Source organism: Neobacillus driksii, from assembly GCF_013409995.1.
GTDB lineage: Bacteria > Bacillota > Bacilli > Bacillales > Cytobacillaceae > Neobacillus > Neobacillus driksii.
The window spans coordinates 1-57,671 of the sequence record NZ_JACCBX010000003.1 but is presented as its reverse complement, the minus strand read 5'-3'; the positions used below and the strand labels follow the sequence as shown (position 1 = coordinate 57,671).

Genomic DNA, 57,671 nt, shown 5'->3' with positions numbered 1-57,671 from the left:
TTTTTGGATGGGAGGCCCTTTTTGTTTTTAATTTCATAACAAAGAAATCGTTGATCAAGAGGAGTACGCTTATTTTATTCTTTTCAGAGAGCCGGGGAAGGTGAGAGCCCGGTAAGAATGGATTTGTGGAATGGACTTGTGAGAGGCTGCCTGAACAAAAGTAGGGCCGCACGGAGTTCCACCGTTAAAAGGATAGGATATACGACTTTTTTAAGGTCCTGTATCTGAAAGAGGAAGCTGCAAAGCAGTTTCAAAGAGAGGTGGCACCACGATCATAAGAATCGTCCTCTATATGCAAAAAACTTTTTATGCATATAGAGGACGATTTTTTTTTATTTATTTACGAAGGGATGTAAAGCGCATGAAAATAAAAAATGGTTTTTTCCTAAAGGAACTCAAAGGGGATACATTCACTCCCATTTCTATTTTGCAGAAGATTAGCGGTGATAAAAAGTTTTTATTGGAGAGCTCACATAAGTATCATGACTCTGGGCGTTATTCCTTAATTGGATCGGATCCAGCATTCGAACTTATTTCCCATGGTGACTCGAATGAAATTCTATATCGAAATGGAGAGAAAAAAGTTATCAAGGGAAACCCACTTGAGTTGATTAAAACATTGCTCCCAAAAATGGATGAAGCACCTTTTCCTTTTATAGGCGGGGCAGTAGGGTACGTTGGCTATGACATCATCCGTCAATTTGAAGAAATTGGCGAAGAGTTTGCGAATGGACTTCAAATGCCTGATGTTCATTTAATGTTTTATGAAGAAGTGATTGTTTTTGACCATCTTGAAGAGAAAATAACGCTTTGCGGTGTACCACTTTCAGAGGAAATGGATAAAGATTTACTTGAAAAAAGACTGGAGCAAAGGATTGAAGAGTTAAAACAGCCTGCTATCTATCAAGATAGCACACCGTTTGAATTTTCAGGTTTTGAATCAGAAACAACGAAGGAGCAATTTATTGAGAATGTAGATATAGCAAAGGAGCATATAAAAGCAGGAGATATCTTTCAAGTGGTGTTGTCGAGACGAATGAAGTCATCATTCAAAGGATCGCCCTTATCTCTCTATCGCAAGCACCGTGCCCATAATCCAACACCATATATGTTTTATATTGATTTCACTGGATATACCGTAATTGGTTCATCACCAGAAAGTCTCATAAAAACTAGGGGGTCACAGGTATTCTCAAACCCAATCGCAGGTACAAAAAAACGAGGAAAAACAACGGAGGAAGACCTGTTGATTGCAAAGGAATTGAAAAGTGACGAGAAAGAATTGGCGGAGCATAAAATGCTCGTTGATCTCGGTCGAAATGACTTAGGAAGAGTTTGTGAATTTGGGTCGGTAACAGTTGATAAGTATATGGAGGTTGAAAATTTCCGACATGTCATCCATCTAGTGTCAGAAGTAAGCGGAACACTGACAAAAGAGCATAGCAGTCTAGACGCTTTGGCAGCATGTCTTCCTGCAGGTACTGTTTCCGGGGCACCGAAAATCAGAGCGATGGAAATTATTAATAAATTGGAAAAATCAAAAAGGGGACTTTATTCTGGAGCCATCGGTTACTTATCTGCCAACGGAAATATGGATTTTGCCCTGGCAATTCGTACAATGATTTTAAAAGAAGGAACTGCCTACATACAGGCAGGAGCAGGAATTGTCCACGACTCAGATCCAGAATCCGAATATGAAGAAACCATAAACAAATTAAAAGCCTTTTTGGAGGGTGAACAATGATTTTACTAATCGATAATTTTGATTCTTTTACCTTCAACCTATATCAATATTTAGGGGAATTAGGAGAGAGCGTAACAGTCATTAGAAATAATCAACTTACGATTGAGCAAATAAAGGAAATGAATCCTAAGGCGATCATCCTTTCTCCTGGACCTGGAAAACCAGAGGATGCAGGGATTTGTATTGAGGTCATTCAAAAATTACATCAAGACATTCCAATATTGGGGATTTGTTTAGGTCATCAAGCAATCGGGGCAGCATTTGGCAGTGAAATAAGGAGAGCAAGTTATATTAAACACGGAAAAACATCGCAAATCACACATAATGGAAACGGGATTTTTACTTATTTGACTTCCCCGTTGGAAGTAATGCGCTATCATTCTTTGGTGGTGGATAAGGAGAAGCTTTCACCCGATTTAGAATGTGTTGCTCAGTCGCTTGATGATCAAGAAATAATGGCACTCAAGCACCGTTATTATCCAGTATTCGGTTTGCAGTTTCATCCTGAATCGATTGGCACACCAACTGGTAAGCAAATGCTCAAAAACTTTTTATCTGAAATAGAAGGGAAGAAGAAAAATGAAGAATTTTTTACTCCAGTTAGCTGAAGGTGAATCTTTCTCTGAGCCTCAAATGAAGGAGGCTATGGACTTACTATTAGGTGAAGAGGTATCGGAAAGTGAAATTGCAGCATTTTTAATGGGATTAAAGTCAAAAGGGGAAACAGTAGAAGAAATTACAGGTATTGTAAAAGGCCTCAAAGATAATACCCTTCCATTCCGTAAGAAATTTCCCAATGTTCTAGATAATTGTGGTACGGGTGGGGATGGATCTTCTAGCTTTAATATTAGTACTACTTCCGCCTTTGTGATTGCAGGTGCCGGCATTCCTGTTGCAAAACATGGAAACCGCAGTATATCAAGCAAAACTGGAAGTGCAGATGTACTAGAGTATTTAGGTATTAATTTAAATCTGCCTGTAGAACGGACAGAAGAAATACTTCATGAACTAGGAATTGCCTTCTTATTTGCGCCTCATGTGCATCCAAAGCTAAAGAAGGTCATGACTGTTCGCAGACAATTAAGAATCCCAACTGTCTTCAACTTTATCGGTCCACTTACTAATCCTATCGATTTGGACTATCAATTACTTGGAGTTTACCGTAGGGATTTACTTCCTATATTTGCGGAAGTACTGCAAAATCTTGGTCGGAAGCGTGCGGTTGTCATTAACGGGGCAGGCTTTATGGATGAGGCATCTTTGCAGGGTGAGAACCATTTTACTCTATTAGAGGATGGTGCTATTTCGACTCAAACCTTTGTACCAGAAGAAGTGGGACTTCCCCAATATGATAACAGTGCAATTAAGGGTGGAGATTCTAAAGAAAATGCTGAGATTCTTAAGCAGGTCCTTTCAGGCGAAAAAGGTGCTCACCGAGATACAGTCCTATTGAATGCAGGGATTGGAATTTTTACAAGCGGTAAAGCAACCAACATTGTCGAGGGGATCGACATCGCTAGAGATGTGATTGATTCCGGAGCAGCTTATGAAAAGTTACAACAATTAATTGAATTGACAGCTAAAGCTAAAAGAGAGGCGATATAATTGGAAACCATATTAGATCGAATTATTAATGAAAAACAAAAAGAAGTCCTAAAACTCCGCGAAGGAGGTTTTATAAAAGTAGAAGCAAAGCCGAAAAGATCCTTCATTCAAAAATTACAGCAAGCAGAAGAAATCGCAATCATCTCTGAATTTAAACGTGCATCTCCATCTAAAGGATTGATTAACAATGGGGTGGAACCTGCTGATCAAGCAGCAAGATACGAGAAGGCAGGAGCGTCAGCTGTTTCAGTACTGACTGATTCCACTTTTTTTAAAGGGTCTTTTGATGACTTAAGGGCGGTTAGAGAGGCGGTTGACCTGCCCATTCTTTGTAAAGATTTTATGATAGATTCTATTCAAATTGACCAGGCAGCAGCACAGGGGGCTGACATAATTCTGTTGATTGTAGCTGCATTAGATGAAACAACGCTGGCGCAGCTGTACCAATATGCAAGGAGCTTGGATTTAGAGGTGTTAGTAGAGGTTCATAATCAAGAAGAATTAGAAAAAGCACTCAACCTTGGTGCCCAACTGATTGGCGTTAATAATCGTGATTTAAAAACCTTTAACGTTTCACTTGACGTTACAGAGTCTCTTGCAATGTCAATAAAAGACTCTGGTGCCTTTCTAATCAGTGAAAGTGGAATACACCATAAGGAAGATGTAGAGCGGGTACGCAATGCAGGAGCAAATGGAATCTTGGTCGGTGAGGCGTTAATGAAGAGCCCAGATCTAGCTAAGTCTTTTCAGGACTTCAGATTACCACTTGTTGGCGGGGTAAAAAAATGAAGGTGAAAATTTGTGGAATTACAGATCTTACCACTGCACTGGCTGCTATTGATTATGGTGCAGACGCGATTGGTTTTGTTTTTGCAGAAAGTAAGCGCAGGATTTCAGTAGAGAAAGCAAAAGATATCGTCACTCATTTACCGAAAGACATATTAAAAGTTGGGGTGTTCGTTAATGAGGTAAAAGAGAAGATAGAGGAAATTGCTTCATGTGTAGGTCTGACTCATGTTCAATTACACGGAGATGAAACTCCAGCTTTCAGCCAATCCCTATCACTGCCGGTAATAAAAGCCATAAGTGTTAACGATGATCAAAGTTTAAATGCGATAGAAAATCACTCTTGCGAATATGTTTTGATCGATGGTCCAAAAGGGAAATACGGAGGAGGCAACGGCTTGGCGTTTGATTGGAACTGTATTTCTGCAAACCAAATTAAGAATAAAAAGGTGATTCTTGCAGGAGGGCTGCATGAAGTGAATGTTGAAGAAGCGATAAGACTGATTAAACCGTATATGGTGGATGTCAGCAGCGGTGTGGAAACAGAAGGTAAAAAGGATCTTGATAAAATTCAATCATTTATTAATAAGGCTAAAGGGAGCCATACAGGAGGAACAAGAAATGAAGTCATATACACTGCCGAATGAAAAAGGGCAATTTGGAATTTATGGGGGAAGGTTTGTACCAGAAACACTTATGAAGGCTGTACTTGAGCTGGATGAAGCCTACAAACTCGCAAAAGAGGACCCGAGTTTTCAAGCAGAAATTGATGGATACTTAACAGAATATGTAGGGAGAGAAACGCCGCTTTATCATGCGAAAAATCTTACAAAATACGCTGGCGGTGCTCAAATCTATCTTAAAAGAGAAGACCTTAACCATACAGGTGCACACAAAATCAACAATGCAATCGGTCAGGCTTTACTAGCGATACGAATGGGTAAAAGGAAAATTGTTGCCGAAACCGGTGCTGGACAGCATGGTGTTGCGACTGCAACCGTTTGTGCCTTATTGAAACTTGAATGTATTATTTTTATGGGCGAAGAGGACATCAAACGACAGGCATTAAATGTCTTTCGAATGGAGCTTCTCGGTGCTAAGGTTGTCAGTGTCACCTCTGGAAGCGCGACATTAAAAGATGCCGTTAATGAAGCATTAAGATATTGGGTTGAACATGTAGAGGATACTCACTATCTTTTGGGTTCTGTTATGGGACCTCACCCATTCCCTGTGATGGTAAGAGATTTTCAAAGTGTAATAGGCAAGGAAACAAAAAAGCAATTCTTGGCACAGGAAGGAAAGCTTCCAGAAGCCGTTGTGGCATGTATTGGCGGCGGCAGTAATGCGATTGGAATGTTCCACCCGTTTATAGGAGATAAGGAAGTCAGTCTCTATGGTGTAGAGGCAGCGGGGCAGGGGACAGATACGGATTTCCATGCGGCTTCACTCACAAAAGGGAAACCTGGTATTCTACATGGGGCCCTAATGTACTTACTACAAGATGGTGATGGCCAAATTATCGAGGCTCATTCTGTTTCAGCTGGACTTGATTATCCTGGTGTAGGACCAGAACATAGTTACTTAAAGGACAGTGGCAGAGCTCAATACCATTCTATTACTGATAAAGAGGCACTCGAGTCATTTCAACTTTTATCAAAATTAGAAGGCATTATTCCTGCTCTTGAAAGTGCACATGCAGTAAGCTTTGTGGTTAAACTTGCAGCTCAAATGAAGGAAACCGAACATATTGTGGTTTGCTTATCCGGTCGTGGTGATAAGGATGTAACAGCAGTTAAAGAAAGGTTAGAAAGGGAGAGAGCATAATGAATAGAATTGAACAAAGTTTTAAGGTGTTAAAAGACCAAGACCGGAAGGCTTTTATTCCCTATATTATGGGGGGAGATGGAGGACTTAATAACCTAACTGAGCGTCTACTTACGCTAGAAAAATTCGGTGCCAGCCTCATTGAAGTAGGTGTTCCTTTTTCAGATCCTGTAGCAGATGGTCCAACCATTCAGCAAGCCGGTCTTAGGGCGCTTCAAAATGGAACGACACTAAGGGGAATTATTGCGGAACTAACAAAAGCGAGGGAAGTCGTGTCCATCCCTATCGTACTTATGACTTACCTAAATCCTATTTATGCATATGGAATTTCTACATTTGCACAAGATATTGCAAATGCCGGAGTAGATGGCTGTATTATTCCGGACCTTCCAATTGAAGAAGAAGAACTTCTCGCAGCCGAGCTTGAGGATGTGGGGGTTGAATTAATCCGACTCGTTACGTTGACATCTCCAAAAGATAGAATTAAAGAAATATCCAATCGAGGAAAGGGATTTTTATACACTGTGACCGTTAAAGGAATTACCGGAACAAGAAATGAATTCGATCAAGAAGTGGTGGATTTTTTAAAGAGAGTGAAGGACATTAGCCCCATTCCAGTTTTAGCTGGGTTCGGTATTTCAAACGAAAAACAAATTAATGAGCTAATCCCCCACTGTGACGGAGTCATTGTTGGTAGTAAAATTGTCGACTTGTTCCATAAAAATGATTTATCAGGGCTTGAAAGCTTTATGTCAGTACTTAAACCTGAAAAAAACATCATTTAAAAATAGAAATCCACTTATTGCGAGTGGATTTTTTCTTTTTCTAGTGTCATTTGTTACAGCAGTGGAAATGAATATTTACTATAATTTTGATAATGGATTATCATATCTGGTTGGTAAGGATGAGGGATGTATGAAGAAAGTTAAGGAAACAATCATCTCACTAATGGCAGGGATTGACGGTTTTTCAGGAATTTCTTATAAAGTTCATGTGGATTTTTACCAAAATCGATTTACTGTTTTTGAATGGAGAAATAAAGAAAATTTACACCCTATTACTAACTTTGAACGAAAATCAATTGGAAGCATGGAAGATTTCAAAAAAGATATCTATTTAATGAAGATTTGGGAATGGGAACCATCTTATCGAAAGGAAGAAGGGATCATTCTTGATGGGAAATACTGGTCGATAAAGTTGAATACAAAAGGAAAAATCTTCGAGAGTGAGGGAATGGAATGCTTTCCGCCTGATTGGAAACGATTTTGTACTGCTGTAGAAAAATTAACAGGAACTCCATTTCGATAACTGCCTCATCCTATCAAATTGGCAGGAATGTCTGCTTGATACCCTCGTATATCTCCTATATAATTAGTCTATACTTTTACTGAGCTTCTTTTCCATTTAATCATATTTTAGGGGATATCCCTTTTCTTGATTTTAAACTTCCATTATTGGAAGTTTTGTTTGTTATAGACATTAGTAGAGATAGATAAAAAGAGGTGTTAATAAATGAAGGAAATCACGGTTGAGGAATTACAAACGATTAAGAATCCGGTCATTATTGATATCCGCGCACCTATTGAGTTTAAGGATGGTGCCATTCCGGAAGCAATCAACATTCCTTTATTTACAGATAAAGAACGAGAGGAAATCGGAACCATTTATAAACATGAAGGACAAGCCGCGGCAAAATGGAGAGCTATGGAGTTTGTGTCACCAAAAATACCTAGTCTGCTTCACCAGATAAAATCAGTAATGGAAAATGGGGATGAGTTAATAGTCCATTGCTGGCGTGGGGGAATGCGAAGTAAAGCGGTCGTAACCTTTTTAGAATTTGCAGGCATTTATGCAAACCGTCTTACTGGTGGTTATAAAGCATATCGACAATACATTCTTCAGCAAATTCCAACGATGTTTCCTGAAAAAGCAATTGTATTGCATGGTTTAACTGGTGTAGGAAAGACGGAAGTTTTGAAGAAATTAAAAGCAACTGGGTACCCAACAATTGATCTTGAGGAAATGGCTGCTCATCGAGGATCCATTTTTGGAACGATTGGGCTGGGAGAAGGAAATAACCAGAAGACTTTTGATTCTCTTCTTTACAAGGAACTTCAGGATATAAAAGGTTCCACTTATTTTGTTATGGAGGCAGAAAGCAAACGGATTGGGAAAGCTGTCCAGCCTGAAGAGCTAACGGATAGAAAAATGAGGGGAATCAATATCTATATCCACACCCCTCTAGAGCAAAGGGTTAAGCAGCTGGTAAATGAGTACGTTTTACCTTATCAAAATGAGCCTTGGTACCACGATCAAATTTCGATTGGAACTGAAAAGATTATAAGAAGAATAAAGGATAATGAAATGAAAAAAATGTTAGTCCAATCTTTAGAAATTAAGGATTACCAAGAGATGATTAGTATTTTACTCGAACATTATTATGACCCACGCTATGACCATGCTACCCTTGAATATGATGGGAAATTCATTGATGTTTACGCGGATGATTTTGATGCTGCCAGTCTAAAGGTGATGGCAGAAATAAATAAACTAATGGTAGAGAAGAAGGTAGCTTTTGAAGGTCAAATATAGTCGCTATAAAGGCCGGTCAACCCGGCCTTTATTTTTTTGCATGAAAAAACCGCCGCGAGTTTGGCGGTTCTAAAATCTTTGCACTTTTAACGATTCTTAAATGGCCTCAATCCACGACGTTTAATTTCATCTTTTAAAATCTTTATCCATTCTTTTTCCTTTCCAGATTTTAAAGCATCCCGATACGTCACCACTAACAGCTCGTTACTCATTATTTTCAACTTTGCAAGCCTCCCTCGGAATAATGGATTGAATATTCAGTTTTTATTATTGTAATCGTTTTCTAACCATTTCAGAACCTTTTTCATATATTTGACATATTAAAAATAGATAAAATATGTCAAAAGACTCAAATATAATTTTGTTGCACTACAGTGTTGCTTTTGATTATACTAAGGAATATCTAACGGAAAGGAACGGTGCTGGGATGATTCATTTAACATGGCGTGAGCGTGAGACTGTAAAAAAAGTAAAATGTGTTCATACGGACGCAAAAAAATACATAGTAAATAACGCATTAACCTCCGGGAAAGTTTATGATGTGAAAAATGAAACAGAAGAGTTTTATTACATTATCGACAATACTGGTAAGGTAGGCGGATTTTACAAAGAATACTTTCAAAATGTAGACTGATGGGCCTTGCCTGCCAGTCTCTTTTTTTAATTTTGTAATGGGGGAATGGGGAAATGAAGTTGTGGAATGAGCTTTTTGAGTTAGAAGGGGAATGTGTCAGGTTAGTTCCAATCACCTTGGATCATCTTGATGGACTATGGGAAGCCGCTAAACCTGATGAAATTTGGACCTATATGGCTACCACAGTAAGAAGTAGAGAAGAGATGGAGCAGATGATTGCTTCAGCTATCCAGAAGAGAGAAAAGGGTACAGACTACACCTTTGTTGTGATAAATCAGGACAATCGTATTATCGGAAGTACTCGTTACCTTGATATTTCAGAAGAACATAAAAGTTTAGAAATTGGTTCAACATGGTATCACCCTGATGTTTGGAGAACTAGAGTAAACACTGAATGTAAATACCTGCTACTAAGGCATTCATTTGAAAGTTGGCAGTTAAGGCGCGTTCAACTTAAAACAGATTCTCGGAATTTTCGTTCACAACGAGCAATTGAGCGAGTTGGAGCAGTAAAAGAAGGAACGCTAAGGAAGGATCGAAAAATATCTGGTGGATATGTTCGTGATACTGTCTTCTTTAGTATTCTTCGAGACGAGTGGGGAACCGTAAAGAAAGAATTAGCAAGGAAACTTGGTATACAGTAAAAAGAAGCATTGGGCTCCAATGCTTCTTTTCCCCTTATTAATTAGTACTAGCATTTATTTCTGTATTTTTAACTTTTTGATATAGCTTTCTGCTTAGCCATGTTTGTAGAATTAAAAACGTACCGCCTACTGCCCAATATAGCGGCAGCGCTGCAGGTGAATTAAAAGAAAACATCACGATCATGAGTGGAGACATCAGCCCCATATATTTCATTTGCTGTTGCTGAGCAGATGGCATACTAGTCTGGGAAACTTTAAATTGAAAATAATAAATCACACCCGCAATGAGGGTAATGATGATATCAGGGTCTCCAAGACTAAACCATAGGAAACGGTGGCTAGCAATCTCTTCTGAGCCACGAATCGCGTAATAAAAGCCAGTTAAAATCGGCATTTGAATCAGAAGAGGCAAACATCCCATATTTAATGGATTTACACCATGCTTCTGATAAAGACCCATTAATTCCTGCTGCATTTCTTGTTTCTTTTTTGGATCCTTTTCTTCTTTCATTTTCTTTTGGATGGCGTCCATTTCTGGCTTCATAACATCCATTTTCTCTTTCATGTTCATTTGATTTCTATATTGTTTTAGCATAAACGGCATTAATATAAGTCGAATTATGAGTGTAATTAGAATAATGGATAAACCATAGCTTCCATTGAAAAACTCAGCTAAAAAATGAATAGAAACAGCAAATGGTTCAACAAAATAGGTATTGAAAAACCCATCACCTTTTCCGTTTGCTCCAGAACAGGCTGATAGGAGCACTGTAGTAAGTGCTAAAAGTAATAAAATTGGTAAAGAACGTTTGATTTTCATATTTCCTCCTAAGATTGTTTAAGTTGTTTTAAATTGAAATAGGGTGGAGGAAATAGGTTCTTCTGTATCGTCCTGTGAACTTTCTTTTCTACGAATATATTTAAAAATACGAGTTAGAATAATATTTCTATTTACAGAGCCTTTTTTCTTATAAAAAGACAATGGGTGATTTATTTTTGTATGTGCAGGCTCGCTAATGGATCCCATAAAGCAATACTCCACATTCCATGCCCAGAGTAATTTGATGATGACCCCGAAGTATAAACTTAAATAAATGGTTTCTAACGCGTTTGCATCTGTAAAATCAATGAGCAGTTGGTACAAAAATAATCACCTCGCTTTTTACTGTTAATGATATGAGTATAATAGAGAAGGACCAAAGAAGCAATTGAATCATGCTGGAAAAAGTCTTTGCAGCAATATCACGCTAACAAGAAAGAATGCTGCCCATAAAGACAGCATTCTTTTTATTTTGCCAAGGAAGGTTTGTTCCAGTGTGCAGTAATCATTTTATAAGCATATTCCACATTCACTTCTGAAGGTGGCTCAACATGGTTTAATGGGTACTCAAGCCCCAGGGCTTCCCATTTATAAACACCAAGCTTATGGTAGGGAAGAATTTCGACCTTTTGTACATTTTCAAGTGTTCCAATAAATTCTCCAAGTTTTTGAAGGTCTTCAGGATCATCAGAAACAGTAGGTACAAGGACATGGCGTACCCAAACTGGTACTTTTCGGTCAGACAAGAATTTAGCAAATTCAAGAATATGATCATTTGCCATACCGGTTAATTGAATATGCTTTTTGCGGTTAATATGCTTTAAATCAAGTAAAATTAAATCCGTATATTGTAATAACTCTTCTAGCTGTTCAATAAACAGTTTAGAGTGTGAGAAACAGCCGCCAGAAGAATCAATGGTAGTATGAATCCCTTTCTTTTTACATTCCTTAAACAATTCAGTAAGGAACGGAACTTGTAGAAGTGGTTCGCCGCCGCTGACAGTGATTCCTCCACCAGATGACTGAAGGAAGGGAAGGTAGGACATGAGATCATCCATGATTTCGGAAACGGTCATCTGTTTGCCGCTGCCGATTTCCCACGTATCAGCGTTATGGCAAAATTGGCAGCGTAATAGGCAGCCTTGTGTAAATACAACATAGCGTATGCCTGGTCCGTCGACTGTTCCTAATGTTTCAATAGAATGAATATTTCCGTTCATGATGATGATCCCCCTTTATTTTTAAAGCAGGAGCTCCTTAGTAAGGAACTCCAATGTATAGTTTACAGTGATTCGTGGAAAGTACGGTTAATAACGTCTAGTTGCTGTTCTTTTGTTAATTTGATAAAGTTAACCGCATATCCAGAAACACGTATAGTTAATTGTGGATATAATTCTGGATGTTCCATTGCATCCATTAATGTTTCTTTATTAAATACGTTAACATTCAGATGGTGACCAGTTTTAATCGCATATCCGTCTAAAATTGATACTAAGTTACGGACCTGGCTTTCTTCTTCTTTACCTAATGCTTTAGGAACGATAGAGAAAGTATTTGAAATTCCATCCATTGCAGAGCTGTAAGGCAGTTTAGCAACAGAAGATAGAGAAGCAAGTGTACCTTTTGTGTCACGGCCATGCATTGGGTTTGCACCAGGAGCGAATGGTTCGCCAGCACGGCGTCCATCTGGTGTGTTACCAGTCTTTTTACCATATACGACGTTTGATGTAATCGTCAAGATGGACATCGTATGAACAGAATTACGGTAAGTTTGGTGCTTACGTAACTTTTTCATGAAGGTTTCAACGATTTCAACCGCAATACTGTCAACACGGTCATCATTATTTCCGTATTTAGGGAAGTCGCCAATAATTTCGAAATCAACAGCAAGACCATTTTCATCACGAATTACTTTCACTCCGCCGTATTTAATTGCACTTAAGGAGTCTGCCACAACGCTCAATCCAGCAATACCTGTTGCCATTGTACGTAGGATCTGTGTGTCGTGTAAGGCCATTTCAATTCTTTCATAGCTATACTTATCATGCATATAGTGGATAACATTTAAGGTGTTAATATAAAGACCTGCAAGCCATTCCATCATTTGATCAAACTTCTGCATAACTTCTTCATAATTTAATACGTCAGCTGTAATAGGCTGGTATTGTGGTCCCACTTGAATTTTTAATTTTTCATCCACACCACCGTTGATGGAGTAGAGAAGTGCTTTTGCAAGGTTCGCACGAGCACCGAAGAACTGCATTTGTTTACCAATCTCCATAGCGGATACACAGCAAGCAATACCATAATCATCGCCATATTCTGGACGCATGATATCATCATTTTCATATTGGATAGAGCTTGTTTTAATTGACATTTTTGCACAATATTTTTTAAAGTTTTCAGGCAGCTGTGGTGACCATAATACTGTTAAGTTTGGTTCTGGAGCTGGTCCTAAATTGTCTAACGTGTGTAGAAAACGGAAAGAGTTCTTTGTAACAAGAGAACGTCCATCTTGAGCCATACCGCCGATTGACTCAGTTACCCAAGTTGGATCACCAGAGAATAATTCATTATAATCAGGTGTACGAGCAAATTTTACTAAACGGAGCTTCATAACAAAATGGTCAACTAATTCCTGTGCTTCTTCTTCAGTTAAAGTGCCATTTAAAAGGTCTCTTTCTACATAAATATCTAAGAAAGTAGATACACGTCCAAGACTCATTGCAGCACCGTTTTGTTCTTTGATAGCCGCTAAGTAACCGAAATATAACCATTGGAATGCTTCAGCCGCAGTTGTTGCCGGCTGCGAGATATCAAAGCCATGGCTGCTTGCCATTTCTTTTAATTCTTTTAATGCACGAATTTGCTCGGCAATTTCTTCACGAAGACGCATATTGTCTTCAGTCATTACCTTGCTTGTAGTTTTTTGATCTTGTTGTTTTTGCTTGATCAAGAAATCTACACCATATAGTGCAACACGACGATAGTCACCGATAATACGACCGCGGCCGTAGGCATCTGGAAGACCGGTGATAATAGCTGCTTTACGTGCTAGCATCATTTCGTCCGTATATGCATCAAAAACCCCTTGGTTGTGAGTTTTGCGGAAATCTGTAAAGCATCTTTCAATTTCTGGATTTAATTCGTATCCATATGATTCTAATGCTGCTTTTGCCATCCGAATTCCACCGAAAGGCTGCATAGAACGATTAAATGGCTTGTCAGTTTGAACTCCAACAACTTTTTCAAGTTCTTCGTTAAGGTAACCAGGAGTGTGAGAAGTGATCGTAGACACTGTTTCAGTATCCATGTCGAGGACTCCTCCTTTTTCGCGTTCCTGTTTGGTAAGTTCCATTACCTGTTCCCAAAGCTTGTTTGTTGCGTCAGTTGCACCTGCTAGGAAGGTATCGTCACCTTCGTATTGATTATAGTTTTTTAGTATGAAATCACGAACGTTTACTTCTTTTGTCCAAGTTCCTTTTGTAAAAGCTTTCCATTGTTCCATGATTATTTCACCTCGTAAGTTTGTGTAAGATTTAATATAACAGTGTTGCTGTTATTTCTTAACTAGAGTGTAACAGATTTTTTGTGAAAGAAAGCATAGATATTGTTAACATATTGTGAAGTCTTGTTTTTAAGGGGTTTTTTGGGGTTGTTTTTGAACTTTTTATGAACGGATATCGAAATACGAAAAGTCTGTACTATAATTATTTGAACAAAAATACATTCTGTTATATAGGAGAAACACGATGTTATCAACATCTTGATAGTGAAAACCTATGAAACAGGCATCTAATAAGAATGAAAAAAACAGGAGAATAAACTCCTGCTTTTAATCGACGATAATATCAGCAATCATTGGACCATTATGGTCTCTGTCTCCATGTACTTCACAAATTAAACGATAGGTACCCTTTTTATCAATTTGGAGAGGGACCATTGTTTCTTCACCTTTTTTGACTGTACCCTTAATGTCAGTACCTTCAATATGGAATGGGTGCTCTTCCCCATTAACACCACTAATGTATAAGTTTACTTTTTCTCCTGTGTTCAGTTGAATCGTACCTGGATCCCAGCGGTATACTTCAATTTCCTTTCCGTCCTTCGTTTTACTGTTATACTCTACAGTCACCATATGAATTTCTCTTATATCTTCATTAGCGGTTTGATTAAACACTGTGGTATCTCCTGCTTTTAATAAAAACCAAGCAGAAATAGTAACGAGTAGGAAAGCTGTTACTAAAATAAAGACAAGTGTATCTTTTTTTAATACTAAAAATTTCATTATTAACCCCCCAATAATTTGTCCTAATTAATGTTTATGCAAACAAGGGAGGGAAACTTGTCTCTTTTTTTAAATTTTTTCAAATTAAGTTTATTACAATTATTTCAATATAACTCCAAACTCTTTTCGGTAGAATAACAGTTCATCTATAAATATTTACTTCCTATGATATTTTGATAAAATCAGATGATAAATGAAAAATAAGGATGTTGAAATTGTCAAAATTAGTCTCATTTTTTATTATCTTAATGCTCATTTTATCAAACCAAGTTAACGTATACGCAGCAGAAAAACCGCCCCTAGAGATTAAAAGTGAAGCTGCCGTACTAGTAGATTCAGAAACAGGTGCCATTTTATATAGTAAAAATAGTAATGAAAGATTATACCCTGCTAGTTTGACGAAAATTGCGACAGCTATTTATGCAATTGAAAATGGAAATATAGATGATGTTGTCACAGTAAGTGCTAGGGCGGTAAAGGAAGAAGGGACTAGAGTTTATTTAGTTGAAGGGGAAAGGGTGCCTTTAAAAAAGCTGATTCAAGGAATGTTAATTAACTCAGGGAATGACGCTGCTGTAGCAATCGCAGAACATTTAGATGGATCGGTTGAACTGTTTGCTGACAAAATCAATAAGTATTTAGTTGAGAAAATCGGTGTTAGTAATACCCATTTTACCAATCCAAATGGATTATTTAATGAAAATCATTATACAACGGCACTAGATTTAGCTTTAATCACGAATTATGCAATGAAGAACCCTGTTTTTAAAGAGATTTTTGGAACAATAGAGCTAGAGTGGATTGGTGAATCGTGGGAAACGAAACTGCTTACTCATCATCGTCTGTTAAAAGGCGAAATTCCTGTAGATGGTATTACAGGCGGAAAAACAGGTTTTGTAAATGAATCAAAGCATACATTGGCAACAACAGCGGAAAATGAAAATTTAAAGCTGACTGCAATTGTCTTAAAAGCGGATAGCAGTAAGGCTTCGTATAACGACACTGTAAAGCTGATGGAATACGGTTTTTCTAGTTTTAAACATCGTATTATCAAACAAAACGAGCTATTTACTATTCATAAAAAAGAATATTATTCTAAAAATGATATTGTTGTTACGGAGCACGTCAATACTTCTGAAGAAAGCATTTCTGAGCAAGGAATGCTTGAAATAGTAAACAACGGTCAAGTCTCACAATCCATACAACTTGAAGTAAAAGAACCAAAGCCAATAAAGGTGACAAAGGAAAAACTGCTATCAAGTGAAAAGAGCAGTATTAATATTTTTTATGGAATTATTGTATTTGCATTCGCGGGACTGCTGATTGGAGTAAGAAAAAGATGGGTAAAAAAACAATAAACTGTAAAAAGCCACGGAGAGAACACCTCTTCATGGCTTTTTTTGTATGATATTTGAAATCAATAACATAAGAAATGAAATGATGACCATTGATAAAACGAATGCCCAGGCTAAACCCATGTTACCAGATTCCATTGCCACGTATATCGCAGTTGGTGCGGTTTGTGTTTTTCCAGGTATATTTCCAGCAAACATTAAAGTGGCTCCGAATTCACCAAGTGCCCGGGCAAAGCTCATAATCAGTCCAGAGATAATTGAGGGAAGTGTCAATGGCAAGGAAACGAATAGGAATACCTTCATTCTGCTTCCACCATCAACCCCTGCTGCATCTTCAATATCTTTATCCACCGATTGAAAGCCTAATTTTACTGCTTGGTACATAAGTGGAAAAGCAACTGTGGTCGATGCGATAATGGCTGCCCAAGGAGTAAACATGATGGAATGTTGAAAAAAACCTTCAATAAAAGCACCAATTGGGCTATTTCTTCCGAAAAAGTAGATCAATAAAAATCCTATAACCGTAGGCGGCAGAACAATAGGGAGCATAAGGAAAGTTTCTAGAAGCATTTTTCCTTTGAATTTCTTGTTGTATAATAGTCTGGCAAAAAAAACGCCCAAAAAACTCACTATAATAACAGATATTGCTGCAACTTCGAGAGAGAATTTAAGAGGGTACCAGAATTCACTAGTAAACATAATCATCAATCCAATACTATAAAACCGTATTTTTCAAAAATAGTTTTTGCTGTTTTCCCTTGTAAGTAAGATAAAAATAGTTCAGCCTCTTTTTTATTAGCTGACGATTTTAAAATGCCTGCAGGGTAGATAATCGAATCATGGGTTTGTTCATCTGCAGTTGCGACAATTTTTACTTTATCAGATACATATACGTCTGTCATATATACAATACCTGCATCAACATTTCCTGTTTCTACATAAGTGAGAGCCTGCCTAACATCTTTTGTTTGAATAACAATTGGTTCGAGATGTCCCCAAAGACCGAGATTTTCGAGTGTTTGTTTTGCATATTTTCCTGCTGGAACAGATTCTGGTATACCAATGGCAATTTTATTAATCTGGCTAAGCTTTAAATCCGAAAATCCGTTTATGTTCGCAGGATTTTCTTTGTTGGTGACCAAAACAAGTTGGTTACCTAATAAATCAACCTGAGTTTGTTTATCAATAAATCCTTTTTGGGCTAGCTCATTAAAGGGGTCATGTGCAGCGGAGAGGAAAAGATCAACGGGTGCTCCCTGGAGAATCTGTTGTTTCAATGCACCAGAACCACCAATATTATATAAAAGTTTTATCTGAGGATTTTCGTTCTCGAAACTCTTTTTGATTTCAATTAATACTTCATTAAGGCTGGCTGCAGCAGAAATGGTTAGTTCTACTGGTTCTGACTGTTGGGAGTCTTTGGTTGAACATGCCGATAGGGCAATTAACATAAAAATGACCAAACCAACAAGAATAGGGTTCTTCATTCAATACTTCCTCTCAAAATCTATCAAAGTGTCTTTTATCATTATACCGAATGAATATTCTTCCTAAAAGTATTGAATAAGAAAAAAACTGCCTGGGCGGCAGTTTTAAGTATTAATCCATCATTGTCCTATGTTGTTTGAACCTATTGAAGTCTGCTTTCTACCTGTTGGCATACTTCATCTGCACTCATCCCATTAGCTTCAATAACCGAACCTTTTGTAAAGGTATCCTGCATTCCCATAACATTTGAATCTAAGCCAGTTACAACACAGCAATCGCAATTTTGTGCATCGGATTCCTGTCTAAGTTGAACTACATCATGTCCCTTTTCCCTTAATGCTTCTAGAACATCTGTTAAGGATTCTTCTACTCCAATTCTTGCCATACAAAACACCTCCTCCTGTAGATTATCATGCCAAAGTTTCAGTGAATTATTCTGTATAACTCACGATTAACTTCAAAAACTAAAGAAGGAGGTGTTACAATGGGAAAGCGTAAAAAAGATCCATCCACTATTGGCTTAGCTTCACCACAAGTAGAAGGCCAAGGAACAACAACAACAGAGACAGGTACAAGAGAAGCTTCTTCATCACGCAGAAAACAAAAGAAAGACTAATAAAGAAAAGCGGGCATCGAATGCTCGCTTTTCTGTTACTTTATTGATTATACATCTCTGCAACTTGTTTTTGAATTTCACTATTTTCAAGATATTCATCGTAAGTCATTTGTTTATCGACTAATCCATTTGGAGTTAATTCGAATACCCGGTTAGCAATGGTTTGGATAAACTGATGGTCATGTGAAGAAAAGATAAGGGACCCTTTAAAGTTTATCAAGCCATTGTTTAATGCCGTAATGGATTCCAAATCAAGATGGTTTGTAGGCTCATCAAGAAGTAAAACATTAGCTCCGTTTAGCATCATCTTCGAAAGCATACAACGAACTTTTTCTCCTCCTGATAGAACACTTGCTTTCTTAAGCACTTCTTCACCAGAAAACAGCATTCTCCCTAGAAAACCGCGTAAGAAACTCTCACTTTCATCTTTTGGAGAGAACTGGCGAAGCCAATCAACCAGATTCAATTCGCTGTTTTCAAAATACTCGGAGTTATCCTTAGGGAAATAGGCTTGAGAAGTGGTAATACCCCATTTGAAGGTACCGCTGTCAGCTTCCATTTCACCCATTAGTATTTTGAAAAGAGTTGTTTTCGCAACTTCATTCGGTCCAACAAGAGCAATTTTATCACCTTTGTTCATAAAAAAGCTTACGTTATTAAGGACTTTTACGCCATCAATTGTTTTTGTTAATCCTTCAACCATTAATAAATCATTTCCAATTTCTCGTTCAGGTGTAAACCCTACGAATGGATAGCGACGGGAGGAAGGTCGAATGTCGTCTAGCGTAATTTTATCTAATAACTTCTTCCGAGAAGTAGCCTGCTTTGACTTAGAAGCATTTGCACTAAATCGAGCAATAAAAGCCTGAAGCTCTTTAATTTTCTCTTCCTTCTTTTTGTTGGCATCAGAAGTCAGTCTTGAAGCTAGCTGACTTGATTCATACCAGAAATCATAGTTACCAACATAAATTTGAATTTTTCCAAAGTCTAAATCAGCAATATGAGTACAAACTTTATTTAAGAAATGACGGTCATGTGATACGACAATGACTGTATTTTCAAAGTTAATTAGGAACTCTTCTAACCATTGAATCGCCTTAATATCTAAGTGGTTCGTCGGCTCATCCAGAAGTAATACATCAGGTCTGCCAAACAGGGCCTGCGCAAGAAGAACCTTTACCTTTTCTGAACCAGTTAATTCAGCCATTTTCTTATAATGGAGGTCTTCGCCGATTCCTAGACCCTTTAATAGAATAGCTGCTTCTGGTTCTGCTTCCCATCCATTTAATTCAGCAAATTCACCTTCAAGCTCAGCCGCTTTCATTCCATCCTCATCAGTGAAATTTTCCTTCATGTAAATGGCATCTTTTTCTTGCATTACTTGAAATAGTCTTGCATGCCCCATAATAACGGTCTTTAGAACTTCGTGTTCTTCGTATTCAAAATGGTTCTGTTTTAGTACTGCCATCCGTTCGTTTGGACCAAGCTGAATCGTTCCGGTTTGAGATTCAATTTCTCCAGAAAGAATTTTTAAAAATGTTGATTTTCCTGCGCCGTTTGCGCCAATTAGACCATAGCAATTTCCAGGAGTAAATTTAATGTTTACGTCTTCGAATAACTTACGGTCACCATATCTTAAACTTACGTTACTAACAGTTATCATCTATAATATCCTCCAACAGCAAAATATCTACTAATTATACCATTAAAATAGGTGAAGAGCGAATTCTTTGTTGAATGGAACATTTTAATAGGAGAATATAAAATAAAATGCAGAAAATTTTTCTAATTTTTTTTCCTAGTTTTCACACTTTATTCATATTTTTGTTGTAGAATTATTTAAAGAAGTATTGAAAGAATAAAGTAGGTGAGAAGTATGTCGAAAAAGCAACTTACTGAACTCGTAAATAAGTTAAAACAGGCGGGAATAAAAGCAAGTTTAACAAAACCCAAGTCCAACTACCTATTATCTCTACAGCAAATAAAAAAGTATCCTTCTTCCGTGAATTAAATAGGTATTAAAAAGCGATTAATCCCAAGGACTAACCGCTTTTTTATATTCTCTTATTCAATTTCATCCATAATCTCTTTATAGACTTCCTGCTTATCAAACTCTTCTCCCATTGGGAACTTAGAAATGTATTTATTATTTTCATCAATCAAATAGGTAAAGGATGTATGAACAAATTGACCATTACCAGGGTCTTTGTATTGAAACTGCAGTGATTCTGCAACTTCCCTAATCTTTTTCTGATCAGCTTTGATATTTTCCGGGTCACCCGTTAGGAAAATCCAATTGTTGGAATTAGGAATTTCAAAAGCGTTCATATATTTTTGTAACACTCCAGGTGTGTCTCGGTATGGGTCAATGGTAATCGTAACAAACTCAATTTCTTTTCCGAAAACATTGCTTTTTTCTAAATCATTCTTTAATTGCACCATCTTTTGGGTAGTGGTGGGGCAAATATCCGGACAATTCGTATAAATAAATTCCACAAGTTTTAGTTTTTTATCTTCTCCAAAATTGAATGTTTCTCCATTTTGGTTCACTAAAGTGATATTAACTGGTACTTTAGCACTTGCATCTCGAATGAGAAAAAAAGAAATTCCAGCCGTAATCAATAGGAACACTGCCAAGCTACATATAAGATAGATTTTTTTCATGATTTCTCCCTCCTACCTATAAAGATAAAGAAGTTTTTTGTAAAAAGATGTGGACATTCCGTGAACAAACTAGCTTTTTACTGGCAATGTGCGATCTAGTCAATCGTACAATGGGAAACTGGGCAGTTTTCACAATCATTTTCACGTTTAAGAAAATCGACATTATGAATAATTATTTTTTTATGGTTAATAGAAATTATCTTCTCCTTTTTCAACTCAGTCAGCATCCGGCTGACGATTTCCCTTGCGGTACCACAGAAATGTGCTAAATCCTGTATAGTAATAGGTACCGTGAGATGTATTCCATCTTCTTTGCTCAACCCATAACTGTTTGAAAGTCGAATTAAGGTAGAATAGAGAGCACCTTTTTTTCCAAAGAGCACTAGATCTCTGAATTTAGTCATTGTCCTCCTAATATGATCATTCATCCACCTGATAAACTGATAGCCTAAATTGCTGTTTTGAAATAAAGCTTTTTCGAGGGAGTCTAACTGTATGCCAGCCACTTGCCCGTCTTCCGTTACTCTGGCATTAAAAATATAACGGGGATCCTCGGTAAAAAGGGTTAACTCCCCAATTATGTCATGCTCAGAACATAGGCGTAAATATAGCTCTTGCCCTTCGGCATTCATTTTTGATATTTGTATCCGTCCGGAAAGGATAAGGTACATTTCAGAAGCAGGCTGTCCTTCTTGAAATAGAAACGATCCTTTTTTTACTTCAATAATCCTTCCGGCAGAATGTAAAAGTTCGATTAATTCATTGGTAAGAAGGTTCTCTGTTTGAGTATCCGTAGTCATATCTCCCACCTGTTCTATTTATTTGACCTACTCTTATAATAAGTGTTAAACAAATGAAGAAATAGTCAAATGAAGGTCGATATTGTTAAACATTTTTGACATTCTGCATATAATAAGGCTGTGTTAAAGTAGACTGATGATTTTTAAACCTGTTGATTAGAGCGGAAGGCGCTTGATCCTCAAAAATGCTATCGCATTTTCTTCGTGCGGTGATTATTCGAGGGAGTAAATTCAAAGTCCTGCGGGATGCACGAGCTGAGTGAGACCCCACAGGTCGGAACGACCGAGGAGAAGGAAAAGCGGAGGCGCCTTGTTCAGACCCGACAAGCGCTGGAGGGCCTGGCGGTGAAGTCGCTCTTTGACTTCATCGTCAGGACCGAAGTGACTCGAGGGTCTAGGCGCTGTAGCTAGACAGGCTCACGGGCGAGCCCGCGGAAAGCATAGCGCCTCGTGACAGGCAAAGACCGCCTGCCACTGCGATGATTATTCAAAGAAGCTTTCCTTAGTGGAGCGCAAATCAACAGCCCAGTTTAACACAGCGAATAATGGGATATCGTTTAACATTAATTCATTTTGACAATTACTGCTGGTTATTGTATTCTTTAAAAGAGTCAATATTTTCTAAATAAGGGAGTATGTTGTATGTTAGGTGTCGTTCTTAACTAATCCAATCAATTGGATATTTTCATTCCTGTGCAGCCTTGTTCATTTTTTATAATGAATGAAGGTTTATTTGAGTACGGTATTGGAATGAAGTTAAGAACAATGGGCATACCAAGCATACATGATTTTCCGTGCTGCTGTGTACAATCCTGTAGACAGTTTTTTTATGGATAAATACTGTATATGAAAACGAGCAAATACTCGTTTTATTTAGCTTAGCCGCAATGACATTGTTCATTGCGGCTATTTTTATTTTATTTTGGAGGGAAAAACATTGAATACTCATACATTTAAAGTTTTGGAAGTACAAGAAATTAAACAGAAAATAGCGGAATTTGCTTTAACCAATGAAGGGAAAGAAAAGATCTATAATCTAGCTCCATCAACACATCTAAAGCAAATTGAAGCATGGTTAGATGAAGTTTCTGAGGCAGTTGAAATACTCAAAAAGAGCTCAAGTGTTCCTGTTCATGGACTTGGCGGGATGGAGCAAATCTTGGCTAAATTAAACAAAGGGACTGCGCTGTGTCCTGATCAATTATCCAAGCTATATGATTTTTTAGATTGCTGCGGGAAGATGCGCCGGTTCATGAAGGATAAAGAATATTTGGCACCAAGAGTTTCATCATACGTAGAAGCAATTAAGGAGCTGCCTGACCTTGCAGAGGAAATTATACGTTGTATCCGGAATGGAAGGGTAGATGATTATGCTTCCAAAGAGTTATTGAAGATAAGAAAACAGATCGCTATTCATGAGGATCGGCTAAAAGAAAAAACCATGCAGCTTATTCGCTCCAACAAATATAAAACCTTTTTACAAGAGAACGTTGTCAGCCAAAGAGATGGAAGATATGTTATTCCTATTAAGAAGGAATACCGAAATAAAATTAAAGGTACTGTGTTAGATACTTCTGCTTCAGGTTCAACCTTATATATTGAACCCGAAGAAATTGCTGTTTATCAAGAACAATTAACGTGGCTCTTAACAGATGAGGATGTTGAAGTCCAAAAGGTTCTAACCTACTTAACGGGGCTCGTTGAAGAGAAAGAGCAGCAAATTCGAATAGCTATCGAAACCATGGTCCATTATGATTTTTTGTTTGCAAAGGCGAAATATAGCAGGTCCATTAATGGCGCAAAAATTAAGGTGAATGATGAGAAGCAGATAAAGTTACTGCAGGCAAAGCACCCGCTCCTAGGTGATAAGGCCGTTCCGTTATCATTAGAGATGATGGAAGGAAAAAGTGCACTCGTCATAACAGGTCCGAATACAGGTGGGAAAACAGTAAGTATAAAAACGGTAGGTTTATTGACACTCATGGTACAGTGCGGTCTCCATATCCCTGCTTCCGAAGAAAGTAACCTTAGTATTTTTCAGCGTATCTTAGTGGATATTGGTGATGGTCAAAGTATAACTGAGAATCTTAGCACTTTTAGCTCACGGATCGTCAATATCATTGAGATCCTCAAGGATACCAATGACCAGAGTCTAGTTCTCCTTGATGAGCTTGGTTCTGGAACCGATCCAGGGGAAGGAATGGGTCTTGCAACTGCGATATTAGAACAGCTATATCACAAAGGATCAGTGCTATTAGCCACGACACATTATAGTGAAATCAAAGAGTTTGCGGAAGAACATCCGGGATTTATTAATGGATCAATGGAATTCGATATTGAGTCACTCAGCCCCACCTATCGGCTAATTATAGGCAGAGGAGGAGAGAGTCAAGCGTTTGCCATCGCTTTAAAGCTAGGAATTCATCCAAAAATCATTGAGAGAGCCCATTTAATCACGTATAAAGAAATGAAAACCTATGAAAATAAAGAAACTGATAGTTGGAAACAGAAGGAATTAGAAAAACAAGTCATTGTTAATAAATACAAGAATAGGAAAAAAACTGTTGTAAATCCTGATGTAAATATAATTCAATACAGTCAAGGGGATAATGTGAGGGTTTCCCCAACAAATGAATTCGGGATTGTTTATAGCGGTCCTGATCAGCTGGGAAACTATGTTGTCCAAGTAAAAGGGGAAAAAATAGCCATTAATCACAAAAGAATAAAACTATATATCGCAGCTGAGGAACTCTACCCCGCTGATTATGATTTTGATATCATTTTTGAGTCGAAAGAGAACCGGAAGAAAAGTAAGATACTTGCCAAAAGGCATGATGGTGAAATCATCATTGATCATACGGATAAATAAAAGTCAGCCTTCCTACTCGGAAGGCTGACTCTTATTTGCATATTTTTTTGCAAGCAGCTGTTTCACCTGGTTATAACTTAGGCCTGACTGATTATTTAATCTCTTTACTTCTTCAATATCAGTTCCTACTACAGTTAATTTTTTTTCGTTCGTTTTCATATAGATTTTATTCCTTCCTTATATTGTTTATGGTAAAGATTGTTTTTTTAGCAATGAAAATGACATTTTTGGTACATACTATAAAAAAAGGAGGCGGTTCCCATTTTTTATGGTAAAAGGGCTAAGGATGAAGAAGTTGAAGTAATTATGCTTGAAACTGAAATCTATTCTTGTATGGATAATGCATGTATCGGCTGGATGAGAAAGGATTTTGTAACGGACGACCTGCTTTGCCCAATGTGTGGTAACGAAATGGCTGCAGAAATTAGAGAGCTTCCGAAAATATAAAGAATAAAGTATTTAAAAAGACTGTCAAAATAAATGACAGTCTTTTATTCTTCTCCAAAATCAAAAAAATGACCCTCAAATGCCTTTTGTGCTGATTCAGAAGTAGGGAATAGAGCATCATCATCTTCAATAACATGAAAGGTCTCGTTTAGGAACAATGCAAGTGCATTGGGATCTTTTGGGTGAGCGACAATTTCTGCTGGTTTGATATTCGCAACAGTTGGTACATGTGGATTTCGATAGATCACAAACACTTCGTCTCCAGGCTTAGCACTAGAAATATCAACAATATCCATATCCATTTACCTTCCCTTAATTACAAATTTTCATTCTGTTGGCGAATTTCATCACCGGTTATCATGATATTTGCGTCCTCAAGTTCCTTATGTTGATCAACAGACTCACCAGGAACATATTTTTCACTAGGATAAATACCTCCATGTATGGATGTTTGTTTCTTCTCGGATGAACTAGATTCCTTACCCATTACAAACACCTCCTTTTTTAAGCTTTTGCTTTCACTATTGGGTTTATTCCTTCCTTAATTTTGCAACAAAAAAACTCCCTGATATAGGGAGCATGGTAACTTGTTCTATTCGTCTTTACTAGCTAGACAGCGATCACATTCCATTAAGTAGCTTTCTGCTTGTTCTTCCATATGCTGCCCACACTCTGGGCATTCTTTTTTTGGTAAAGTGCGGAAAAATTCAACTGGACTAATTAACATTGAAAAAACCTCCTCTTTTTTAATACAGTCTATTAACCCTTAGTTTGTTGTAGTACAGCGTGAACAAAAAAATATTTTCTGTCTATTCTTCTCTTTTTGCTAAACAGCGGTCACATTCCATTAAGTAGCTTTCTGCCTGTTCTTCGATGTGCTGCCCACATTCTGGACATTCCTTTTTTGGCAAAGTACGGAAAAATTCAACTGGATTCATTAACACTTAAAATTCTCCTCCTTTTTTAATACAGTTTATTAACTTTTCATCTGTTGTAGTACAGTATAATCAAAAAAAGTAAATTTGTGTAGTCCTTTTTTGAAAATATTTTATCTTTTTTGAAAAATGATACATTTACCCTGCATTTTAATTTTGTGCACGCGTGCTCCATATTATGTATGTGGAAACAGTTATATATCGTTAAAATAATATAAATTCGACAATTTTGTGAACAAAAACACTTCCCTACAGTAATGGTATCCATTACAATCAAAGTAAAAGAGATTAGGTAAAAGGGGGGATGCTGTAAATGGATACAGTGTCAGCTGAATTTCATCCATTTTTAATTGTTATTGCCATAGGATTAACGTTTATGGCTTCATATACAGGTTTAGACATGTTTACCTTAATAAAAAATTCAAAGAATAGTAAAAGGCTTTTATTTCTTGGCGGCTCTTTAGCAATGGGGGTAGGCATATGGGTAATGAATTTCCTAGGGTTAATAGCGGCTGATATAGACCGCTTTTCAAGTTACCAAATACCCCTGACGATTTTGTCTATCTTTATTGGGATCGCCTTTTCAGGGATGGCTTTCATTCCTCTGTTTAGGAGGGTTATTAGAAGAATTCATTTATTTATTGGGAGTTTGTTCTTAACGACCGGTGTTTTTGCTATTCATATAATAAGTATATATGCAATGAACCTGACGATTGAATACAATGTTCCGCTTTTTATATTCTCCGGACTATTGATCTTTGGGTCTTTTTTATTTGCTTTATGGATCCTTTTTTCTTCAAAAACCTATTCAAAAGGAAGTCAAACCTGGTTAAAACCAATTAGTGCTTTGATAATTTCTGGCGCAATTGCAGAAGGGCATTTTCTTTTAAAAAGAGCTTCAACCATTATTTCAAACAATAATAATTTAAATGGATCTATCAATGAAGAGACATTTTTAATCTATTTAGTTTTATTTGTCACAGTTTTAATTATTAGCGGGTTAATTGCTTCAAGTACGTTGATTAGTAAGCAGCTTGCCGAATCCGATACGAACTTGAAGGATATCAAAGCGGCTTTGGATGCTTCGACAATTGTAGCTATTACAGATGCTAAAGGGACGATAATATTTGTAAATGATAAATTTGAAGAAATCTCTAAATATAGTAAGGAAGAAATTATCGGAAAGAACCATCGCCTATTGAATTCAGGATATCACTCAAAAGAGTTTTTTCAGGAATTATGGTCAACTATTCAATCTGGAAAAATTTGGCGGGGGGAAATTAGAAATAAAGCCAAAGATGGCTCTCTTTATTGGGTGGATACTACCATTGTTCCTTTCTTAGATAAAAAAGGTAATCCAGTTCAATATATTGCTATTCGATCTGATATTTCCAATCGTAAGAATGCAGAAAAGGCATTGTTGGAATCTATTAAAGAAACTAGAGATATCACCTTTGCGCTCGACCAATCTTCCATAATTGCCATTACTGATCAAAAGGGAAAAATTACAAGTGTAAATGAAAAGTTTTGCGAAATATCGAAATACAGTCGTGAGGAATTACTTGGTGAGGATCACAGGATATTAAATTCAGGCTACCATTCACGGGAATTTTTTAAAGAACTCTGGCGGACGATAGGTCAGGGAGAAGTGTGGAAAGGTGAAATATGCAACCGCGCTAAAGATGGAACCCTTTATTGGGTAGATACAACCATTGTTCCTTTTTTAAATGATAATGGGAAGCCATATCAATACGTTGCCATTCGTACTGATATTTCCGATCGAAAAAAAGCAGAAGAGCACTTAAGAGAATCAATTAAGGATAATACAGACATCCGCTTTGCACTTGATCAATCTACGATTGTGGCATTTACAGACGCCAGAGGAATCATTACAAGTGTAAACGATAAATTCTGTGAAATCTCAAAATACAGCCGTGAAGAGATTATTGGGAAAGATCATAGCATCCTAAATTCTGGGCATCATTCCAAGCTGTTCTTCAAAGATCTATGGAAAACAATTGGGGAAGGGAAAGTTTGGAAGGGGGAAATTAGAAATAAAGCAAAGGATGGAACATACTACTGGGTAGATACAACCATTGTTCCTTTCTTGAATGAAAATGGGAAACCATACCAATATGTAGCGATTCGTAATGATATTACGGAACGAAAGAAAACAGAAGAGATTGTCCATCGTCAAGATAAGTTGGCGGCTGTTGGACAATTAGCAGCAGGAGTCGCGCATGAAATTCGCAATCCGCTTACATCGATGAAAGGTTATGCAGAGTTCCTTACATTAGATGAAAAGGACCCCGAACGTTTAGAATTTATTAATATTATTCTCGATGAAATTGAACGGGTCAATACGATTGTGGAGGATTTCATGGTTTTGGCAAAACCGAAGATGGTTGAACTAGAAGAAAAGAATGTGGTTCCAGTGATTAAAAATGTAGTATCACTATTTGAATTTGAAGCGAGGAAGAAGCATGTGAAGCTTTCATTAGATTGCCCACATGAAATTATCCAGATTGAATGTGATGAAAACCGTTTAAAGCAGGTGTTTTTAAACTTTATTAAAAATGGTATCGAAGCCATGCCAAATGGCGGCGAATTGCATGTTAGAACCATGATTCATGATAACAATGTCCAAATCTCGATTCAGGACACAGGCGTCGGAATACCAAAAGAAAAACTAAATCAGCTTGGTGAACCATTCTATACAACCAAGAAAAATGGTAACGGACTAGGATTAATGGTCAGTTTTAAAATTATTGAAAATCATAATGGAAAAGTGTTCGTTGAAAGTGAGCCAAATAAAGGCACTACCTTTAATATCCTTTTACCCGCAAAACCAGCATGATTAAAACGGAAGATTTTATCTTCTGTTTTTTTTTTTTTTTTTTTATTTTTCAAAAAATAGACAATTATTTTTTAAAATAATTAAGCTACTTTTTGTTTGAATAGATTAATATGTTTATATAAGTATAAATGTTTAATTTAGGAGGGGAAAATTTGGGAGAAGCAAATTTCGTCAAAACTATTTGCGGTTATTGCGGCACAGGCTGCGGTTTAGTACTTGAGGTAAAGGATAATCGAATAATGAAAATTCGCGGTGACAAAGAGGCACCTGTTAACAAAGGGCAAACCTGTGTGAAAGGCGCTTTTGCCTATGAATATGTTCATTCAAACAATAGATTAAGTAATCCGCTGATTCGAAAAGCGGGGATATTAGTTGAATCAACTTGGGATGAGGCCTACCAATTTATTGCAGACAAATTGTCGGGTATAAGAGATACATGGGGATCAAATGCGATTTCGATGTTTGCCTGTGCGAGAACCACAAATGAGTCCAATTACATTACGCAAAAGTTCATGAGAACTGTGATAGGCAGCAACAATATCGACGGATGTAACCGTACTTGACACGCTCCGAGTGTTGCCGGTCTGGCAACTGTATTTGGAAGCGGTTTCCCAACGAATACGTTAGAGGATTTTGATAGAGCAGAAGTATTGCTGCTAATGGGTTCGAATACGACCGAGGCCCATCCAATCATAGCAAACCGAATCAAAAAAGCAATAAAAAATGGTTTAAAGGTAATTGTTATTGATCCGAGAAAAATTGACATGGTGAAATTTGCTCACCGGCATCTCCAAATCAATGTTGGGACAGATATAGCACTGATAAATGCTTTCCTACGGGTGATTATTAAAGAAAACTTATATAATGAAGAGTTTATTAAGCAATTTACAATCGATTTTGAGTCATTAAGAAAACATGTTGACCAGTACACACCTGAATATGCTGCTTCCATTACGGGCTTGAGTGCTGAGGATATTGTAACAACAGCAAGGGAATATGCTAGTTCGAGTGGTTCGATGATTGCTTATACGCTTGGGATTACGGAGCACCATTGTGGTGTGAATAATGTCTTTGATATAGCGAATCTTGCTTTATTGACAGGCAATATAGGTAAGCAGGGGACAGGAATTATGCCGTTACGTGGACAAAATAACGTCCAGGGCGCAGGGGATATGGGTTGTTTGCCAAACCAATTGGCAGGTGCAATGAGTTTAGTGAATGATGAGTACCGTGAACGCTATGAGAAAGAATGGAATGTCATCCTCAATCCTCATGTAGGTGATACACAAACGAGAACCTTTGACAGACTAGAAAATGGTGAATTAAAGGCGCTTTACATCATAGGAGAAAATCCATTGCTTGCGGATGTTCATATGAACCATACGAAAGAGTTAATGAAAAAGCTGGACTTGTTAATTGTTCAGGATATTTTCCTAACAGAAACTGCTAAAATGGCAGATGTTGTTCTTCCTGCTTGTTCATGGGGAGAGGTTGATGGAACTTACACCAATACGGACAGAAGAATTCAAAGAGTCCGTAAAGCCGTTGAGCCTGGGCCAAATGTAAAAGAAGATTGGGTTATTCTTTGTGAGCTTTCAACCATAATTGGATATCCAATGAACTATTCAAACAGTGAAGAAATCTGGAATGAAGTGAGAAAACTTGCTTGGGAGATGTATGGTGGTATTTCTTACGAAAGACTTGAGAAGGAATACAGTATCCATTATCCATGTCCAACGGAGGACCATCCAGGGACATTTGTCATGCATGAGAGATTTCACAATCAGCAGTCTAATGCTAAGAAATCACCTTTTGTTCCAGTAGATTTCACACCTCCTTTGGAGCTCCCGGATCAAGAGTATCCATTTACGTTAACAACTGGAAGACGGTATGAGTCTTATAATACACATTCGCAGACTCGCTATTATGCTGCGGGAGTGAAGGTGAAACAAACAGAAGAAACCATTGATATTCATCCGGACGATGCTCGAGTACTTGGGATAACCGACGGTGATGTGGTAGAAGTACGATCTCGTAGAGGAGAGCTGAAGGTGAAGGCGAAAATTACCGATCAAGTCGTTCCTGGACTGGTATTCATGAGCTTCCACTGGAGTGAAACACCAACGAATGTCCTAACATTAAACGAATATGACCCGATTTCAGGAACGGCAGAATACAAAGCTTGTGCAGTTGCTATTTCACGAATATAAACAGAAGGCGCGGAATGAATTTTCCGTGCTTTTTATATAGAACAAAAAAGGAAAACAAGCCGGGGATTATCCGGCTTGTTTAACCAATTGCTTAACTTCTGTGTTTTTTCTTTGGTAGTAGAAATAGTTTAGTGCAAACGCAATGACATAGAAACCAATGAAGAAATAGAATGCTGTTACGTAAGAACCTGTTGTATTAATACTCCATCCAAAAAGTTTAGGAATTAAGAAAGATCCATAAGCTGCAAATGCAGCAGAGAAACCAATCACAGGTGCAGCTTCTTTAGGGATGAATATGGTTGGAATCATTTGGAATGTTGAACCTGAACCAATACCTGAAGCTAGGAATAGAACAAGGAATGATCCTAAGAAACCAGCAAACTCATTAAGGTTTAAGAAGTAAATAACGCCTATTGCACCAATGGCCATTACAACAAACACATAAGCTGTTACTCGAACTCCACCGAATTTATCAGCCATCCAGCCTCCAACAGGTCTTGCTGCAGCTGCAACTAAGGCACCAAGGAAGGCAAGTGAGATATATTCAGGGAACTGTGACTTCAATAAAAGCGGGAAAGCCGCTGAGTAGCCAATAAATGAACCGAATGTTGCAATATAAAGTACTGTCATAATCCAAGTGTGTTTACGTTTTACAATTACAAATTGATCAGCTACTGATTGTTTAGCACCTGGAACATTATCCATTTTAAAGTAAGCCAGTAATGTCATAATCACGATAGGGATGACCCAGATGAATGCAGCATTTTGTAACCATATTTGTTGACCGTTTGCTAATACTTGACCTTTACCAGCAAATGCGAAAGCACCAGTTGTAACGATTAATGGTGTGACAAATTGTACAACAGAAACACCCATGTTTCCTAAACCGCCGTTAATACCTAAAGCAGTACCTTTTTCTTTTTTCGGAAAGAAAAAGCTAATATTTGCAGAGGATGATGAGAAGTTCCCTCCACCGAGTCCACAAAGTGCTGCTAACAATAACATAATTGAAAAAGGTGTATCCGGATTTTGTACCGCGAATCCAATACCAATAGCAGGAATAGCTAAAACGCCTGTTGAAATGACTGTCCAGTTTTTACCGCCAATGGAACCGACTGCAAAAGTATAAACAAATCGAAGGGTTGCACCGACAAGACCTGGTATCGCTGCTAGTGTGAATAGTTGTTCATCTGTAAAAGCAAAGCCAATATCATTGAGTCTTATTGCCACCACAGACCAAATCTGCCAAACAATAAACGCCAGCATTAATGATGGAACAGAAATCCATAGATTCCGCTTTGCATGTTTTTTTCCTTCTGAGTTCCAAAACTTTTCATCCTCAGGATTCCAATAATTAATTCGTGCCATATTTATCTCTCCCCTAAATCCACATTTTTTAAAAGTGGATGTTCTTTGTGTATTCACTATAAAACACATGCTAACATCATTTTTGTGACGAACGTCACAAAAATAGTGAAGGAACTGTGAACTTAGGGTGAAAGTCAAAAAGTTGTAATAATTTTCGCTGAATCTGCATTTTTTTTGATAAAAATAGACCCTCCGATGAAGGTCTTATTTCTTTTGGTCATCCACTTCATGAAACATAGCAACATAATTCTTTGTTTCACCACTGTCATCTCTAATTGCGGTAATGGTTAACCATTCTTGATAGATTTCTTGATTTTTTCGTTTGTTCCAAATGAATCCTTCCCAGTAGCCTGCATTAATCAAACTATCCCACATTTTTTTATAAAAAGCATTATCATGTTCTCCTGATTGAAGGACACTAGGTGTTTTACCTATCACCTCATCCATTTTGTATCCGGTAATTTTGGTAAAAGCGGGGTTCACGCTTTGAATAATTCCATTTTTATCCGTAACAGTTATTCCGTCAGTAGCATTATTGACAATTTTTGCGGAAATGTCCTGTTTTTCACGAAAGTAGAGCCAGACGACTAATATTGAACTAGCTAATGAAAACTCTGAAAGCGACATAAAACCGATAGCATAATGTCCAGTCCAATTAAAGAGAATAGTCAAAATGATGGGGGGGAAAAAGCCTCCAAGCCCGCCCATTGCAGAGACAATACCATTTACGATTCCTGCTTGTTTCGAAAAATATAAAGGAACTAATTTAAAAATTGTTCCATTCCCAAGTCCTGCACAAATAGCTACGAATAAACATCCAAACGAATAGATGGGCAGTGATGGAGTAAAGGCCAATAGAAAACCGGCAAAAGTCAATCCGGTGAAGACACCCATTAAGATAAAAAAAGGATTTAATTTATCTCCAAGCCACCCTCCGACTGGACGAAATACAGTAGCCAAAGCAATAAAGCCAGCAGTACGTAATCCGGCATCGACTTTCTCCAAGTCAAAATGATTGACTAGGAATGAAGGCAAATAGATCGTAAATGCTACGAACGAACCGAACGTGATGAAATAAAATAAACTTAAAAACCATAACTTTTCATTTTTATAAACTTCTTTAATTTGGTCCGTTAATGGATTGTTAACTTTTCTCTCATTCTTATCACCAAAAAGAAAATTCAAAATAGCAAAGACTAAAACAACAACAAGGAATATTTGAATCGTTGTTCTCCATCCAAACGCATTTGCTAGAACAGGTGAAGCAAACGATGTAAGTGCAGTTCCGATGTTACCAGCACCATAAATTCCATTAATAAAGCCATGTTTTTCTTTTGGATAATATTTGGGCAGTGAAGTAACGCCGATAGAAAATACTGCTCCGCCAATACCAAGCATCAATCCGCCCAAAATTAACATAAATAACGAATTAGCAGTACTTAGAATCCCAATTGGCAACAATAAAATAATAAAACTAATTGAAAATATTGACCTAGCACCAAATCGATTTGTCCAATAACCAATCGGAACTCTTAACAAAGACCCAAGAATTACTGGTATTGCAGTTGCCAAAGATATTTGAGTTGATGATAGATTGATATCTGCTTGAATGTAAGGCATGAGTGAGGAAATTAGCACCCAGACCATAAAACCGGCCACAAGGCTTGTAGTTTGAAGATATAATTGTTTTGCACCTTGAGACATTTGGAATCCCCCCTTTATTTCCAATAAGTGTAGTATTTCCATTAATGCTATACAACCGGATTTTTTCATACAAATAGACAATTCGGAAAATTTTTCTCAGTGTATTATAAAACAATTTTCGATATTTAACTGTGAGTTATCACACTAAACTATTAATATAGTATTAAATTCTTTTAAAATGGAAAAAAACTCCTCATTCGTGTAATATCATACTCAAATCATTATATATATGGAAGGTTAATCGTTATTACATGTATAGTTCGGAGGGGGATTTTATGAAATTTCAAGAAAAAGAAACATTTGATGAACAGTTAGAGCTGATGAATAATCTATCAAAACGATTTTTCTCAAGAGCTCATCAGGTTGATATCGATGGAAGTTTCCCATTTAAGAATATTCAAGATTTAAAAGATACGGGTTATACCTCGTTAACTGTTCCAAAGAAGTATGGCGGGAAAGAAATTTCACTATATGACATGCTACGTTTTCAAGAAAAAATTGCTGAGGGGGACGGAGCAACTGCCTTATCCATTGGCTGGCATATGGGGATTATCAAAAACCTCTCAGAAAAAAATTCTTGGAATGAAAGTATTTTTAAAAAGATCTGTGACGACGTTTTAAATGGTTCTTTAATCAATAGTGCAGCTACAGAGCCGAGAACAGGAAGTCCAACCCGAGGTGGCAGACCTGAAACCACTGCACATAAAGAAGGAAATCAGTGGATTATAAAAGGTAGAAAAACCTTTACTACAATGGCACCTGTTTTAGATTATTTCATTGTTAGTGCCACTTTAACAGATACAAAGCAGGTAGGAAACTTCCTTATCCCCAGATCTGCAAAGGGGATTTTGATTGAAGAAACGTGGGATAGTATTGCCCTGAGGGGAACAGGAAGTCATGATTTAATCTTGCAAAATGTATCTGTTCCTGAAGAATATTTTGTGGAACAGATTGGAATGGATGGGAAGAAAGCAAGTGGCTGGCTCCTGCATATTCCAGCTTGCTATCTAGGAATTGCAAAAGCAGCAAAAAAATATGCGATTGAATTTGCGTTAAAATATTCTCCTAATAGTGTCGAGGGCACCATTATAGATTTACCCAACGTTCGACAAAAAATAGGGGAGATGGAATTGAAGTTGATCGAATCAGAGTATTTCTTACAAGCTGTAGCGAAGCAATGGGATGAATCTGAAGAACAGAGCAGAGCGAAGATGGGTCCTACTTTAGGAGCTGCAAAATTAACGGTTACGAATAATGCCATCGCAGTAGTGGATTTGGCAATGAGATTAGTGGGAGCGAGAAGTTTATCTTTAAAAAATCCTCTGCAGCGGTACTATCGAGATGTCAGAGCAGGACTTCACAACCCCCCGATGGATGACATGACCATCCAACTCTTAGCAAATACTGCTATCCAGGATATATGAAAGTAGTAAAGAGACCAACCTTAAAGGGTGGTTTCTTTACTATGATACATGTAAGATCCTTCATAATATTTGGTTGATTAATTTGCTCGCACCTTGAACATTTTAACTATAAGGGGTGAAGACAATGCCAAGAGGTAAGGAATTAAGTCAGCTTCCTAAGTCTAATACCAAAGTAGACGTAGGCACAAATACAAGAGAGGTCCTTAGTAAAGGTTTTGATCAACAAGTTAAACCTCAGCCAAGAGACATAGATAAGGAAAATGAAGACATGATTTAGGCAGAATTGGACTGGCATATAAAAAAATACCCCACCTTTAAAGAAAGGTGGTGGTATTTTTATTCTTCGATAAGTTCTCCAATTTCCACGGTCGTACGTTCTTCAAGAGGGCCTCTCAGATGAACAGTTGCGGTTCTTCCATCCTCATTTAATTGATCAATCCAGACGGATGCTCCATTATATTTCACTTCAATATCTGCAGAAGACGACAGAATTTGCTTTACACGATTAACATTCATTTCTTTCACTCCTCTTTTCATTGTCATTTTATTTTTACCTTTATGTGGAATTTAATTCGTATAAAATGTAACCGCTTTTCTCCATTATAAATAGTTCTAAAAGGATAGCTTGTATTATATTCTGTAAAAGATAAGACTAAAATCATATTGCATGCCCTAAACTTACGGTTTATGATTACTTAGAAAAAGATCCCTCCTAAAAAAATGAAACTTAATGAGCTTCTAACCGTCTTATATAAAAGAAGTTCATATCATGATAAATTTTAAGCTTTCAGATTAAATTGACCAAGCTTATCGTAATAATAATTTAATACCCAACTATTGTGAAAATTGACGAAAGAAAATTGGGTATTAATGGGAAGGGTTATGTTTTTATTTTTATAGAAATATGTTATAGTTATTGAGGTTCGTTTACCGAAGGGTCATTGGTAAGTGAGAGGAGAAATAGAAATGAAAAAGATTAAACTGCCTAAAATAAAAAATAATGGATCGATTGCTTTCTTTGCAATTGCTGTTGTTTTATTCTGGCTAAAAACCTATGCAGCTTATCAAATTGAATTCACACTTGGAATTGATAATAACCTACAAAAGTTCCTTTTATTCATTAACCCGCTAAGTTCAGCATTGTTCTTTTTTGGTTTAGCATTACTTTTCAAAAAGCGTATGAAATTAGTATTGATTGTAATGAACTTTATTCTGTCGTTTTTATTGTACGCGAATATCGCTTATTACAGATTCTTTAGCGACTTTATTACGGTTCCGGTATTGATGTCAACGAAAACCAATGCAGGACAATTGGGAGATAGTGCTCTCTCCCTAATGTCTCCATTTGACTTCTTATACTTCTTGGATTTCTTTATTTTAATTATTCTTGCTGCCACTGTCTTTAAGAAGGCTGTGGTGGAACATAAAAGGTCATTTAAAGTGGTCTTATTATTTGCAGTCACTGTTTTCTTATTTAATCTTGGTTTGGCTGAAAAGGATCGTCCACAGCTTTTGAGTCGTTCATTTGATCGAAATTACTTAGTCAAATATTTGGGTGCCTATAACTTTACCATCTATGATGTCATTCAAAACATTAAATCTTCAGGTCAGCGCGCACTTGCAGACAGCAGTGACATTACAGATGTTGAGAATTACCGGAAAGCTAATTTCACAGCACCTAACCCTGAATATTTTGGTAAGGCCAAGGGAATGAACGTAGTATATATTGCAATGGAATCACTCCAGAGCTTTGCAATTGATTATAAAATGCCAGATGGACAGGAAGTAACACCTTTCTTGAATTCCTTAGTACATGGGAATGAAGCCTTTTATTTTGAGAATTTCTTTCATCAAACTGGTCAAGGAAAGACATCAGATGCAGAATTCTTGATGGAAAATGGATTATACCCAATGGCTCAAGGTGCTGTATTTGTCAATAAAGCACAAAATACCTACCAGGCTATGCCGGCGATTTTAAAAGGTAATGGTTACTATTCCGCTTCGTTCCATGGAAATTATAAAACATTCTGGAACCGAAATGTGATGTACAAGGCATTAGGATACGATCAATTTTTTGACGCGGAATATTACAATATGACTGATGAAAATACTAAGAATTACGGTTTAAAGGATAAGCCATTCTTTACTGAATCAATGCCATTACTTAAGAGCTTACCACAGCCGTTCTATACAAAGTTTTTAACTCTTTCAAACCATTTTCCATTTGAAATGGACCCTGAGGATACTGAGTTTCCTGCGGGCGACACAGGCGACAAAGTAGTTGACCAGTATTTCCAAGCAGCACATTATATGGATGAAGCGATTGAACAGTTCTTTAATGACCTGAAAGCATCAGGTTTATACGATAATACTGTTATTGTCATGTATGGGGACCATTACGGTATTTCGGAAAATCACAACGAAGCGATGGCAAAAGTACTTGGAGTTGAGGAAATCACTCCAACGTTAAATACTGGCTTACAGCGCGTTCCTTTATTTATTCATGTTCCTGGAGTAAAAGGTGGAGTTCAGCAGCAATATGGAGGTCAGGCTGACGTTCGTTCAACAATCCTGCACTTATTAGGAATTGATACAAAAGATTATATGGAACTTGGGTCTGATTTACTATCTCCAGACCACCGAAATTGGGCTTTATTTAGGAATGGTGATTTTGTTTCACCTGAAATTGTTCAGGTCAAGGGTAAATGCTACAGTAATGTAACGGGAGAATTACTCGAAGGTACTAACGCATGTAAGGAAATAGCAGATAAAGCAGCTGCAGAGCTTCAAATATCTGACGAAATTGTTTATAAAGACCTTTTACGCTTTTATCAACCTGAGGGATATACTCCTATAAATCCAAATGACCTCGAATATTTAGCTCCAAAAGCTAAAAAAGAGGTAAAGGAAACAGAAGGTATAACGGATACTGATAGTACGGATTCTCTGGAAGGTACAAGTGAAGCAGAGACGGAAACAGAAAGCATAAAAACATCCGATACTGCAAATGAATAATAAATGAATATAAAAGTAAAGTGGGGCTTTCATTAAAGATGAAGGCTTCTTTTTTTATTAGTTTGGGTGAATAAATATGTAGCCTTAGATTTATGTTTATAATATAATGAATAATAAAAAAATAGCATACTGCATGGAGTGGAGGAGATTGATATGAGGGATGTAAGGTTAATTAACATATTTGAACATCATATTGCACAAAAATACTTGAATCGCTCTGGAATTGCCCATGCAATTGCTGTTGCATATCATGCCTTTCATTTAGCTAAAGAACATAAACTGGATATTGATACAGCCGCAAAGGCGGGGCTTTTGCATGATATGGGGCATTACACGTGGTATAAGAATGGAAAATGGGATTATGATTTATATAAACAAAATGATATACACCCGATAAAAGGTGCGGAGAGAGCACACAAATTATTAATCCGCCTTGGTGAAAATCCAGTAAGGGCAAAGAGTATTGCTCTAGCCATTCTGTTTCATACGGATTCATTTTTACCATCGAACGATATCGTACGTACACCACTGCAGCAAATTGTAAAATGGGCGGATGAAAAAGACGAGGAAGAGGGTGGAATGCACCATTATCGAAGCATTGATTTTGATCGTGCAAAACAAAGTATTATGCGTTTAGATGACTTGATCGATACTGAATTAAAAAATAAGGGTGAACTGGATTGAATAAAAAAGCTGTGCTACTTGCACAGCTTTGAAAGAAAATATGTACTATACCCGACGGAAGCCTTCCTCTTTTAAAAACTCTTCTGCTTCACCGTAGGTGTCGAAGCTTTCTTCAAGGTTTAATCCAAAGTAAATATTCCAAGTATCGTTTTCATTGATTACGATTAGATGATGTTTTTCGTCGTCCATCCAGCGTTCTTCCACCTGATTACCTATAATCGCTTCTTCTGCTAGTGATTTTTCTACAGGTAATAAGGATTCAATCGACTCCTTAATCAATTTCTGTAATTCATCCGCAGAAAAGTCACGAATATTCACCATTCCTTTATCATCTGTTTGATAGGAATGTAGGTTTCCTGCATAAACAAATCCGTTTCCATTTGGATGAAGATGATAGACAACATTTTTTTTGTCAGATGCGCTGTTTGGCAGCTGGAAATTAACACGTTTAAGTGAGACGTCTTTTCGTTCTAGTTCAGGAAATGATTCAATTATGGCTAATTTTTCGTTAAAAGTAAGCATAGGTGCCTCCAATATTTGTAGTAATGTTACTATCATACAGATAGTTTAACTGAAGATACAACAAATTATTTAAAAAGGCTTCAGCACCTAAATGCTGAAGCCCGATTCTTATTGATTAATATCCGCCGCCAATAAATGCAGATCCGACAATAATTAAAAGAATAAATAATACAACAATTAATGCAAAAGCCTTGTTGTTACCACCTTGTTGACTCATTCCTTCTCCACCTCCACCGAACGTTATCTAACTTCATTTTATGAAATAAAGAGTTGAAAAGCTTGGACGAAGTACATGGGTGGTAAAATTTTTAAATAAAAAAACCATTGAATAGAAAATAAAGTCATGTTAACATTATGTAAATAAATAAAAACGATTTTTGGAGGAGCCTGTCACCAAGGGATTACTATGTCCCTAAGTGACAGGCTCTTTTTGTATTTAAAAAATTGAAATGGAAAACAAATGAAAAAATCGAGAGGTGGAATGATAAAGAAGAGCTTTACTTGAAAACTATAGTTAACTGACAATCAAAGGGTTGGTAACTCAGAAATAAGGAGGTTTTGGTATGTCTTCTCTACACTTAGCGATTTTAGCGCCATTGGTTCTTTCTATTTTTATTCCGCTATTTTACAGAATATTTCGTCATATACATGCAGGATGGTTTGTGCTGCCGATACCTATTGTATTGTTCGTCTATTTCCTCACTTTCCTACCGGAAACGATGAGGGGGAGATCATTAATTGAAATGATTAACTGGATCCCGTCTTTAGGGATTAAATTTACTGCAAAAGTCGATGGACTTGGGCTTTTATTTGCCCTGCTAATCACTGGGATTGGGGCCTTGGTTGTGCTTTATTCCATCTATTATCTAGCAAAGAATAAAGAGAAGCTCAACCACTTTTATGTATATTTACTTCTCTTCATGGGTGCCATGCTTGGAGTTGTCTTATCGGATAACTTAATTGTAATGTATGGATTTTGGGAGCTAACAAGCTTTTCATCTTTTCTTTTAATTGGTTACTGGTACGAACGAGATAAATCTCGGTATGGTGCACAAAAGTCGATGCTTATAACGGTATTTGGCGGCCTCGCCATGCTAGGAGGAATTATCCTTCTCTACATTATGACCGGAACCTTTAGTGTTACAGAATTGATATCTCAGGCGAATGCTATATTTAACAACGCATTATTTGATCCTGCACTAGTTTGTATTTTACTTGGTGCGTTTACAAAATCTGCTCAATTCCCATTCTATATTTGGCTTCCGGATGCCATGGAAGCTCCTACACCCGTGAGTGCTTACTTACACTCTGCAACGATGGTCAAGGCAGGAATATATTTAGTAGCACGATTTACTCCGGTATTCGGAGAACATTTTCTTTGGTTTTTGCTAGTAACAAGTGTCGGGATACTTACCTTGGTATGGGGTTCCATATTTGCGGTGAAACAGACTGATTTAAAGGCAATTTTAGCTTTTTCTACCGTCAGCCAATTAGGTCTTATTATGTCATTGCTAGGTGCTGGAGCTGCAGCTCTGCATTATGAATTTTTGGATGAAAACATCTATACGGTAGCTGTAACGGCTGCTATTTTCCACTTAGTCAATCATGCAACCTTTAAAGGTAGCCTGTTCATGGCAGCTGGAATCATCGACCATGAAACAGGGACAAGGGATATTCGTAAATTGGGTGGGTTAATGCATTTTATGCCGATTACGTTTACCACTTCTATTATTGGTGCATTCTCAATGGCAGGACTTCCACCATTTAATGGGTTCTTAAGTAAAGAGATGTTTTTTACAGCGATGGTACATGTGACGGAGATGGATCTATTTAATCTTAATACATGGGGGATATTATTCCCGGTGCTTGCTTGGATTGCCAGCATCTTTACTTTTGTTTATAGCATGATTCTTGTTTTTAAAACATTTACTGGTAAGTATCAGCCGGACAAACTTGATAAAAAACCACATGAAGCTCCAATGGGTTTACTAATTTCACCAGTTATATTAGTTTCTCTTGTGATTATTTTCGGTTTTTTCCCAAATCTTTTATCTGATAGTCTCATCTCACCAGCGATGGCTTCGATTCTTCCGAGTCTACTAGAGGCGGGAGAAGAATTTATGGTTCACATTTCATTCTGGCATGGACCCAACATTGAACTGTTCATGACACTCGGTGTAATAATTTTAGGAATTATTCTTTTTAAAACACATGCTAAATGGAAAAAAATTTATAAGGCGGTTCCAGAGAAACTGGCTCTTAATCGATTTTATGACTTCTTAATAGAAGGTATGCAATCAGTCCCCTATAAGGTAACCAATACCTATATGAATGGATCCATAAGGTCATATCTCGTGTATATATTTACATTCTTTATTGTTATTCTTGCAGCTACACTAATTGGAAAGAATGCCTTTACGTTTGATACAAGCAATGTATCCTCGATAGGAGTTTACGAGGTCGCCTTAGCCATTCTTGTTGTCCTGGCATCGATTTGCATTCTTTTTGCTAAATCAAGAATGACTTCTATCATTCTGCTTGGTGCTGTTGGCTATACGGTTTCTTTATTCTATGTTCTTTTTAGAGCACCGGATTTAGCCCTAACTCAGCTTGTTATTGAAACGATTTCGGTCGCGTTATTCTTGGTGTGCTTCTATCATTTACCTAAATTGAGAAGGTTTGAGACAAGAATGAGATTTAGATTTACGAATGCGCTTATCTCCGTTGGGGTAGGTGTAATGGTAACCCTAATCGCACTTTCGGCTCACAGTAATAAATTATTTGACTCAATATCACAGTACTATGTGGAGAATACGTATACAGAGGCTGCTGGCAAGAATATGGTAAACGTCATTCTAGTAGACTTCCGAGGCTTTGATACACTCTTTGAAATTACCGTATTAGCCATTGCTTCGTTAGGAATCTATAGCATGATCAAATTAAGATTGAACAGGAGGAAAGAAGAATGAGAAAAACAAACAATCTCATACTTGAAACAGCGATAAAAGTTCTTCTTTTCTTTATTGTCCTGTACTCAGTCTATATTTTTACAGCAGGACATTATTACCCCGGTGGTGGATTTATTGGAGGACTCATGACCGCCGGGGCGATTGTACTCTTATTAATTACGTATGATATTAAAACGGTTGAGGAATTACTGCCAGTAAACTACCGGATTCTCACGGCGATCGGGCTGCTATTTGCAATTGGAACAAGTGCGGGATCTCTTTTATTTAATGTTCCGTTTTTAACACATGCATTTGGTGATGTTCACTTACCGCTTCTTGGTGAATTATCTCTTCATACTGCAACGCTTTTTGATTTAGGAGTGTACTTTGTTGTTGTCGGAGTGACAATGACCATTATTCAAACGATAGGGGAGGATGAATAATGGAAATCTTAATGGCATTTGTAATTGGAATTCTATTTATGACCGCCACCTATCTAATGCTTTCAAAAAGTCTATTACGTATTATCGTCGGTACTGGACTATTAAGCCATGGTGCTCATCTTCTTATTCTAACGATGGGTGGTTTGAAACGAGGAGCTGCTCCTATTTTAGGGGGAAATGCGGAGAATTATACAGATCCACTGCCTCAGGCCTTAATATTAACAGCGATTGTAATCAGCTTTGGAGTAACAGCGTTTTTCTTAGTATTGGCTTATCGAACCTATCAAGAGCTGGGGACTGATAATGTGGAAGAAATGAGGGGAACCGAAAAAGATGACTAACTTAATCATTTTACCTATTTTAATCCCCTTATTTACTGGGGTAATTTTGATTTTTCTAAATAAAAGAATCACAGGTCAGCGCGTTGTAGCAACCATTTCTTCAATAAGTACAATGATTGCTGCTGGATTAATTGTACAAAAGGTACGCACTGATGGGATACAATTTCTTAATATGAGTAGCTGGGACGCTCCATTCGGGATTACTTTAGTATCTGACATGTTTTCAGCACTTTTAGTACTTACAACTAGCCTTATTTCGTTTGTTTGTTTAATTTACTCCTTTAAATCGATTGGAGAAGAACGTGAAAAATATTACTACTATGCTGTTTTTAACTTTTTATTAGTTGGAGTGAACGGAGCTTTTACAACAGGGGATATCTTTAACCTTTTTGTATTCTTTGAGGTTATGCTTATGTCCTCCTATGTTTTGTTAGTACTTGGAGGAACTAAGATACAACTTAGAGAATCCATTAAATATTTACTTGTCAATGTCATATCATCGGCATTATTTGTTATTGCGGTTGCCTACTTATATTCCGTAGTCGGCACCTTAAATATGGCTCATATTTCTAGTCGAATCAATGAAATTAGTGTAAATGGGATGCCAGGGATATTAACAGTTATTGCTGTCTTGTTTTTAATCGTTTTTGGATTAAAAGGAGCCATTTTCCCGCTCTACTTTTGGATGCCAGGATCCTATTACGCACCACCTACGCCTGTATTGGCACTTTTCGGTGCTTTATTGACAAAAGTAGGAGTTTACTCGATTACAAGAACCTATACGCTTTTCTTTTATCATGATATAGAAGCTTTTGGTATTCTATCCATTCTAGCGATTTTGTCCATTGTTTTCGGTGTTATTGGAGCAATTGCTTACTGGGATATCAAAAACATTATTATTTATAATATCATCATCGCTGTAGGTGTAATTTTGTATGGGGTTTCTGTCATGAACATCGCTTCGATATCAGGTGCTGTGTACTATTTGATTCACGATATGATTATTAAAGCAGCATTATTTCTACTAATAGGAATTGTTATTAAGATTACCGGAACTAGTAACTTAAGAAATATGAGCGGGCTAATTACCCGATATCCAGGACTTGGCTGGACTTTCTTTATCGCTTCATTAGCTCTAGCAGGAATTCCGCCATTGAGTGGTTTTGTTGGAAAGCTCCTTATTGTGCAAGGAGGATTTGAGGGAGAGAGTTTTATTGGCGGCTTCATTACATTGATGTCCAGTTTACTCGTTCTTTTTTCAGTTATGAAAATCTTTATTAACGGTTTTTGGGGAAAGGACCGCATATACAGTGGTGAGGAAAAAGCACCTGTAAAACAATTGCTTATTGCTCCTGTTATTTTAGTAGTAATTTCTGCTTTTTACGGAATTGGTACTGAATCTATATTGCCGTATATTACTCAGGCAGCACATACCTTAATAAATCCCAATTTATATATTGATGCTGTCTTAAAGGAGTGAATAAGTTTTGGCATTTCAAATTTTATTGAATGTGGTGTTAGCCTTTTTATGGATGTTTATTAAGGTTTCATATGATCCGATTAGTTTTATAAAAGGCTATATTTTTGGACTTCTTGTCATATTTGTGTTCAGACGTTACTCCCATAGCCGTTTTTATTTATTTCGATTATGGTCCTTTATAAAGCTGATTTTTATTTTTATTAAGGAACTCATTTTGTCCAATATAGCCATTGTAAAAATTGTATTAAAACCTAAATTAGATATGAGGCCAGCCATTTTTGCAATGGACACAGTTTTAACGAAGGATTGGCAAATCACTTTACTCTCAAGTTTAATAACATTAACGCCAGGTACTTTAGTCATTGATGTTTCAGAAGATAATAAAACCCTTTTTATTCATGCGATGAATATTGGGGAAATAGAAGACGAGATTAACAGTATTAAGAATTCCTTTGAAAAGGCTATTTTGGAGGTGAGCAGCTAATGATTGATATCATGATTCGTTTAGCTTTGGTATTCTGCTCCATTTCGATGCTTGGATTAATTTATCGGGTTATAAAAGGTCCTAGTGTTGCAGACCGAGTGATTGCATTAGATGCTATTGGTGTGAATCTTGTTGCCATTACAGCATTGATATCAATTGTTTTAAATTCTCATGCTTTTCTCGAAATCATTCTTTTAATTGGAATTCTTGCTTTTATTGGAACAGTGGCGTTTGCTAAGTATTTGGAAAAGGGGGTTATTATCGAACGTGAGCGTAATCATTGATTTTTTCATTGGATTCTTTATCTTAGTTGGATCCCTATTTTGCCTCATTGCTACAATTGGAGTGATTAGACTCCCTGATGTATATACGAGAAACCATGCCGCCTCAAAAGCTGCTACATTAGGGGTAATGTCTATCCTATTGGGAACTTTTCTTTACTTTTATGCGCTTGAAGGTCATTTTAATTCTAGGCTGATTTTAGGAATTGTCTTCCTCTTTATGACTTCCCCCATTTCCGGTCATTTAATTAACAGGGCAGCCTATAATTCAGGAGTAAAACTTTGGGATAAAAGTGTAAGAGATGACTTGAAAGAATATAATAAAAAGGTATTGGAAAAGTCATCTGTAGATTAAAATGATAATAAAAGTGTTCCGAATAATCGTTTGGAACACTTTTTACATAACGAGTTGCTAATTTTCCATACTTAGGATGGGGCTATAATCCGAACATATTCCCTTGGTCTAAATGGCATGTATAATTTCCAATGTACATTAGAGTTCTCAGTGCTTACATTTGTATTCAGCGGAGTTATATCATTATTCATAGGAACTATATTGAGCCTATTTAAATGGGAGCTCCTCTTATTAAATTCCAGACCATTTTGTTGCTGGTCCAGGAACCATGCAGCGGATAGTAACAGTGAAAAGATAAAAAAACTTACCACAATTTTAATTTTCAATTTGTCTTACCTCCCAATTAGGATTAGTTTGTACAAAGAATTGAAAAAACAACCATTCAACATTCCCCAACCACACAATAAAATACAAATGCCGATAAAACTAATAATTGTGAATAATCAATGAATATTAGCATACCTATACTAACAACAGACATAGGGACTTGACCATTCGGGTTATTCTTTTTCTTGTACCCCCACAAAAGATTACTATGGTACGAATACTGTGGTAAATAAACAATGGAGGTTAGATAATGAAAACAACAATGATTGATATTGATAAGTTACTAGAATCTACAGAAAATCTAACATCTGAGAAAATCACAAAAAAATTAAAAAAAATAGAAATTGATAAATTATTAGCTCAAACTGAAAATTGGTCAAGATAAATAGCTAGGTACTAGATAAAAGCTCTCGGAAAATCGAGGGCTTTTTTTATATATAGTGATAAAAAATGTCCATTAAAACAGAATGAAGAAATTTGTCGCTTTAAAGCAGAAAAATAAATTAATGTAATTCTATTGACTTTTACTATGAAAAAATACTAGAATAACTTTTATAATATAATAAATTTTTAGAAAATTAAATGTAAAAACTGGGGGATGTAAAAATGAAAAAAGGTGCAAAAGTATTGTCTGTTGCTCTTGCAGGAATGATCATGCTTGCGGGGTGTGGCAGTAAGGAATCATCAGGGGGAGCGGAAAAAGACGGGGAAAAGGTATTTAAAGTTGGGATAAGCCAATTTGCAGCCCATCCTTCATTGGATGCAGCAACAGAAGGGTTTAAAAAGGCTTTAAAGGATAAAGGCATTAATGTGGAATATGACGAACAAAATGCACAAGCGGACATGAATAATGTTCAAACAATCGCTGATAATTTTGTTGGAGATAAAGTGGATCTAATTTTTGCAAATGCAACACCAAGTGCAACAAGTGCACTGAATGCAACGAAAGAGATTCCAATCATCTTTACATCAGTAACTGACCCTGTGGGTGCAGGCTTAGTGAAGTCATTTGACCAGCCAGGCGATAATATTACTGGTACAACGGATAATCATCCGGAAGGAACAGCTAAAACAATTAACTTTATTACGGAAGAAGTAAAAGCGAAGGAAATTGGCGTAATCTATAATTCCGGTGAACAAAATTCTGTTGTTCAAGTGGAAGAAGTGAAAAAGTTAGCAGAAGCAAAGGGCGCTAAGCTTGTGGAAGTATCTGTCTCAACCTCTGCTGAAGTGAAACAGGCAGCTGAATCCTTGGTTGGCCGTGTAAATGCCATCTATATTCCTACAGATAATACGGTAGTTTCAGCTCTTGAGTCGGTCATATCGGTTGCAAACAGCAAAAAGATTCCATTGTTTGTGGGTGAGCTAGATTCAATGAAAAAAGGGGCAGTCGCAGCTAGTGGCTTCGAATACTTTGATCTTGGCTATCAATCTGGTTTAATGGCCGCTGAAATTCTAAGCGGAAATAAAAAGGCTAGTGAAATTCCGGTTGAATTACCAAGCAGCTTAGCACTTATCATTAACAAGAAAGCAGCAGAAGCACAAGGGCTTGAAGTAAAAGATGAGTGGAAAGAACTTGGAGAGTTTTACGAAGGAAAATAAAACTCATAGGTTATTGTAAGGAGTCAGCTCCGAAAATGGCTGACTCCTTCATAACTGTATAGGAATAATTAATGAAGAACATAGACTTAAAGAAAGGATGATCTCAATGTTTACAGCCATATTTGGATCATTTGAAGCAGGTATCATCTACGCGATTATGGCACTGGGCGTCTATCTTTCCTTTCGTATTCTGGATTTTCCAGATTTAACGGTAGATGGGAGTTTTGTTACAGGTGCAGCACTATCAGCAGTATTGATTGCGGGTGGTATGAACCCGTTTTTGGCCACAATATTGGCATTATTTGCAGGTTTTGCAGCAGGATGTATGACCGGACTGCTCCACACTTTTGGAAAAATTAATAATTTGCTGTCTGGTATCTTAATGATGATTGCCCTTTATTCTATTAATCTTAGAATCATGGGTAGATCTAATATTCCTCTTTTGAATACAGAAACATCTTTTACAAAAATTGGAGAATTTTTCGATAGTCTCGGTATCGATTCCTTTTTTAACAGCCTTTTAACGATGGTTGGTCTAGGAGACAGTCTTCCTGGTACATGGGGGATTTTAATTTTTATGATTATCGTTACCTTTGTAATCAAATGGCTTACAGATTTATTTCTACAAACGGAAATTGGTCTTGCTGTTAGAGCGACAGGTAACAATAAACAAATGATTCGCAGTTTCTCTGCCAATACCAATCTCCTTACCATCCTTGGACTTGGGTTATCCAATGCACTGGTTGCCTTTTCTGGAGCTTTAATTGCCCAGCAAGGTGGATTTGCGGATGTAGGCATGGGGATAGGGATGATTGTCATTGGGTTAGCTTCTGTTATTATCGGTGAAGCCTTATTTGGTACCAAATCAATTGCTAGAGCGACTCTTGCGGTTATCGGAGGATCCATCATCTACCGTATTGTTGTTACATTGGCACTAAGGGTCGAATTCCTAGACCCTGGCGATATGAAGGTAATCACAGCACTTATTGTTATTATTGCTTTAACTGCTCCAAAATTAATTGAACACTCTAAAGAGAAAAAGCGTAAAGCCAAAAGAAGACAAGAAAAGATGAACAGGTTACAGGCATCGGCTGAGCGAAAGGGTGAGAATCATGCTGCACTTAAATCAGATTCATAAGATTTTTAATGAAGGAACTCCTGATGAAAAAATTGCGATTGACCATATCAATCTTACTTTAAAACCAGGTGATTTCGTAACCGTTATTGGCAGTAATGGTGCGGGAAAATCGACCTTAATGAATATCATTTCAGGTGTTTTAGTACCAGATGTGGGTGAAATCCACATTGACGGCAAGAATGTAACCGCAATGTCGGAGTTCAAGCGTTCGAAAATGATTGGGCGTGTTTTTCAAGACCCGATGGCCGGAACGGCTCCTAGCATGACAATTGAAGAAAACTTGGCAATGGCATACTCACGTAATAAAACGAGGACCTTCAGAAGGGGAGTTACGAAAAAGAGACGTGATTACTTTCGGGAGGTACTTGAATCGTTGCATCTTGGTTTAGAAAACCGGTTAAGTGCAAAGGTAGGGCTGTTATCTGGAGGAGAAAGGCAGGCATTATCACTGTTAATGGCAACATTCACGGAACCTGCGATACTTTTGCTTGATGAACATACTGCTGCGCTTGATCCATCGAGAGCAGAACTAATAACCAATCTTACGCGTGAGATTGTGGCTAAATATCAGCTTACAACCCTAATGGTAACCCACAATATGCAGCAAGCCATTGACCTTGGAAATCGCTTAATCATGATGGATAAAGGTCAAATTATATTAGAAGTAGATGCACAAAACAAAATAGATCTAACCATAGAAGGATTATTAGAGGAATTTAAACGAATCCGCGGAGTACAAATGGCCAGCGACCGTGCCGTTTTATCCTAAAACTAAAAAGAAACAGCCTATTATTAAGGTTGTTTCTTTTTTTTATACATGTATTACGGAAAATTTTATATTATGCACCCTGTTGTTTGGAGCGGAAGGCACGAAGACTCCTGCGGGAGGACGGGGCAGGGGAGACCCCGCAGGCGCTTATGCGCTGAGGAGGCTCCCCGGACCGCCCGCGGAAAGCGAAGTGCCTCGTGACAGGCAAAGACCGCCTGTCCCTGCGGTGATTATTCAAAGAAGCTTTCCTTGGTGGAGCGGAAATCAACAGGCCCACTTTATTACTAAAAAGCGTTATTGCTTTACCCCCTGCTCTTGAGAGGACAGGTCTGTATCACTTAATATATATTCTGAATATTATTAATTAAATGATAATAGGGGGAATATAAATGAAAGAAAAACGCATAAAAGCCGAAGAACTTGTTAACGATTTTTTTCCTGTTAGGGATGTCGACTATATCGAAATTTACACAGGTAATGCAAAGCAAGCCTGTCATTTTTTCTGTACAGCATTCGGGTTTAAGCCTGTAGCTTACTCAGGTCTTGAAACGGGAAATCGTGAAACCGTTTCCTATGTCCTTAAGCAAAGAAATATCCGTCTAGTCCTCACAGGATCCTATAAAGAGGATACTCGAGTTGCTCAGTTTGTAAAAAATCATGGTGACGGTGTTAAAGATGTTGCACTATTAGTTGATGATGTCGTTAAGGCATATAATGCTGCTGTAGAGCGTGGCGGTATTGCCCTCGTACCTCCGTATGAACTGAAGGATGAGAAGGGGACCATTAAAAAAGCCGTTCTCGGTACATATGGAGATACCATCCATACGTTAGTAGAACGCAAGAATTATCAAGGTGTTTTCATGCCGGGTTTTGACCCTTATTCCGTTTATCTGCCTATTGAAGATGCTGGCTTGATTGGGATTGATCATGTTGTTGGGAACGTTGAGAGAATGGAAGAATGGGTGGAATATTATTCTAAAGTAATGGGCTTTGTAGAAATGAAGCATTTCACAGATAAAGATATTACTACGGAGTATTCTGCGTTAATGTCGAAAGTTATGCATAATGGCGGCAGAATTAAGTTCCCAATTAATGAACCAGCCGAAGGGAAACGCAAATCACAAATTCAGGAGTATTTAGAATTCTATAATGGTCCAGGTGTTCAGCATCTTGCTATATTAACAGAGGATATTGTCTCAACTGTTTCCACCTTGAAAAAGAATGGAGTTGAATTCTTAAATACACCAAGTACCTATTATGAGGATTTAGGGCAGCGAATCGGCAAAATTGATGAAGAGATCGAAAAGCTTCGAGAATTAAACATTCTTGTCGATCGTGATGATGAGGGCTACTTGCTGCAAATATTCACCAAGCCAATCGTCGATCGACCTACATTATTCATTGAAATCATTCAGCGTAAGGGTGCGCGGGGATTTGGTGAAGGAAATTTCAAGGCATTATTTGAATCAATCGAAAGAGAACAGGCTCGAAGAGGAAACTTATAACGAGCCAAGACTTCATAAGGAAGAAAAGGGAGAGGTATCGTTTCTCCCTTTTTTCCAGAGAGTTTAAAGGAAAGAGGTGTGAAGAATGGAAGTGTCACCAGACACACTTGAATGGAGAGACGCCTATAAGCTGTTAATTGGCTCCATACTGCCGCGTCCGATAGCGTTTGTGTCAACCATAGACGAAAATGGAATCGCCAATGCTGCTCCCTTTAGTTTCTTTACAGCCATATGTGCTGACCCTATGCTGATCTGTTTTTCACCAATGAGAAGGGGAACGGATGGAGCAAAAAAAGATACGCTCGTAAATATAGAGAATACGAAGCAATTTGTCATTAATATTGTCAGTGAAAACATGGCGAAGCAAATGAATGATTGTGCGGTTGAATTTGAACCGGAAGTGGATGAGTTGGACGTAGCTGGCTTAACGAAAGAGACTAGTCTTATCGTGAAAGTTCCTCGTATAAAGGAATCTCTTGTACATTTGGAGTGCGAGCTCTATCAGGTGTTGGATTTTGGTGACAAACCGGGCGCGGGGAGTCTAGTAATAGGTAAGGTTTTAAATATTCATGTTAAGGATGAATTATTGCAGAATGGGCGAATCGATACTGCAAAACTGCAGCCTATTGGCAGAATGGCTGGGAATACTTATACCAATCCATTAGGGAAAACGTTCGATATTATTAGGAAATAGGAAACTAGGTGTCTATATGAAATTCGTTACTTTTGAAAAAAGTGATAGAACAGTAAGGTCAGGTGTGCTGTTAGATTCTGACCTTGTCATTGATATGCATGAAGCCACGAACGGGAAATTGCCAGGAAATATGATCGACTTTCTTGAGCAAAGTGAAAGTAATTTGACATTAACGAAGGGACTTTTACAGTTATCCTATGGTGATAAAGGTGCATATCCACTAAATCAAGTTAGGTTAATTGCGCCGTTGCCAAATCCAAAAAGTTTCCGTGATTTCTATGCATTTGAGCAGCATGTAAAATCCGCGAGGGCGAACAGGGGTTTAAAAATGATTCCGGAATGGTACCAAATTCCTGTTTTTTATTTTTCAAATCACTTGGCGATCGCGGGACCTGAAGAGGAGATTATTAAACCTGTAGAATGCAAATGGCTGGATTTTGAACTTGAAGTTTCTTGCATTATTGGAAAGCAGGGGAGAAATATCCCTGCCGAAGAAGCAGAAGATTATATTTTTGGTTATTGTATTCTTAATGACTGGAGTGCACGGGATCTTCAAAGACAGGAAATGAAGGTAGGATTAGGACCTGCAAAGGGAAAGGACTTTGCAACCTCATTAGGACCATGGGTTATAACCAAGGACGAGATGGATCCATTAAGATCGGGAAAAGGTTTTGACATAAGTATGAGGGCTAGGATTAATGGCAGCCTACTATCTGAAGGGAATATGAAGGATATCTACTATTCGTTCGGAGAAATGATTGAGAGGGCCTCAGCGGGTGTTACTCTCTATCCAGGGGAGATAATAGGATCTGGGACAGTTGGAACAGGATGTATCCTTGAACTCGGTACAGAGGTACATCGCTGGCTGCAGCCGGGTGATGAGGTAGAATTAGAGATTGATAAATTAGGTGTTTTAAGGAATTCAATTATTGAAGTGAGGTGAAATCATGTTTTACCGGCAAATGGGCAGGATTCCTCATAAACGTCATACCATGTTTAAAAAAGACGATGGCAGTCTCTTTCGTGAGCAGGTAATGGGAACACGCGGCTTTTCAGGCACCCAGTCCATTCTCTATCACCATCACATGCCAACAGAAGTAGTAAAAGCAGCGCTGATTGGCAGCTATATTCCTGAATATGAGGAACAAAAATCGTTAAAGCACCGACTTTTTTTAACAAACAAAACGGTAAAAAAAGGAGATGCTCTGGGAGCGAGGGAATATATTTTAGGAAATCAGGATTTATTAATTGGTACAGCTTCTGTAAATGAACCAATGAAAAGCTATTACCGTAATGGTGATGGAGATGAAATGCTGTTTGTTCACTACGGTTCAGGCAAGCTTGAAACGATGTTTGGAACCTTATCTTATCGAGCAGGCGATTATCTTATAATTCCTATTGGAACCATTTTTCGAATGATTCCCGATAGGAAGGAAGAAACTAAGCTGTTGTTCATAGAATCTTTTAGCAAAATTACAACACCAAGACGGTATCGAAATGAATATGGACAACTGCTTGAACACAGTCCTTTCTGCGAACGTGATTTTCGTGGTCCGGAAATACTAGAGACCTTTGACGATAAAGGAGAGTTTGAGGTCGTAACAAAATCTCGCGGGGCGCTTCATTCTCATATTTTAGGACATCACCCTTTTGACGTCGTCGGCTGGGATGGCTACCTCTACCCTTGGGCTTTTAACGTTGAGGATTTTGAACCCATAACCGGTAGAGTTCATCAGCCCCCTCCTGTTCATCAAACTTTTGAGGGAAACAACTTTGTCGTATGTTCTTTTGTTCCTAGGCTGTTTGACTACCATCCAGAAGCCATACCTGCCCCGTATTATCATAGTAATGTGAATAGTGACGAATTACTCTATTATGTAAAAGGTAATTTTATGAGTCGAAAGGGGGTACAGCTGGAGTCGATTACACTACATCCAAGCGGTATTCCACATGGTCCTCATCCTGGAAAGACAGAATCCAGCATTGGAAAAAAAGAAACACTGGAACTAGCCGTTATGATTGATACCTTCCATCCGCTTAAAGTGGTCAAGTCGGCTAATATATTAGAGGACCAAGATTATATGTTTTCATGGGTGGAAAAATAGCGATAATTTATTTTAACAATCCAATTAAAGGGTATTGGGTTGTTTTTTGTTGGATAAACATAATAAGATAAACATTATATAAATTGTAAATGATAGTATGGTTATATAAACTTTTTACGGTGGAGGTGAAAATCATGAATTTTGAATCTGTTCAATCGAAACTAAAAAATCATACACCCAGCATTTTGGGAAGTGATAAATTTTCAAGATATGCTGTAATGGTACCGCTTATAGAAAAAGAGGATGGAATCCATGTCTTGTTTGAGGTACGGTCACTCCAGCTAAGACGACAGCCTGGTGAAATTTGTTTCCCAGGGGGCAGAATTGATCCTCAGGATTTAGATGAGAAAAGTGCAGCCATTAGAGAAACAATGGAAGAGTTGGGAATAAACAGAGAGAACTTAACGGAGGTATATCCGCTTGACTTCATGATTTCCCCTTTTGGAATGATGATTTACCCCTTTGCAGCAATGATGAAAAATCCTGAGGAAATCCAGCCAAATCCAGCAGAAGTGGGAGAAATATTCACAGTGCCATTAACGTATTTTATGGAAAACAACCCTGATATTTACAATATCCATTTTAAAGTGGAGCCTGAGGAGAACTTTCCCTTTGATTTAATTGTTGGCGGCGAAAATTATAATTGGCGGACAAGGGCTCTCGATGAATATTTTTATCTTTATGAGGAGAAGGCGATTTGGGGACTAACTGCTAAAATTCTTTCCCATTTTATTGAAATAGTGAAACAGTAAAATTATCCAGTGGATAATTATTTTACTGTTTTTTTTGTTTTGTCCTCCTAGGAAAAACAAATGTATTTTTGAGGGAGAAAAAGTACTTGATTATTTTCTGAATAAAGATAAAATTAAGAGTATACTTTTTTGGGATAGGTGATGTTGTAATGAAGGTTGTAAAGTTTGGGGGATCCTCTTTAGCGTCAGGAACACAAATTGAAAAAGTTTTTCAGATAGTGATGTCCGACCCAGAGCGAAAAGTAGTGGTTGTGTCTGCTCCAGGGAAAAGATTTGCTGAGGATGAGAAGGTAACAGACTTGTTGATAGAGTGCGCTGAACAATGTCTACAAGATAATAATCCAACTGAAAAGTTTAACGCGGTTATGTCAAGATATTCCTCCATTGCAGCAGAGTTAGCTCTCCCTAATGAGATAATTAGTGAAATACATCACGATTTATCAGAGAGATTAAACGGAGACCGCAGTAAGCCTGACCGGTTTATGGATCTCGTCAAAGCAAGCGGAGAGGATAATAACGCTAAATTGGTAGCAGCTTACTTTAAGGAGCAGGGTGTAGAGGCATCGTATGTAAATCCGAGGGAAGCAGGGCTTTTTGTCAGTGATGAGCCAGGCCATGCACAGGTATTACCTGAATCGTATGAAAAGTTATATTCATTACGTGAAATTCCAGGAATCATCATTTTTCCAGGATTCTTCGGCTATAGTAAACAAGGTGAAGTCTTTACGTTCTCACGAAGCGGCTCCGATATAACTGGATCGATTTTAGCCAACGGAATAAAAGCAACGCTCTATGAGAATTTTACGGATGTCGATGCAGTATTTTCTGTTAATCCAAATCTGGTGTATAATCCAAAGGAAATCAAAGAATTAACCTACCGTGAAATGCGAGAATTATCTTATGCAGGATTTACAGTGCTGCATGATGAGGCACTTGTACCGGCTTTTCGTGCAGGTATTCCCGTTCAAATTAAGAACACGAACAATCCAAGCGCACCTGGAACACGAATTGTCTATACACGTGACAATACGAATGGACCTGTTGTAGGAATAGCAAGTGATAAAGGATTCTGCAGCATTTACGTTAGCAAATACTTAATGAATAGAGAAATTGGTTTTGGGCGAAAGCTTTTGAGTATCTTAGAAGAATATGGACTGTCGTATGAACACACACCTTCAGGTATTGATGATGTTTCTGTCATTTTGAGAGAAGCCCAACTCGACCCTGACATGGAAAATGAAATTATCTGGAGAATAGAGTCCGAGTTACATGCCGATGAGGTAATAGTCCAGCACAGCCTTTCACTGATAATGGTAGTAGGTGAAGGAATGCGCCGGAATGTCGGAACAATGGCACGTGCCTCTAAAGCATTAGCGAAGGCAGAAGTGAATATCGAAATGATTAATCAAGGTTCATCCGAGGTTAGCATGATGTTCGGTGTAAAACAAGTTGATGAAAAAAGAGCAGTTCAGGCTCTGTATGATGAGTTTTTCGCTGCAGTACCCGTATAACAAGGAAAAAGCAGATCTAAAATTAATTTTTTTAGACTGCTTTTTTTATGTAAATCAAATTATGATAATTGAGGCTGATGATGACTTTTCCTTAATCTTATTTTTGTTCGCACCCCCGCCCAAAGGGCAATGATTAGCCCTCCTCCTGTATCGGAAATTAAATCAATCATAGTATCGTCATTTCCGCCGCCTTGTAACGTCATATTGAAAAATTGATCACAGCTAAACTCATAGATTTCCCATATCACACCACCTAAAGCGGCGAATGATAAGGTGAACAGGAAGATAATCCAAGGGGATATTTCGACCTCTGCATCACGATGAACCAATCTTTCATATAAAGCAATTCCAGCAAACGCAAGGATAGCACCGCTAAGGAAGTGCACAAAGGTATCCCACCAGCCAAGACCATACCAACCTAGAATCGAGCCGCAGTATTGTGAACCCACCAAGAAAAGTAAATAGGAAATAACAATTGGCAAATTGAACTTTAGCTTGGTAAATAAGGCTAGGAGAAGTGGAACGGCCCCACAAACCATCCCGCCGATGGCAACGGTGGATTTATAAGATTCCCCTTCCGCGCGATAAAGAAAAAATAGTATAGCCATAAATGCCACATAGAGAAAACTTAGCAAAAGGACAAGCTTTCGATTCATTCGTTTCACCTCAGGTAGAATGCGGATTATTATATTATATCCAGTTCTTAGCCATCCCACCCAAATAATATAAAAAAGAAAAACATTTCGTGAGCGGGATAAAGTAATCAGTTCAGACAATTAAAAAGAGTTGAAAAGTCTCAGGAAACTGAGGCTCAGATTGTCGAGGAAGGGGGTCTTTCTCGGCAAATTTTTTGTAGGAACAACCGTTTTCCTTTATATATTGTAAATTCTATTTTAGGGCTGATGCACACACGCGCTGCCAGGAGGATTCATCCTTAATAGGGTGTCTTGAGGACAAATCGTACGCCCTGCCGGAAGGATTTGTCCTTAATAAGGGTGCTTGAGGACAAATCGTACGCCCTGCCGGAAGGATTTGTCCTTA

General features: G+C 37.6%; 61 protein-coding genes and 2 other annotated features (1 of these 63 running past the window's edge). Of the genes, 38 read left to right on the top strand and 23 right to left on the bottom strand.

What is annotated here, in order from left to right:
• Window positions 1-5 (top strand) — a binding site (T-box leader); it begins 248 nt to the left of the window's first position.
• Between the two features lie 36 nt (window positions 6-41).
• Window positions 42-292, top strand: a binding site (T-box leader).
• A gap of 69 nt (window positions 293-361) precedes the next feature.
• The 9 genes from trpE (at window position 362) to mnmH (ending at window position 8,551) form a co-directional block, all read left to right on the top strand.
• Window positions 362-1,744 (top strand): anthranilate synthase component I, encoded by a 1,383-nt coding sequence (gene trpE, locus F4694_RS06460; RefSeq protein WP_179596091.1) that lies wholly within the window; start codon window positions 362-364, stop codon window positions 1,742-1,744.
• A complete protein-coding gene (locus F4694_RS06455; protein WP_179596090.1) occupies window positions 1,741-2,352 on the top strand; it encodes an anthranilate synthase component II in 612 nt (203 codons plus the stop codon). The genes trpE and F4694_RS06455 overlap by 4 nt, the downstream gene beginning before the upstream one ends.
• A complete protein-coding gene (gene trpD / locus F4694_RS06450) occupies window positions 2,324-3,349 on the top strand; it encodes an anthranilate phosphoribosyltransferase (RefSeq protein ID WP_179596089.1) in 1,026 nt (341 codons plus the stop codon). Before F4694_RS06455 ends, trpD begins: the two co-directional genes overlap by 29 nt.
• Window positions 3,350-4,138 (top strand): indole-3-glycerol phosphate synthase TrpC, encoded by a 789-nt coding sequence (gene trpC / locus F4694_RS06445; RefSeq protein ID WP_179596088.1) that lies wholly within the window; start codon window positions 3,350-3,352, stop codon window positions 4,136-4,138.
• Entirely contained in the window at window positions 4,135-4,782 is a 648-nt protein-coding gene (locus F4694_RS06440) for a phosphoribosylanthranilate isomerase (RefSeq protein WP_179596087.1), read from the top strand. The genes trpC and F4694_RS06440 overlap by 4 nt, the downstream gene beginning before the upstream one ends.
• The gene (trpB, locus tag F4694_RS06435) at window positions 4,757-5,959 is read left to right on the top strand and encodes a tryptophan synthase subunit beta (RefSeq protein ID WP_179596086.1); all 1,203 of its coding nucleotides are present in this window, start codon (window positions 4,757-4,759) and stop codon (window positions 5,957-5,959) included. Before F4694_RS06440 ends, trpB begins: the two co-directional genes overlap by 26 nt.
• Window positions 5,959-6,744: a tryptophan synthase subunit alpha gene (gene trpA / locus F4694_RS06430; protein ID WP_179596085.1), complete on the top strand. Its 786-nt coding sequence runs from the start codon at window positions 5,959-5,961 to the stop codon at window positions 6,742-6,744. Before trpB ends, trpA begins: the two co-directional genes overlap by 1 nt.
• Window positions 6,745-6,874: 130 nt before the next feature.
• Entirely contained in the window at window positions 6,875-7,267 is a 393-nt protein-coding gene (locus tag F4694_RS06425) for a hypothetical protein (RefSeq protein ID WP_179596084.1), read from the top strand.
• 204 nt (window positions 7,268-7,471) lie between these two features.
• Window positions 7,472-8,551 (top strand): tRNA 2-selenouridine(34) synthase MnmH, encoded by a 1,080-nt coding sequence (gene mnmH, locus F4694_RS06420; protein ID WP_179596083.1) that lies wholly within the window; start codon window positions 7,472-7,474, stop codon window positions 8,549-8,551.
• A gap of 86 nt (window positions 8,552-8,637) precedes the next feature.
• Here mnmH and sda read toward each other — a convergent pair whose 3' ends face one another.
• Window positions 8,638-8,763 carry a sporulation histidine kinase inhibitor Sda gene (gene sda / locus F4694_RS06415; protein WP_370576429.1) on the bottom strand — a complete coding sequence of 42 codons (126 nt, stop codon included), beginning with the start codon at window positions 8,761-8,763 and terminating at the stop codon, window positions 8,638-8,640.
• Between the two features lie 215 nt (window positions 8,764-8,978).
• Here sda and F4694_RS06410 point away from each other — a divergent pair, with 215 nt between their 5' ends.
• The gene (locus tag F4694_RS06410; protein ID WP_179596082.1) at window positions 8,979-9,185 is read left to right on the top strand and encodes a DUF6501 family protein; all 207 of its coding nucleotides are present in this window, start codon (window positions 8,979-8,981) and stop codon (window positions 9,183-9,185) included.
• Window positions 9,186-9,238: 53 nt separating this feature from the next.
• Window positions 9,239-9,829, top strand: coding sequence for a GNAT family N-acetyltransferase (locus tag F4694_RS06405; RefSeq protein WP_179596081.1), 591 nt, complete (start codon window positions 9,239-9,241; stop codon window positions 9,827-9,829).
• A 37-nt stretch (window positions 9,830-9,866) separates the two neighbouring features.
• Here the strand turns inward: F4694_RS06405 and yidC are convergent, their stop codons facing one another.
• The 5 genes from yidC to F4694_RS06380 form a co-directional block, all read right to left on the bottom strand.
• Window positions 9,867-10,649 carry a membrane protein insertase YidC gene (gene yidC / locus F4694_RS06400; protein ID WP_179596080.1) on the bottom strand — a complete coding sequence of 261 codons (783 nt, stop codon included), beginning with the start codon at window positions 10,647-10,649 and terminating at the stop codon, window positions 9,867-9,869.
• An 18-nt stretch (window positions 10,650-10,667) separates the two neighbouring features.
• A complete protein-coding gene (locus F4694_RS06395) occupies window positions 10,668-10,973 on the bottom strand; it encodes a hypothetical protein (RefSeq protein WP_179596079.1) in 306 nt (101 codons plus the stop codon).
• Window positions 10,974-11,116: 143 nt separating this feature from the next.
• Window positions 11,117-11,869, bottom strand: coding sequence for a pyruvate formate-lyase-activating protein (gene pflA / locus F4694_RS06390; protein ID WP_179596078.1), 753 nt, complete (start codon window positions 11,867-11,869; stop codon window positions 11,117-11,119).
• A gap of 62 nt (window positions 11,870-11,931) precedes the next feature.
• Window positions 11,932-14,157 carry a formate C-acetyltransferase gene (gene pflB / locus F4694_RS06385; protein ID WP_179596077.1) on the bottom strand — a complete coding sequence of 742 codons (2,226 nt, stop codon included), beginning with the start codon at window positions 14,155-14,157 and terminating at the stop codon, window positions 11,932-11,934.
• A gap of 327 nt (window positions 14,158-14,484) precedes the next feature.
• Window positions 14,485-14,937: a cupredoxin domain-containing protein gene (locus F4694_RS06380; RefSeq protein WP_179596076.1), complete on the bottom strand. Its 453-nt coding sequence runs from the start codon at window positions 14,935-14,937 to the stop codon at window positions 14,485-14,487.
• A gap of 215 nt (window positions 14,938-15,152) precedes the next feature.
• Between F4694_RS06380 and F4694_RS06375 the strand changes: the two genes are divergently transcribed.
• Window positions 15,153-16,295: a D-alanyl-D-alanine carboxypeptidase family protein gene (locus F4694_RS06375; protein ID WP_374757411.1), complete on the top strand. Its 1,143-nt coding sequence runs from the start codon at window positions 15,153-15,155 to the stop codon at window positions 16,293-16,295.
• Window positions 16,296-16,325: 30 nt separating this feature from the next.
• Here F4694_RS06375 and modB read toward each other — a convergent pair whose 3' ends face one another.
• The 3 genes from modB to F4694_RS06360 all read right to left on the bottom strand — a co-directional run bounded on the left by modB (window position 16,326) and on the right by F4694_RS06360 (window position 18,165).
• A complete protein-coding gene (gene modB, locus F4694_RS06370; protein ID WP_179596074.1) occupies window positions 16,326-16,991 on the bottom strand; it encodes a molybdate ABC transporter permease subunit in 666 nt (221 codons plus the stop codon).
• Between the two features lie 5 nt (window positions 16,992-16,996).
• On the bottom strand, window positions 16,997-17,779 hold the full coding sequence (gene modA / locus F4694_RS06365) for a molybdate ABC transporter substrate-binding protein (protein WP_179596073.1): 783 nt from the start codon (window positions 17,777-17,779) through the stop codon (window positions 16,997-16,999).
• Between the two features lie 143 nt (window positions 17,780-17,922).
• Window positions 17,923-18,165, bottom strand: coding sequence for a YkuS family protein (locus tag F4694_RS06360; RefSeq protein ID WP_179596072.1), 243 nt, complete (start codon window positions 18,163-18,165; stop codon window positions 17,923-17,925).
• Between the two features lie 99 nt (window positions 18,166-18,264).
• On the opposite strand from F4694_RS06360, the gene F4694_RS06355 reads away from it, so the two are divergent.
• Window positions 18,265-18,396 (top strand): YuzL family protein, encoded by a 132-nt coding sequence (locus F4694_RS06355; RefSeq protein ID WP_133367054.1) that lies wholly within the window; start codon window positions 18,265-18,267, stop codon window positions 18,394-18,396.
• Window positions 18,397-18,436: 40 nt separating this feature from the next.
• Here F4694_RS06355 and F4694_RS06350 read toward each other — a convergent pair whose 3' ends face one another.
• The 3 genes from F4694_RS06350 to F4694_RS06340 form a co-directional block, all read right to left on the bottom strand.
• Window positions 18,437-20,059 carry an ABC-F family ATP-binding cassette domain-containing protein gene (locus F4694_RS06350; RefSeq protein ID WP_179596071.1) on the bottom strand — a complete coding sequence of 541 codons (1,623 nt, stop codon included), beginning with the start codon at window positions 20,057-20,059 and terminating at the stop codon, window positions 18,437-18,439.
• 401 nt (window positions 20,060-20,460) lie between these two features.
• Entirely contained in the window at window positions 20,461-21,060 is a 600-nt protein-coding gene (locus F4694_RS06345) for an SCO family protein (RefSeq protein WP_179596070.1), read from the bottom strand.
• 95 nt (window positions 21,061-21,155) lie between these two features.
• On the bottom strand, window positions 21,156-21,860 hold the full coding sequence (locus tag F4694_RS06340; RefSeq protein ID WP_179596069.1) for a Crp/Fnr family transcriptional regulator: 705 nt from the start codon (window positions 21,858-21,860) through the stop codon (window positions 21,156-21,158).
• 937 nt (window positions 21,861-22,797) lie between these two features.
• Here F4694_RS06340 and F4694_RS06335 point away from each other — a divergent pair.
• Window positions 22,798-24,729 carry an endonuclease MutS2 gene (locus F4694_RS06335; protein WP_179596068.1) on the top strand — a complete coding sequence of 644 codons (1,932 nt, stop codon included), beginning with the start codon at window positions 22,798-22,800 and terminating at the stop codon, window positions 24,727-24,729.
• 12 nt (window positions 24,730-24,741) lie between these two features.
• On the opposite strand, the gene F4694_RS06330 is transcribed toward F4694_RS06335, so the two are convergent.
• Entirely contained in the window at window positions 24,742-24,888 is a 147-nt protein-coding gene (locus F4694_RS06330) for a hypothetical protein (RefSeq protein ID WP_179596067.1), read from the bottom strand.
• Between the two features lie 102 nt (window positions 24,889-24,990).
• On the opposite strand from F4694_RS06330, the gene F4694_RS06325 reads away from it, so the two are divergent.
• Window positions 24,991-25,176 (top strand): cold-inducible protein YdjO-related protein, encoded by a 186-nt coding sequence (locus tag F4694_RS06325; RefSeq protein ID WP_179597069.1) that lies wholly within the window; start codon window positions 24,991-24,993, stop codon window positions 25,174-25,176.
• Window positions 25,177-25,220: 44 nt separating this feature from the next.
• On the opposite strand, the gene F4694_RS06320 is transcribed toward F4694_RS06325, so the two are convergent.
• The 4 genes from F4694_RS06320 to yhfH (F4694_RS06305) all read right to left on the bottom strand — a co-directional run bounded on the left by F4694_RS06320 (window position 25,221) and on the right by yhfH (F4694_RS06305) (window position 26,120).
• The gene (locus F4694_RS06320) at window positions 25,221-25,472 is read right to left on the bottom strand and encodes a transcriptional regulator SplA domain-containing protein (RefSeq protein ID WP_179596066.1); all 252 of its coding nucleotides are present in this window, start codon (window positions 25,470-25,472) and stop codon (window positions 25,221-25,223) included.
• A gap of 20 nt (window positions 25,473-25,492) precedes the next feature.
• Window positions 25,493-25,663, bottom strand: a complete 171-nt coding sequence (locus F4694_RS06315) for a hypothetical protein (RefSeq protein ID WP_179596065.1) — start codon at window positions 25,661-25,663, stop codon at window positions 25,493-25,495.
• 105 nt (window positions 25,664-25,768) lie between these two features.
• Window positions 25,769-25,903, bottom strand: coding sequence for a protein YhfH (yhfH, locus tag F4694_RS06310; protein WP_179596064.1), 135 nt, complete (start codon window positions 25,901-25,903; stop codon window positions 25,769-25,771).
• Window positions 25,904-25,985: 82 nt separating this feature from the next.
• A complete protein-coding gene (gene yhfH, locus F4694_RS06305) occupies window positions 25,986-26,120 on the bottom strand; it encodes a protein YhfH (protein WP_179596063.1) in 135 nt (44 codons plus the stop codon).
• Between the two features lie 304 nt (window positions 26,121-26,424).
• Between yhfH (F4694_RS06305) and F4694_RS06300 the strand changes: the two genes are divergently transcribed.
• Together F4694_RS06300 and fdhF are read left to right on the top strand one after the other, a co-directional pair.
• A complete protein-coding gene (locus F4694_RS06300) occupies window positions 26,425-28,968 on the top strand; it encodes a PAS domain S-box protein (RefSeq protein ID WP_179596062.1) in 2,544 nt (847 codons plus the stop codon).
• Between the two features lie 128 nt (window positions 28,969-29,096).
• On the top strand, window positions 29,097-31,178 hold the full coding sequence (fdhF, locus tag F4694_RS06290) for a formate dehydrogenase subunit alpha (RefSeq protein WP_257029158.1): 2,082 nt from the start codon (window positions 29,097-29,099) through the stop codon (window positions 31,176-31,178).
• Window positions 31,179-31,244: 66 nt separating this feature from the next.
• Here fdhF and F4694_RS06285 read toward each other — a convergent pair whose 3' ends face one another.
• Together F4694_RS06285 and F4694_RS06280 are read right to left on the bottom strand one after the other, a co-directional pair.
• Entirely contained in the window at window positions 31,245-32,546 is a 1,302-nt protein-coding gene (locus tag F4694_RS06285; protein WP_179596059.1) for an MFS transporter, read from the bottom strand.
• Between the two features lie 204 nt (window positions 32,547-32,750).
• Complete coding sequence (locus tag F4694_RS06280) at window positions 32,751-34,250, bottom strand: nitrate/nitrite transporter (RefSeq protein WP_179596058.1); 1,500 nt, start codon at window positions 34,248-34,250, stop codon at window positions 32,751-32,753.
• A gap of 275 nt (window positions 34,251-34,525) precedes the next feature.
• Here F4694_RS06280 and F4694_RS06275 point away from each other — a divergent pair, with 275 nt between their 5' ends.
• Window positions 34,526-35,674, top strand: coding sequence for an acyl-CoA dehydrogenase family protein (locus F4694_RS06275; protein ID WP_179596057.1), 1,149 nt, complete (start codon window positions 34,526-34,528; stop codon window positions 35,672-35,674).
• Between the two features lie 124 nt (window positions 35,675-35,798).
• A complete protein-coding gene (locus F4694_RS06270) occupies window positions 35,799-35,951 on the top strand; it encodes a hypothetical protein (RefSeq protein WP_179596056.1) in 153 nt (50 codons plus the stop codon).
• 59 nt (window positions 35,952-36,010) lie between these two features.
• Here the strand turns inward: F4694_RS06270 and F4694_RS06265 are convergent, their stop codons facing one another.
• On the bottom strand, window positions 36,011-36,190 hold the full coding sequence (locus F4694_RS06265; RefSeq protein ID WP_179596055.1) for an H-type small acid-soluble spore protein: 180 nt from the start codon (window positions 36,188-36,190) through the stop codon (window positions 36,011-36,013).
• Between the two features lie 450 nt (window positions 36,191-36,640).
• Between F4694_RS06265 and F4694_RS06260 the strand changes: the two genes are divergently transcribed.
• Together F4694_RS06260 and F4694_RS06255 are read left to right on the top strand one after the other, a co-directional pair.
• Window positions 36,641-38,689, top strand: coding sequence for an LTA synthase family protein (locus tag F4694_RS06260; RefSeq protein ID WP_179596054.1), 2,049 nt, complete (start codon window positions 36,641-36,643; stop codon window positions 38,687-38,689).
• 153 nt (window positions 38,690-38,842) lie between these two features.
• Window positions 38,843-39,373, top strand: a complete 531-nt coding sequence (locus F4694_RS06255) for an HD domain-containing protein (protein ID WP_179596053.1) — start codon at window positions 38,843-38,845, stop codon at window positions 39,371-39,373.
• 45 nt (window positions 39,374-39,418) lie between these two features.
• Here F4694_RS06255 and F4694_RS06250 read toward each other — a convergent pair whose 3' ends face one another.
• Together F4694_RS06250 and F4694_RS06245 are read right to left on the bottom strand one after the other, a co-directional pair.
• The gene (locus tag F4694_RS06250) at window positions 39,419-39,895 is read right to left on the bottom strand and encodes a hypothetical protein (protein WP_179596052.1); all 477 of its coding nucleotides are present in this window, start codon (window positions 39,893-39,895) and stop codon (window positions 39,419-39,421) included.
• Window positions 39,896-40,010: 115 nt separating this feature from the next.
• Window positions 40,011-40,112 (bottom strand): YjcZ family sporulation protein, encoded by a 102-nt coding sequence (locus F4694_RS06245; protein WP_179596051.1) that lies wholly within the window; start codon window positions 40,110-40,112, stop codon window positions 40,011-40,013.
• A gap of 346 nt (window positions 40,113-40,458) precedes the next feature.
• On the opposite strand from F4694_RS06245, the gene F4694_RS06240 reads away from it, so the two are divergent.
• From F4694_RS06240 to F4694_RS06165, 17 genes are all read left to right on the top strand, one after another.
• Complete coding sequence (locus F4694_RS06240) at window positions 40,459-42,864, top strand: Na+/H+ antiporter subunit A (protein WP_179596050.1); 2,406 nt, start codon at window positions 40,459-40,461, stop codon at window positions 42,862-42,864.
• A complete protein-coding gene (locus F4694_RS06235) occupies window positions 42,861-43,286 on the top strand; it encodes a Na(+)/H(+) antiporter subunit B (RefSeq protein ID WP_179596049.1) in 426 nt (141 codons plus the stop codon). Before F4694_RS06240 ends, F4694_RS06235 begins: the two co-directional genes overlap by 4 nt.
• Window positions 43,286-43,627, top strand: coding sequence for a Na(+)/H(+) antiporter subunit C (locus tag F4694_RS06230; protein ID WP_179596048.1), 342 nt, complete (start codon window positions 43,286-43,288; stop codon window positions 43,625-43,627). Before F4694_RS06235 ends, F4694_RS06230 begins: the two co-directional genes overlap by 1 nt.
• Window positions 43,620-45,107, top strand: coding sequence for a Na+/H+ antiporter subunit D (locus F4694_RS06225; protein WP_179596047.1), 1,488 nt, complete (start codon window positions 43,620-43,622; stop codon window positions 45,105-45,107). Before F4694_RS06230 ends, F4694_RS06225 begins: the two co-directional genes overlap by 8 nt.
• A 7-nt stretch (window positions 45,108-45,114) precedes the next feature.
• Window positions 45,115-45,591 (top strand): Na+/H+ antiporter subunit E, encoded by a 477-nt coding sequence (locus F4694_RS06220; protein ID WP_179596046.1) that lies wholly within the window; start codon window positions 45,115-45,117, stop codon window positions 45,589-45,591.
• Window positions 45,591-45,875, top strand: a complete 285-nt coding sequence (locus F4694_RS06215) for a Na(+)/H(+) antiporter subunit F1 (protein ID WP_179596045.1) — start codon at window positions 45,591-45,593, stop codon at window positions 45,873-45,875. The genes F4694_RS06220 and F4694_RS06215 overlap by 1 nt, the downstream gene beginning before the upstream one ends.
• Complete coding sequence (mnhG, locus tag F4694_RS06210) at window positions 45,859-46,227, top strand: monovalent cation/H(+) antiporter subunit G (RefSeq protein ID WP_179596044.1); 369 nt, start codon at window positions 45,859-45,861, stop codon at window positions 46,225-46,227. Before F4694_RS06215 ends, mnhG begins: the two co-directional genes overlap by 17 nt.
• Before the next feature lie 577 nt (window positions 46,228-46,804).
• Window positions 46,805-46,939, top strand: a complete 135-nt coding sequence (locus F4694_RS32065; protein ID WP_257029157.1) for a hypothetical protein — start codon at window positions 46,805-46,807, stop codon at window positions 46,937-46,939.
• 221 nt (window positions 46,940-47,160) lie between these two features.
• Complete coding sequence (locus F4694_RS06205; protein WP_179596043.1) at window positions 47,161-48,156, top strand: ABC transporter substrate-binding protein; 996 nt, start codon at window positions 47,161-47,163, stop codon at window positions 48,154-48,156.
• 106 nt (window positions 48,157-48,262) lie between these two features.
• Window positions 48,263-49,294 (top strand): ABC transporter permease, encoded by a 1,032-nt coding sequence (locus F4694_RS06200; protein WP_179596042.1) that lies wholly within the window; start codon window positions 48,263-48,265, stop codon window positions 49,292-49,294.
• Window positions 49,269-50,063 (top strand): ABC transporter ATP-binding protein, encoded by a 795-nt coding sequence (locus F4694_RS06195; protein WP_179596041.1) that lies wholly within the window; start codon window positions 49,269-49,271, stop codon window positions 50,061-50,063. Before F4694_RS06200 ends, F4694_RS06195 begins: the two co-directional genes overlap by 26 nt.
• Before the next feature lie 389 nt (window positions 50,064-50,452).
• Window positions 50,453-51,568 (top strand): 4-hydroxyphenylpyruvate dioxygenase, encoded by a 1,116-nt coding sequence (gene hppD, locus F4694_RS06190; RefSeq protein ID WP_179596040.1) that lies wholly within the window; start codon window positions 50,453-50,455, stop codon window positions 51,566-51,568.
• 85 nt (window positions 51,569-51,653) lie between these two features.
• On the top strand, window positions 51,654-52,262 hold the full coding sequence (locus F4694_RS06185; protein ID WP_179596039.1) for a flavin reductase family protein: 609 nt from the start codon (window positions 51,654-51,656) through the stop codon (window positions 52,260-52,262).
• Between the two features lie 16 nt (window positions 52,263-52,278).
• The gene (locus F4694_RS06180) at window positions 52,279-53,205 is read left to right on the top strand and encodes a fumarylacetoacetate hydrolase family protein (protein WP_179596038.1); all 927 of its coding nucleotides are present in this window, start codon (window positions 52,279-52,281) and stop codon (window positions 53,203-53,205) included.
• Window positions 53,206-53,209: 4 nt separating this feature from the next.
• Window positions 53,210-54,367 (top strand): homogentisate 1,2-dioxygenase, encoded by a 1,158-nt coding sequence (locus tag F4694_RS06175; RefSeq protein WP_179596037.1) that lies wholly within the window; start codon window positions 53,210-53,212, stop codon window positions 54,365-54,367.
• A gap of 134 nt (window positions 54,368-54,501) precedes the next feature.
• The gene (locus F4694_RS06170; protein ID WP_179596036.1) at window positions 54,502-55,119 is read left to right on the top strand and encodes an NUDIX hydrolase; all 618 of its coding nucleotides are present in this window, start codon (window positions 54,502-54,504) and stop codon (window positions 55,117-55,119) included.
• A 149-nt stretch (window positions 55,120-55,268) separates the two neighbouring features.
• A complete protein-coding gene (locus tag F4694_RS06165; RefSeq protein WP_179596035.1) occupies window positions 55,269-56,630 on the top strand; it encodes an aspartate kinase in 1,362 nt (453 codons plus the stop codon).
• 59 nt (window positions 56,631-56,689) lie between these two features.
• On the opposite strand, the gene F4694_RS06160 is transcribed toward F4694_RS06165, so the two are convergent.
• On the bottom strand, window positions 56,690-57,286 hold the full coding sequence (locus F4694_RS06160; protein ID WP_179596034.1) for a hypothetical protein: 597 nt from the start codon (window positions 57,284-57,286) through the stop codon (window positions 56,690-56,692).
• Window positions 57,287-57,671 lie beyond the last annotated feature (385 nt).

Bases quoted from the DNA above. Each gene is read 5' to 3' on its own strand.
- trpE (WP_179596091.1), top strand. From the start codon at position 362: ATGAAAATAAAAAATGGTTTTTTCCTAAAGGAACTCAAAGGGGATACA.
- F4694_RS06455 (WP_179596090.1), top strand. From the start codon at position 1,741: ATGATTTTACTAATCGATAATTTTGATTCTTTTACCTTCAACCTATAT.
- trpD (WP_179596089.1), top strand. From the start codon at position 2,324: ATGAAGAATTTTTTACTCCAGTTAGCTGAAGGTGAATCTTTCTCTGAG.
- F4694_RS06440 (WP_179596087.1), top strand. From the start codon at position 4,135: ATGAAGGTGAAAATTTGTGGAATTACAGATCTTACCACTGCACTGGCT.
- trpB (WP_179596086.1), top strand. From the start codon at position 4,757: ATGAAGTCATATACACTGCCGAATGAAAAAGGGCAATTTGGAATTTAT.
- trpA (WP_179596085.1), top strand. From the start codon at position 5,959: ATGAATAGAATTGAACAAAGTTTTAAGGTGTTAAAAGACCAAGACCGG.
- F4694_RS06425 (WP_179596084.1), top strand. From the start codon at position 6,875: ATGAAGAAAGTTAAGGAAACAATCATCTCACTAATGGCAGGGATTGAC.
- mnmH (WP_179596083.1), top strand. From the start codon at position 7,472: ATGAAGGAAATCACGGTTGAGGAATTACAAACGATTAAGAATCCGGTC.
- sda (WP_370576429.1), bottom strand. From the start codon at position 8,763: ATGAGTAACGAGCTGTTAGTGGTGACGTATCGGGATGCTTTAAAATCT.
- F4694_RS06410 (WP_179596082.1), top strand. From the start codon at position 8,979: ATGATTCATTTAACATGGCGTGAGCGTGAGACTGTAAAAAAAGTAAAA.
- F4694_RS06405 (WP_179596081.1), top strand. From the start codon at position 9,239: ATGAAGTTGTGGAATGAGCTTTTTGAGTTAGAAGGGGAATGTGTCAGG.
- yidC (WP_179596080.1), bottom strand. From the start codon at position 10,649: ATGAAAATCAAACGTTCTTTACCAATTTTATTACTTTTAGCACTTACT.
- pflA (WP_179596078.1), bottom strand. From the start codon at position 11,869: ATGAACGGAAATATTCATTCTATTGAAACATTAGGAACAGTCGACGGA.
- pflB (WP_179596077.1), bottom strand. From the start codon at position 14,157: ATGGAACAATGGAAAGCTTTTACAAAAGGAACTTGGACAAAAGAAGTA.
- F4694_RS06380 (WP_179596076.1), bottom strand. From the start codon at position 14,937: ATGAAATTTTTAGTATTAAAAAAAGATACACTTGTCTTTATTTTAGTA.
- modB (WP_179596074.1), bottom strand. From the start codon at position 16,991: ATGTTTACTAGTGAATTCTGGTACCCTCTTAAATTCTCTCTCGAAGTT.
- modA (WP_179596073.1), bottom strand. From the start codon at position 17,779: ATGAAGAACCCTATTCTTGTTGGTTTGGTCATTTTTATGTTAATTGCC.
- F4694_RS06360 (WP_179596072.1), bottom strand. From the start codon at position 18,165: ATGGCAAGAATTGGAGTAGAAGAATCCTTAACAGATGTTCTAGAAGCA.
- F4694_RS06355 (WP_133367054.1), top strand. From the start codon at position 18,265: ATGGGAAAGCGTAAAAAAGATCCATCCACTATTGGCTTAGCTTCACCA.
- F4694_RS06350 (WP_179596071.1), bottom strand. From the start codon at position 20,059: ATGATAACTGTTAGTAACGTAAGTTTAAGATATGGTGACCGTAAGTTA.
- F4694_RS06345 (WP_179596070.1), bottom strand. From the start codon at position 21,060: ATGAAAAAAATCTATCTTATATGTAGCTTGGCAGTGTTCCTATTGATT.
- F4694_RS06340 (WP_179596069.1), bottom strand. From the start codon at position 21,860: ATGACTACGGATACTCAAACAGAGAACCTTCTTACCAATGAATTAATC.
- F4694_RS06330 (WP_179596067.1), bottom strand. From the start codon at position 24,888: ATGAAAACGAACGAAAAAAAATTAACTGTAGTAGGAACTGATATTGAA.
- F4694_RS06320 (WP_179596066.1), bottom strand. From the start codon at position 25,472: ATGGATATTGTTGATATTTCTAGTGCTAAGCCTGGAGACGAAGTGTTT.
- F4694_RS06315 (WP_179596065.1), bottom strand. From the start codon at position 25,663: ATGGGTAAGGAATCTAGTTCATCCGAGAAGAAACAAACATCCATACAT.
- yhfH (WP_179596064.1), bottom strand. From the start codon at position 25,903: ATGTTAATTAGTCCAGTTGAATTTTTCCGCACTTTACCAAAAAAAGAA.
- F4694_RS06300 (WP_179596062.1), top strand. From the start codon at position 26,425: ATGGATACAGTGTCAGCTGAATTTCATCCATTTTTAATTGTTATTGCC.
- F4694_RS06285 (WP_179596059.1), bottom strand. From the start codon at position 32,546: ATGGCACGAATTAATTATTGGAATCCTGAGGATGAAAAGTTTTGGAAC.
- F4694_RS06280 (WP_179596058.1), bottom strand. From the start codon at position 34,250: ATGTCTCAAGGTGCAAAACAATTATATCTTCAAACTACAAGCCTTGTG.
- F4694_RS06275 (WP_179596057.1), top strand. From the start codon at position 34,526: ATGAAATTTCAAGAAAAAGAAACATTTGATGAACAGTTAGAGCTGATG.
- F4694_RS06270 (WP_179596056.1), top strand. From the start codon at position 35,799: ATGCCAAGAGGTAAGGAATTAAGTCAGCTTCCTAAGTCTAATACCAAA.
- F4694_RS06265 (WP_179596055.1), bottom strand. From the start codon at position 36,190: ATGAATGTTAATCGTGTAAAGCAAATTCTGTCGTCTTCTGCAGATATT.
- F4694_RS06260 (WP_179596054.1), top strand. From the start codon at position 36,641: ATGAAAAAGATTAAACTGCCTAAAATAAAAAATAATGGATCGATTGCT.
- F4694_RS06255 (WP_179596053.1), top strand. From the start codon at position 38,843: ATGAGGGATGTAAGGTTAATTAACATATTTGAACATCATATTGCACAA.
- F4694_RS06250 (WP_179596052.1), bottom strand. From the start codon at position 39,895: ATGCTTACTTTTAACGAAAAATTAGCCATAATTGAATCATTTCCTGAA.
- F4694_RS06245 (WP_179596051.1), bottom strand. From the start codon at position 40,112: ATGAGTCAACAAGGTGGTAACAACAAGGCTTTTGCATTAATTGTTGTA.
- F4694_RS06240 (WP_179596050.1), top strand. From the start codon at position 40,459: ATGTCTTCTCTACACTTAGCGATTTTAGCGCCATTGGTTCTTTCTATT.
- F4694_RS06235 (WP_179596049.1), top strand. From the start codon at position 42,861: ATGAGAAAAACAAACAATCTCATACTTGAAACAGCGATAAAAGTTCTT.
- F4694_RS06230 (WP_179596048.1), top strand. From the start codon at position 43,286: ATGGAAATCTTAATGGCATTTGTAATTGGAATTCTATTTATGACCGCC.
- F4694_RS06225 (WP_179596047.1), top strand. From the start codon at position 43,620: ATGACTAACTTAATCATTTTACCTATTTTAATCCCCTTATTTACTGGG.
- F4694_RS06215 (WP_179596045.1), top strand. From the start codon at position 45,591: ATGATTGATATCATGATTCGTTTAGCTTTGGTATTCTGCTCCATTTCG.
- F4694_RS32065 (WP_257029157.1), top strand. From the start codon at position 46,805: ATGAAAACAACAATGATTGATATTGATAAGTTACTAGAATCTACAGAA.
- F4694_RS06205 (WP_179596043.1), top strand. From the start codon at position 47,161: ATGAAAAAAGGTGCAAAAGTATTGTCTGTTGCTCTTGCAGGAATGATC.
- F4694_RS06200 (WP_179596042.1), top strand. From the start codon at position 48,263: ATGTTTACAGCCATATTTGGATCATTTGAAGCAGGTATCATCTACGCG.
- F4694_RS06195 (WP_179596041.1), top strand. From the start codon at position 49,269: ATGCTGCACTTAAATCAGATTCATAAGATTTTTAATGAAGGAACTCCT.
- hppD (WP_179596040.1), top strand. From the start codon at position 50,453: ATGAAAGAAAAACGCATAAAAGCCGAAGAACTTGTTAACGATTTTTTT.
- F4694_RS06185 (WP_179596039.1), top strand. From the start codon at position 51,654: ATGGAAGTGTCACCAGACACACTTGAATGGAGAGACGCCTATAAGCTG.
- F4694_RS06180 (WP_179596038.1), top strand. From the start codon at position 52,279: ATGAAATTCGTTACTTTTGAAAAAAGTGATAGAACAGTAAGGTCAGGT.
- F4694_RS06175 (WP_179596037.1), top strand. From the start codon at position 53,210: ATGTTTTACCGGCAAATGGGCAGGATTCCTCATAAACGTCATACCATG.
- F4694_RS06170 (WP_179596036.1), top strand. From the start codon at position 54,502: ATGAATTTTGAATCTGTTCAATCGAAACTAAAAAATCATACACCCAGC.
- F4694_RS06165 (WP_179596035.1), top strand. From the start codon at position 55,269: ATGAAGGTTGTAAAGTTTGGGGGATCCTCTTTAGCGTCAGGAACACAA.
- F4694_RS06160 (WP_179596034.1), bottom strand. From the start codon at position 57,286: ATGAATCGAAAGCTTGTCCTTTTGCTAAGTTTTCTCTATGTGGCATTT.